51 protein-coding genes and 1 pseudogene (1 of these 52 cut by a window edge) are annotated in these 56262 nt (G+C 73.3%); 18 read left to right on the forward strand and 34 right to left on the reverse strand.

Features of this window, described 5'->3' with window-relative positions:
- Positions 1 to 111 precede the first annotated feature (111 nt).
- Both ACIBF7_RS08565 and ACIBF7_RS08570 read left to right on the forward strand, forming a co-directional pair.
- A complete protein-coding gene (locus ACIBF7_RS08565; protein WP_364236530.1) occupies positions 112 to 1074 on the forward strand; it encodes an Acg family FMN-binding oxidoreductase in 963 nt (320 codons plus the stop codon).
- Positions 1067 to 3673: a GNAT family N-acetyltransferase gene (locus ACIBF7_RS08570; RefSeq protein WP_271278800.1), complete on the forward strand. Its 2607-nt coding sequence runs from the start codon at positions 1067 to 1069 to the stop codon at positions 3671 to 3673. The genes ACIBF7_RS08565 and ACIBF7_RS08570 overlap by 8 nt, the downstream gene beginning before the upstream one ends.
- A 52-nt stretch (positions 3674 to 3725) precedes the next feature.
- Here the strand turns inward: ACIBF7_RS08570 and ACIBF7_RS08575 are convergent, their stop codons facing one another.
- Both ACIBF7_RS08575 and ACIBF7_RS08580 read right to left on the reverse strand, forming a co-directional pair.
- Positions 3726 to 4379: a CBS domain-containing protein gene (locus ACIBF7_RS08575; RefSeq protein WP_148031872.1), complete on the reverse strand. Its 654-nt coding sequence runs from the start codon at positions 4377 to 4379 to the stop codon at positions 3726 to 3728.
- A gap of 77 nt (positions 4380 to 4456) precedes the next feature.
- Positions 4457 to 5299 (reverse strand): universal stress protein, encoded by an 843-nt coding sequence (locus ACIBF7_RS08580; RefSeq protein ID WP_271280361.1) that lies wholly within the window; start codon positions 5297 to 5299, stop codon positions 4457 to 4459.
- A 124-nt stretch (positions 5300 to 5423) separates the two neighbouring features.
- Here ACIBF7_RS08580 and ACIBF7_RS08585 point away from each other — a divergent pair, with 124 nt between their 5' ends.
- Positions 5424 to 6173 carry an HAD family phosphatase gene (locus ACIBF7_RS08585; protein WP_148031874.1) on the forward strand — a complete coding sequence of 250 codons (750 nt, stop codon included), beginning with the start codon at positions 5424 to 5426 and terminating at the stop codon, positions 6171 to 6173.
- Positions 6170 to 9091 (forward strand): pyridoxamine 5'-phosphate oxidase family protein, encoded by a 2922-nt coding sequence (locus tag ACIBF7_RS08590; RefSeq protein ID WP_397196776.1) that lies wholly within the window; start codon positions 6170 to 6172, stop codon positions 9089 to 9091. The genes ACIBF7_RS08585 and ACIBF7_RS08590 overlap by 4 nt, the downstream gene beginning before the upstream one ends.
- Before the next feature lie 79 nt (positions 9092 to 9170).
- Here the strand turns inward: ACIBF7_RS08590 and ACIBF7_RS08595 are convergent, their stop codons facing one another.
- The 14 genes from ACIBF7_RS08595 to ACIBF7_RS08660 form a co-directional block, all read right to left on the reverse strand.
- Entirely contained in the window at positions 9171 to 9944 is a 774-nt protein-coding gene (locus tag ACIBF7_RS08595; RefSeq protein ID WP_397196777.1) for a DUF6544 family protein, read from the reverse strand.
- Complete coding sequence (locus tag ACIBF7_RS08600) at positions 9941 to 10792, reverse strand: universal stress protein (protein ID WP_397196778.1); 852 nt, start codon at positions 10790 to 10792, stop codon at positions 9941 to 9943. The genes ACIBF7_RS08595 and ACIBF7_RS08600 overlap by 4 nt, the downstream gene beginning before the upstream one ends.
- Positions 10793 to 11100: 308 nt before the next feature.
- Positions 11101 to 11589: a universal stress protein gene (locus ACIBF7_RS08605; protein ID WP_397196779.1), complete on the reverse strand. Its 489-nt coding sequence runs from the start codon at positions 11587 to 11589 to the stop codon at positions 11101 to 11103.
- Positions 11590 to 11643: 54 nt separating this feature from the next.
- A complete protein-coding gene (locus ACIBF7_RS08610) occupies positions 11644 to 12357 on the reverse strand; it encodes a uridine kinase (RefSeq protein WP_271278276.1) in 714 nt (237 codons plus the stop codon).
- Positions 12358 to 12425: 68 nt separating this feature from the next.
- A complete protein-coding gene (locus ACIBF7_RS08615; protein WP_148031880.1) occupies positions 12426 to 12944 on the reverse strand; it encodes a flavodoxin domain-containing protein in 519 nt (172 codons plus the stop codon).
- A gap of 14 nt (positions 12945 to 12958) precedes the next feature.
- Complete coding sequence (locus tag ACIBF7_RS08620) at positions 12959 to 13513, reverse strand: HPP family protein (RefSeq protein ID WP_271278277.1); 555 nt, start codon at positions 13511 to 13513, stop codon at positions 12959 to 12961.
- The gene (locus tag ACIBF7_RS08625) at positions 13510 to 14352 is read right to left on the reverse strand and encodes a universal stress protein (protein WP_397196780.1); all 843 of its coding nucleotides are present in this window, start codon (positions 14350 to 14352) and stop codon (positions 13510 to 13512) included. Before ACIBF7_RS08625 ends, ACIBF7_RS08620 begins: the two co-directional genes overlap by 4 nt.
- A gap of 119 nt (positions 14353 to 14471) precedes the next feature.
- Positions 14472 to 15194, reverse strand: coding sequence for a respiratory nitrate reductase subunit gamma (narI, locus tag ACIBF7_RS08630; RefSeq protein WP_148031883.1), 723 nt, complete (start codon positions 15192 to 15194; stop codon positions 14472 to 14474).
- On the reverse strand, positions 15191 to 15841 hold the full coding sequence (narJ, locus tag ACIBF7_RS08635; RefSeq protein WP_397196781.1) for a nitrate reductase molybdenum cofactor assembly chaperone: 651 nt from the start codon (positions 15839 to 15841) through the stop codon (positions 15191 to 15193). The genes narI and narJ overlap by 4 nt, the downstream gene beginning before the upstream one ends.
- Entirely contained in the window at positions 15841 to 17496 is a 1656-nt protein-coding gene (gene narH, locus ACIBF7_RS08640; RefSeq protein WP_397196782.1) for a nitrate reductase subunit beta, read from the reverse strand. Before narH ends, narJ begins: the two co-directional genes overlap by 1 nt.
- Positions 17496 to 21143 carry a nitrate reductase subunit alpha gene (locus ACIBF7_RS08645; RefSeq protein WP_397196783.1) on the reverse strand — a complete coding sequence of 1216 codons (3648 nt, stop codon included), beginning with the start codon at positions 21141 to 21143 and terminating at the stop codon, positions 17496 to 17498. The genes narH and ACIBF7_RS08645 overlap by 1 nt, the downstream gene beginning before the upstream one ends.
- A gap of 15 nt (positions 21144 to 21158) precedes the next feature.
- Positions 21159 to 22355 (reverse strand): MFS transporter, encoded by a 1197-nt coding sequence (locus ACIBF7_RS08650; protein WP_397196784.1) that lies wholly within the window; start codon positions 22353 to 22355, stop codon positions 21159 to 21161.
- A 242-nt stretch (positions 22356 to 22597) separates the two neighbouring features.
- Positions 22598 to 23668 carry a hypothetical protein gene (locus tag ACIBF7_RS08655; protein WP_271278283.1) on the reverse strand — a complete coding sequence of 357 codons (1071 nt, stop codon included), beginning with the start codon at positions 23666 to 23668 and terminating at the stop codon, positions 22598 to 22600.
- Positions 23665 to 24666, reverse strand: coding sequence for a TOMM precursor leader peptide-binding protein (locus ACIBF7_RS08660; protein WP_148031889.1), 1002 nt, complete (start codon positions 24664 to 24666; stop codon positions 23665 to 23667). The genes ACIBF7_RS08655 and ACIBF7_RS08660 overlap by 4 nt, the downstream gene beginning before the upstream one ends.
- A gap of 490 nt (positions 24667 to 25156) precedes the next feature.
- On the opposite strand from ACIBF7_RS08660, the gene ACIBF7_RS08665 reads away from it, so the two are divergent.
- Positions 25157 to 26050: a TIGR03619 family F420-dependent LLM class oxidoreductase gene (locus ACIBF7_RS08665; protein WP_397196785.1), complete on the forward strand. Its 894-nt coding sequence runs from the start codon at positions 25157 to 25159 to the stop codon at positions 26048 to 26050.
- 23 nt (positions 26051 to 26073) lie between these two features.
- Here ACIBF7_RS08665 and ACIBF7_RS08670 read toward each other — a convergent pair whose 3' ends face one another.
- Both ACIBF7_RS08670 and ACIBF7_RS08675 read right to left on the reverse strand, forming a co-directional pair.
- Positions 26074 to 27366 (reverse strand): alpha-amylase family protein, encoded by a 1293-nt coding sequence (locus ACIBF7_RS08670; protein WP_397196786.1) that lies wholly within the window; start codon positions 27364 to 27366, stop codon positions 26074 to 26076.
- A 35-nt stretch (positions 27367 to 27401) separates the two neighbouring features.
- A complete protein-coding gene (locus tag ACIBF7_RS08675) occupies positions 27402 to 28436 on the reverse strand; it encodes a helix-turn-helix domain-containing protein (protein WP_148031892.1) in 1035 nt (344 codons plus the stop codon).
- 106 nt (positions 28437 to 28542) lie between these two features.
- On the opposite strand from ACIBF7_RS08675, the gene ACIBF7_RS08680 reads away from it, so the two are divergent.
- Positions 28543 to 29079, forward strand: a complete 537-nt coding sequence (locus ACIBF7_RS08680; RefSeq protein WP_219545796.1) for an NUDIX hydrolase family protein — start codon at positions 28543 to 28545, stop codon at positions 29077 to 29079.
- A 271-nt stretch (positions 29080 to 29350) separates the two neighbouring features.
- Positions 29351 to 30331: an SDR family NAD(P)-dependent oxidoreductase gene (locus ACIBF7_RS08685; RefSeq protein ID WP_397196787.1), complete on the forward strand. Its 981-nt coding sequence runs from the start codon at positions 29351 to 29353 to the stop codon at positions 30329 to 30331.
- A gap of 136 nt (positions 30332 to 30467) precedes the next feature.
- On the opposite strand, the gene ACIBF7_RS08690 is transcribed toward ACIBF7_RS08685, so the two are convergent.
- A complete protein-coding gene (locus tag ACIBF7_RS08690; RefSeq protein ID WP_397196788.1) occupies positions 30468 to 31481 on the reverse strand; it encodes an AraC family transcriptional regulator in 1014 nt (337 codons plus the stop codon).
- 304 nt (positions 31482 to 31785) lie between these two features.
- Here ACIBF7_RS08690 and ACIBF7_RS08695 point away from each other — a divergent pair, with 304 nt between their 5' ends.
- Positions 31786 to 32877, forward strand: a complete 1092-nt coding sequence (locus ACIBF7_RS08695) for a class I SAM-dependent methyltransferase (RefSeq protein WP_397196789.1) — start codon at positions 31786 to 31788, stop codon at positions 32875 to 32877.
- Between the two features lie 81 nt (positions 32878 to 32958).
- Here the strand turns inward: ACIBF7_RS08695 and ACIBF7_RS08700 are convergent, their stop codons facing one another.
- The 5 genes from ACIBF7_RS08700 to ACIBF7_RS08720 are packed head-to-tail and all read right to left on the reverse strand — an operon-like array spanning position 32959 to position 37186.
- Positions 32959 to 33756, reverse strand: coding sequence for a pentapeptide repeat-containing protein (locus tag ACIBF7_RS08700; RefSeq protein ID WP_397196790.1), 798 nt, complete (start codon positions 33754 to 33756; stop codon positions 32959 to 32961).
- Between the two features lie 19 nt (positions 33757 to 33775).
- On the reverse strand, positions 33776 to 34420 hold the full coding sequence (locus ACIBF7_RS08705; RefSeq protein WP_397196791.1) for a response regulator: 645 nt from the start codon (positions 34418 to 34420) through the stop codon (positions 33776 to 33778).
- Complete coding sequence (locus ACIBF7_RS08710; RefSeq protein ID WP_397197250.1) at positions 34411 to 35511, reverse strand: sensor histidine kinase; 1101 nt, start codon at positions 35509 to 35511, stop codon at positions 34411 to 34413. The genes ACIBF7_RS08705 and ACIBF7_RS08710 overlap by 10 nt, the downstream gene beginning before the upstream one ends.
- 20 nt (positions 35512 to 35531) lie before the next feature.
- Positions 35532 to 36293, reverse strand: coding sequence for an ABC transporter permease (locus tag ACIBF7_RS08715; protein WP_364236234.1), 762 nt, complete (start codon positions 36291 to 36293; stop codon positions 35532 to 35534).
- Complete coding sequence (locus tag ACIBF7_RS08720) at positions 36290 to 37186, reverse strand: ABC transporter ATP-binding protein (RefSeq protein ID WP_397196792.1); 897 nt, start codon at positions 37184 to 37186, stop codon at positions 36290 to 36292. Before ACIBF7_RS08720 ends, ACIBF7_RS08715 begins: the two co-directional genes overlap by 4 nt.
- A 110-nt stretch (positions 37187 to 37296) precedes the next feature.
- On the opposite strand from ACIBF7_RS08720, the gene ACIBF7_RS08725 reads away from it, so the two are divergent.
- Positions 37297 to 37869 (forward strand): TetR/AcrR family transcriptional regulator, encoded by a 573-nt coding sequence (locus ACIBF7_RS08725; protein ID WP_148031901.1) that lies wholly within the window; start codon positions 37297 to 37299, stop codon positions 37867 to 37869.
- 43 nt (positions 37870 to 37912) lie between these two features.
- Positions 37913 to 39115 (forward strand): Cmx/CmrA family chloramphenicol efflux MFS transporter, encoded by a 1203-nt coding sequence (locus ACIBF7_RS08730; RefSeq protein WP_271278293.1) that lies wholly within the window; start codon positions 37913 to 37915, stop codon positions 39113 to 39115.
- Here ACIBF7_RS08730 and ACIBF7_RS08735 read toward each other — a convergent pair.
- A complete protein-coding gene (locus tag ACIBF7_RS08735) occupies positions 39079 to 39747 on the reverse strand; it encodes a trans-aconitate 2-methyltransferase (protein WP_271278294.1) in 669 nt (222 codons plus the stop codon). The genes ACIBF7_RS08730 and ACIBF7_RS08735 overlap by 37 nt on opposite strands.
- Positions 39748 to 39919: 172 nt before the next feature.
- On the opposite strand from ACIBF7_RS08735, the gene ligA reads away from it, so the two are divergent.
- The 3 genes from ligA (at position 39920) to ACIBF7_RS08750 (ending at position 43344) form a co-directional block, all read left to right on the forward strand.
- A complete protein-coding gene (gene ligA / locus ACIBF7_RS08740) occupies positions 39920 to 42007 on the forward strand; it encodes an NAD-dependent DNA ligase LigA (RefSeq protein WP_271278295.1) in 2088 nt (695 codons plus the stop codon).
- Between the two features lie 196 nt (positions 42008 to 42203).
- On the forward strand, positions 42204 to 42449 hold the full coding sequence (locus ACIBF7_RS08745) for a hypothetical protein (RefSeq protein ID WP_148031904.1): 246 nt from the start codon (positions 42204 to 42206) through the stop codon (positions 42447 to 42449).
- A 109-nt stretch (positions 42450 to 42558) separates the two neighbouring features.
- Positions 42559 to 43344 (forward strand): TetR/AcrR family transcriptional regulator C-terminal domain-containing protein, encoded by a 786-nt coding sequence (locus ACIBF7_RS08750; RefSeq protein ID WP_345482568.1) that lies wholly within the window; start codon positions 42559 to 42561, stop codon positions 43342 to 43344.
- Between the two features lies 1 nt (position 43345).
- Here the strand turns inward: ACIBF7_RS08750 and ACIBF7_RS08755 are convergent, their stop codons facing one another.
- Positions 43346 to 44512 carry an MFS transporter gene (locus tag ACIBF7_RS08755; RefSeq protein WP_345482569.1) on the reverse strand — a complete coding sequence of 389 codons (1167 nt, stop codon included), beginning with the start codon at positions 44510 to 44512 and terminating at the stop codon, positions 43346 to 43348.
- Positions 44513 to 44556: 44 nt separating this feature from the next.
- Here ACIBF7_RS08755 and ACIBF7_RS08760 point away from each other — a divergent pair, with 44 nt between their 5' ends.
- Together ACIBF7_RS08760 and ACIBF7_RS08765 are read left to right on the forward strand one after the other, a co-directional pair.
- Entirely contained in the window at positions 44557 to 45579 is a 1023-nt protein-coding gene (locus ACIBF7_RS08760) for an ROK family transcriptional regulator (RefSeq protein WP_345482571.1), read from the forward strand.
- 59 nt (positions 45580 to 45638) lie between these two features.
- Positions 45639 to 46295, forward strand: a complete 657-nt coding sequence (locus ACIBF7_RS08765) for a class I SAM-dependent methyltransferase (RefSeq protein WP_148031908.1) — start codon at positions 45639 to 45641, stop codon at positions 46293 to 46295.
- Here ACIBF7_RS08765 and ACIBF7_RS08770 read toward each other — a convergent pair.
- Genes ACIBF7_RS08770 through ACIBF7_RS08790 form a run of 5 tightly spaced genes read right to left on the reverse strand, consistent with a single transcriptional unit; the run spans position 46286 to position 49818 of the window.
- Complete coding sequence (locus tag ACIBF7_RS08770; protein WP_271280192.1) at positions 46286 to 46999, reverse strand: SRPBCC domain-containing protein; 714 nt, start codon at positions 46997 to 46999, stop codon at positions 46286 to 46288. The genes ACIBF7_RS08765 and ACIBF7_RS08770 overlap by 10 nt on opposite strands.
- A 1-nt stretch (position 47000) precedes the next feature.
- Positions 47001 to 47588: a helix-turn-helix domain-containing protein gene (locus tag ACIBF7_RS08775; RefSeq protein WP_187281186.1), complete on the reverse strand. Its 588-nt coding sequence runs from the start codon at positions 47586 to 47588 to the stop codon at positions 47001 to 47003.
- A gap of 43 nt (positions 47589 to 47631) precedes the next feature.
- Entirely contained in the window at positions 47632 to 48870 is a 1239-nt protein-coding gene (locus tag ACIBF7_RS08780) for an RNA polymerase sigma factor (protein ID WP_397196793.1), read from the reverse strand.
- Positions 48867 to 49220, reverse strand: coding sequence for a YciI family protein (locus ACIBF7_RS08785; protein ID WP_148031910.1), 354 nt, complete (start codon positions 49218 to 49220; stop codon positions 48867 to 48869). Before ACIBF7_RS08785 ends, ACIBF7_RS08780 begins: the two co-directional genes overlap by 4 nt.
- Before the next feature lie 40 nt (positions 49221 to 49260).
- Entirely contained in the window at positions 49261 to 49818 is a 558-nt protein-coding gene (locus ACIBF7_RS08790) for a DUF6624 domain-containing protein (protein WP_219552178.1), read from the reverse strand.
- An 84-nt stretch (positions 49819 to 49902) separates the two neighbouring features.
- Here ACIBF7_RS08790 and ACIBF7_RS08795 point away from each other — a divergent pair, with 84 nt between their 5' ends.
- A complete protein-coding gene (locus ACIBF7_RS08795) occupies positions 49903 to 51024 on the forward strand; it encodes a winged helix DNA-binding domain-containing protein (protein WP_271280196.1) in 1122 nt (373 codons plus the stop codon).
- Between the two features lie 741 nt (positions 51025 to 51765).
- Here ACIBF7_RS08795 and add read toward each other — a convergent pair.
- Together add and ACIBF7_RS08805 are read right to left on the reverse strand one after the other, a co-directional pair.
- Positions 51766 to 52713 carry an adenosine deaminase gene (gene add / locus ACIBF7_RS08800; RefSeq protein WP_397196794.1) on the reverse strand — a complete coding sequence of 316 codons (948 nt, stop codon included), beginning with the start codon at positions 52711 to 52713 and terminating at the stop codon, positions 51766 to 51768.
- 45 nt (positions 52714 to 52758) lie between these two features.
- A complete protein-coding gene (locus ACIBF7_RS08805) occupies positions 52759 to 53520 on the reverse strand; it encodes a class I SAM-dependent methyltransferase (protein ID WP_261808583.1) in 762 nt (253 codons plus the stop codon).
- Positions 53521 to 53677: 157 nt separating this feature from the next.
- Between ACIBF7_RS08805 and ACIBF7_RS08810 the strand changes: the two genes are divergently transcribed.
- Entirely contained in the window at positions 53678 to 54427 is a 750-nt protein-coding gene (locus tag ACIBF7_RS08810) for a protein phosphatase 2C domain-containing protein (RefSeq protein ID WP_397196795.1), read from the forward strand.
- 96 nt (positions 54428 to 54523) lie between these two features.
- A pseudogene (locus tag ACIBF7_RS08815) lies at positions 54524 to 55525 on the forward strand (RNA polymerase sigma factor); the annotation flags it as partial.
- Positions 55526 to 55562: 37 nt separating this feature from the next.
- On the opposite strand, the gene ACIBF7_RS08820 reads toward ACIBF7_RS08815, so the two are convergent.
- Positions 55563 to 56262, reverse strand: partial view of a wax ester/triacylglycerol synthase family O-acyltransferase gene (locus ACIBF7_RS08820; RefSeq protein ID WP_397196796.1) — the 3' portion only. It continues 731 nt past the right edge of the window; only the last 700 of its 1431 coding nucleotides appear in the window; its start codon lies off the right edge, out of view; it ends in the stop codon at positions 55563 to 55565.

Here is a 56262-nt window from a genome sequence, read left to right on the forward strand (position 1 = left end):
AGGCCGAACGGCCCTCGCCGGGGGCAGGGACTTTGGACACCCGCGCGAAGGTCCTCCGGCTCTGCCTGACGGCACGAGGGCTCCGCCAGATTCGGAGGCAGGAGGTGCGTCATGTCCCCTACCCTCGTCAGCGCCGACCTCGGCGTCCGGCGGCTGCTCTTCGCGGCCGGTCAGGCGCCTTCGGTCTACAACACCCAGCCGTGGCGCTTCCACGTCGTGCCCGGCCGGCGCATCGAGCTGCTGGCCGACCCCGACCGCAGGCTGCGGGTCGCCGACCCGCGCGGCCGTTCCATGATGGTGAGCTGCGGGGCCGCGCTGTTCAACCTGCGGCTGGCGGTGCGTTACGTGGGCCGCCGTCCCATCGTGTGGCTGCTGCCGGATCCGGAGGAGCACCCGCTGCTCATGGCCGCCGTGCGCACCGCCGACGGCCGCCCGGTCCGGGGCGAGAACCGCGAGCTGTACGAGCTGATCCCGGTGCGCCGCACCAGCCGTGAGCCGTTCTCGGACCGGCCGGTGCCGCCGTCGGTGCTCGGCGACCTGCGCATCGCCGCCTCACGCGAGGGCGCGAGCCTGGTGCCGCTGGACGCCGAGGGCGTGGCCGAGATGCTGGACCACGTGGCGCTGGCCGAGGACGAGCTGTCCCGCGACCACGACTATCAGGCGGAGCTGGCGGCGTGGACCATGCCGGGTGCCCGCTTCGACGGGGTGCCCGCCTATGCGCACGGCCCGCGCCCGGCCAGGGACCCGGCGCCGGTGCGCGACTTCGGCCGGCACGAGCGGGACGCGCGGTTCGAGGAGCACCCGCAGCTGGTGGTGCTGACCACGCAGGGCGACCGGCCGATCGACTGGCTGCGCGCCGGGCAGGCATTGCAGAGAGTGCTGCTGACCGCGACCAGGCACGGGCTGTCCGCCTCGTTCCTGAACCAGCCGCTCGACCTGCGCGACATGCGCCGGCGCAGGGACCCGCACCACCGTCGGGGCCACGCCCAGATGATCATTAGGCTGGGTTACGGACCTCAGGTGCCGGGTAGCCCGCGCCGCCCAGCAAGCGAACTGGAGAGGCAAGATGCTTGACGGATACGACGTCCTGCTCCGCGACGGCGGCATCGCCCACCTGCGCCGGCTGCGCCCCGGCGACCGGGAGGCGCTGCACGAGCTGGTGGACCGCTCGTCCGAGCGCTCGGCGTACCTGCGTTTCTTCACCGGGGGCCGGGCCACCGCGCACGCCTACATGGACCGCGTCACCGGCCCGGAATGGGCCGGGCACGCGCTGGTGGCGACCGTCCGGGATCGGCTGGTCGCGGTCGCCGAGTACATCCCGGCCGGTGACGGCAGCGCCGACCTGGCGATCCTGCTGGACGACGCGGTGCACGGCAACGGCCTCGGCACGCTCATGCTGGAGCACCTGGCGGTCAACGCCGCCGCCAACGGGGTGCGCACGCTCGTCGCCGACGTGCTGGCCGAGAATCGCCCGATGATCAACGTGCTGCGCGACCTGGGGCTCGACACCACCCACGAGTTCGCCGGCGGCAGTCTGCACATGGTCGTCGACGCGCGCGTCACACCGCGGCTGCGGGCCGAGATCGAGGCCCGCGACCACGCGGCGGAGCGCGCCTCGCTGGACCGGGTGCTGCGGCCGCGCTCCGTCGCGGTGATCGGCGCCTCCCGCGACCCGTCGTCCGTCGGGCACACGGCGCTGCGCAACCTCGTCGACGGCGGCTTCGCCGGCCCCGTCTACCCGGTCAACCCGAGCGCCGGCGAGATCGCCGGCCTGACCGCCTACCCGAGCGTCCTGGACGCGCCGGGCCCCGTCGACCTGGCCATCGTGGCGGTGCCCGCCCAGCACGTGCTGCGCGTGACCCGCGACTGCGCCGAGGCGGGGGTGGCCGGGCTCATCGTGCTGACCTCCGGGTTCGCCGAGGCGGGCCGGCCGGGCGCCGAGGTGGAGATCCTGCGCGTGTGCCGGGGCGCCGGCATCCGGCTGATCGGCCCGAACTGCCTGGGCGTGGTCAACAGCCACGCCCGGCTCAACGCCAGCTTCCTGCCCGTCACCCCGACCGAGGGCCGGGTCGGGCTGGTGTCGCAGTCGGGCGCGGTGGCGGCCGCGCTGCTGGAGCGGCTGGACGTGTCCATGTTCGTGTCCGTCGGCAACAAGGCCGACGTGAGCGGCAACGACCTGCTGGAGTACTGGGAGGACGACCCGGACACCGACGTCGTCGCGCTGTACCTGGAGTCGTTCGGCAACCCGCGCAAGTTCGCCCGCATCGCCGGGCGGGTCGGCCGCAAGAAGCCGATCCTGCTGGTCAAGAGCGGCCGCACGGGCGCCGGCGACCGGGCGGTCCGCTCCCACACGGCGGCCGCCGCCACCCCGGACGTGGCCGTGGACGCGCTGGTGCGCGCCTCCGGCGTGATCCGGCTCGACAGCGTGCACGAGCTGATCGACACCGCCCGGCTGCTGTCCACGCAGCCGCTGCCCGCCGGGCGGCGGGTGGCCATCGTCGGCAACTCCGGCGGGCCGGAGGCGATGGCCGCCGACGCGTGCGAGGCGGCCGGGCTGTCGGTGCCGGAGCTGCCGGCCGGGCTGATCGAGGCGCGCGGCAACGCCGCCGTCGGCAACCCCGTCGACCTCACCGCCGACGCGAGCGCGGCGGAGCTCGGCGCGGCCATCGAGGCGGCCGCGGGCTCGGACGCGGTGGACGCGGTCCTCGTGGTCTACACGCCGCCGTTCGGCTCCGGGCTGGAGAAGACGCGCGAGGCCATCGCGGCCGCCGCGGCCGGCTCCGCCAAGCCCGTGCTGGCCTGCGTGGTCGGTCACGACGGCGTCATCGACGGCAGGGTGCCCAGCTACGCCTTCCCCGAGCAGGCCATCAAGGCGCTGACCCAGGCCGCGCGGTACGCCGAGTGGCGCGAGCGCCCCCTGCCCGAGCACGAGGAGCCGCCCGCCGCCGACGTGGAGTCCGCCGAGGAGATCGTACGGGCGCATCTGCACGAGAACCCCGACGGCGGGTGGCTCTCCCCCGCCGCGGCCAACCGGCTGCTCGCCTGCTACGGCGTCGACGTGGCCGAGGCGGTGCCGGTGCACGACGCCGACGCCGCGGCCGAGGCCGCCGGCCGCGTCGGGCTGCCCGCGGTGCTCAAGGTGACGGGGCCGGTGCACAAGAGCGACGTCGGCGGCGTCCGGCTGGGCCTGAAGACGGCCGCGGACGTACGCGACGCCTACCAGGACATGTCCGCCCGGATCGGGGCGGAGATGACCGGCGCGATCGTGCAGCGGATGCTCCCCGCCGGGGTGGAGATCATCGTCGGCGGGGTCAACTATCCGACGTTCGGGCCGCTGGTCATGGTCGGGATGGGAGGGGTGACGGCCGACCTGCTGGCCGACCGCGCGTTCCGGGTGCCGCCGGTGGGCGCGGCCGCCGCCCGCGAGCTGATCGGGGAGCTGCGGTGCGCGCCGCTGCTGTACGGCTACCGCGGCTCCCCGCCGGCCGACGTGGAGGCGCTGTCGGGGCAGATCGCCCGGATCAGCCGCCTGCTGGAGGACCTGCCCCAGGTCGCCGAGCTGGACCTGAACCCGGTCATCGTGACGCCGGACGACGCGGCGGCGGTGGACGTCCGGATCCGGGTCGCCCCGGCCCAGGCGCCGCCGTCGCCACTGCTGCGCCGCATGCGCTGACACCCAAGAAGGGGGGCCGCCCGGCCGGGCGGCCCCCCTTCCGCGTTCTCTCTCACATCAGCGGCGGGACGGCCATCAGGTCTCCCTTGTCGTGTTCGAGCTCGGAGACGACGTCCACGACGCCCTCCACGGCCCGGACGGCCGCCACGAGCGCGACGGCCTCGGAGGTCCACCGCACCCGGCCGCCGAGGGTGACGACACCCTGCTCGACGCGGACGGTGAAGTCGCCCTCCGGCAGCCGGGCGCGTACGTCGGCCTCGACGTCGGCGGCCGGGCGGGTGAAGACCCGCAGCACGTCGCGCTGGTGCAGGGTGCCGGCGATGCGGCCGGTGACCGGGTCGATCACCGGCACCTGCTTGATGCGCCGGTCGTGCATGACCCGGGCGGCGTCCCTGACGGTCATGCCGGGGGTGACGGTGATGGCCGGGGAGGTCATCAGCTGGCGGGCCCTGACCCCGGCGGCCTTCTGGTGTTCCAGCCGCTGCCGCGGGCCCTCGAAGATGGACACGCTGTGCCGTACCGGGTCGATCTCCTTGAGCAGCAGGTCATCCTCCGACACCACGCCGACGGGGCGGCGGTCGGCGTCGATGACGGTGACGGCGCCCACGGCGTAGCGTTTCATGGCGCCGATGATGTCGCTGAAGGACGCGTCCTCGAGCACCGCGATGGCGACCCGCCCCATGACGTCCCTGACGTGAATGGTCATGATGCCTCTCCTTCCACTTCCACGATCGGCCATGGGGCCGGCCACCGGCAGCGGCGAAGGTCCCATCCCGCCGGGACCTAGGACCGGACCACCGCCACGGGGCAGCGGGCCTGGTGCAGCACGCCCCGGCTGACGGAGCCGAGCAGCGCCGAGGCCACCGCGCCGCGGCCGTGCGAGCCGACGACGACCAGGTCAGCGCCGGCGGAGGCGTCGGCGAGCTCCTCGACCGGCCGCCCTGACCGCACGTCCTCGACGACGTCCACCTGCGGGTACTTCTCCCTGAACGCCGCCAGCCGGTCGCTGACGGCCTGCCGCCTGGCCTCGCCGATCTCGTCCAGGTCGTACGAGACCTCGGGCGCGAAGGCGTGCACCGGGAGCTGCCAGGCGTGCAAAGCGCGCAGCCGGGCGCCCCGGAGCCTGGCCTGCTCGAAGGCGTAGCCGAGCGCCGCTTCGCACTCGTGCGAGTCGTCCACCCCGACCACGACCTCCCCGCGCGGCGCGAACCGCTCGCCGCGCACGACCACCACGGGCCGGTGCGCGTGCCCGGCGACGTGCGTGCTGACGGAGCCGAGCAGCGCGCCGGACAGGCCGCCCAGCCCGCGGCTGCCGACGACGATCTCGACCGCCGACCCGTCAAGTTCGCGCAGCACCCCGGCGGGCGACCCCTCGACGGTCTCGGCGGTCACCTCGACGGTCGGCTGGCGCTCGTGCACCAGCGCCACCGCCTCGGCCAGCGCCTTCTGCCCGGCCTTCTGCAGCGTGTCGGGCGCGACGCCGGCGGGGAACCTGGTGATCTGGTACGGGGCGCGGTCGACGGCGTACACGACCCGGAGCGGCTCGCGCATCCGGAACGCGTCGCCGGCCGCCCACTCCACAGCGGCCCGCGAGGTCACGGAGCCGTCGACACCTACAACGATCATGATGTGCCTCCTCGTGTCTCTTTCATGACACCGCGTGCCGGGCCTCCCCGGCAGGGCCGGAGGTCACATCAGGGCGAGGCGAACGGCCATGGATGTCCTGCCTGCTCGGGGGTAGCGTCTTGCCATGGCCGCGATCGATCTCAACACGCTGCGCGCCGTGGTCTTCGACACCGACGGCGTGGTCACCGACACCGCGAGAGTGCACGCCGCCGCGTGGAAGCACGTCTTCGACCGCTTCCTCCGCGGCCGTTCCGCGCCGTTCGACATCCGCGACGACTATCTGCGCTACGTCGACGGGCGACCACGCCTGGACGGCGTGCGCACCTTCCTGGCCTCGCGCGGCATCACGCTTCCGGAGGGCGGCCCTGAGGACGAGCCGGGCGCCCCGACCGTGCACGGGCTGGGCATGGCCAAGGACGAGCTGTTCGTACGGCAGATCGCCGAGCACGGCGTGGCCGCCTTCCCGTCCACCGTGGCGCTGCTGCACGAGCTGCGCAACCGGGGCTGCCGCACGGCGGTGGTCTCGGCGAGCCGGCACTGCCGGGCGGTCATCTCGTCCTCGGGCCTGCTCCACCTGTTCGACGTGCTGGTCGACGGCAACGACGCGGCCCGGCTGGGCTTTCCCGGCAAGCCGGACCCGGCGCTGTTCCGGGAGGCCGCGCACCGGCTCGGGCTGCCCGCCGCCGAGGTGGCGATCGTGGAGGACGCGCTGCCGGGCGTGGAGGCCGGCCGCAGGGGCGGCTTCGAGCTGGTGGTGGCCGTCGACCGGGCCAAGGCGCAGGCGGAGGCGATGATCCGGGCGGGCGCGGACGTCGTCGTGCACGACCTGGCCGAGGTGACCGTGGCCGGGCGCGTGCCGGTGGGCCGCCGATGACGCCGTGGATCCTGGCCTACGAGGGCTTCGACCCGGACGGTGAAAGACTGCGCGAGGCGCTGTGCACGCTCGGCAACGGGCGGTTCGCCACCCGCGGCGCGACCCCCGACGGCCTGCGCCGCACGCCCGGCACGTACGCGGCCGGCGTCTACAACCGGCTCACCTCCCCCGTCGCCGGGAAGACCGTGACCAACGAGGACCTGGTCAACCTGCCCGACTGGCTGCCGCTGACGTTCGCCACCCCGGGCTGCGACTACTTCCACCCGGAGGGCTCCGACCTGCTGGAGTACCACCACGCGCTCGACATGCACGCCGGTGTCCTGACGCGCGACCTGCGCTGGCGCGACCCGCAGGGCCGGATCACCCGGGTGCGGCAGCGGCGCGTCGTGTCGATGGCCGACAGCGCGCTCGCGGCGCTGGAGACCACGTTCACGGCGGAGAACTGGTCGGGCCCGCTGCGGGTCCTGTCCGCCGTCGACGGCGACGTCCGCAACGACGGCGTGGCCCGCTATCGCGACCTGCGCGGCGACCACCTGACCGGGCACGCGACCGGCGTCGAGGACGACCTGGGCTGGCTGACCGTCACCACCCGCGGTTCGGGCGTCACGGTCGCGCTGGCCGCCCGGGTGGACGCGCCCGCGAGGCAGGAGCTCACCGCGGAGCCGGCCCGGGTGACCTCCTGCCACGTGCTCGACCTGGTCGAGGGCGAGACGGCCGCCGTGACGAAGGTGGTGGCGCTGCTGACCTCGCGCGACCCCGCCATCCACGACCCCCGCTCGGCCGCGGTCCGGCGGGCCCGGCTGGCGCCCCGCTTCGACGAGCTGCTGGCCCGCCACACCACCGCCTGGGACCGCCTGTGGGACCGCGCCCGCATGGACGTCACCGAGCCGGAGATCGCCCAGGCCATCCACCTGCACGTGTTCCACGTGCTGCAGACGATGTCGCCGCACACCGCCGACCTCGACGCCGGGGTGCCCGCGCGCGGCCTGCACGGCGAGGCGTACCGGGGGCACGTCTTCTGGGACGAGCTGTTCGTCCTGCCGTGGCTCAACCTGCGCTTCCCCGACGTCTCCCGCGGCGCGCTGCGCTACCGGTGGCGGCGGCTGGACGAGGCGCGCGCGGCCGCCCGCGCCGAGGGGTACGACGGCGCGATGTTCCCCTGGCAGAGCGGCAGCGACGGGCGCGAGGAGACCCAGACGCTGCACCTCAACCCCGAGTCGGGCCGCTGGCTGCCCGACGCCTCCCATCTGCAGCGGCACGTCGGCCTGGCCATCGCCTACAACGTGTGGCAGTACCACCTGGTCACCGGCTCGATGCCGGACTGGTGCGCGGAGCTGTTCATCGAGATCGCCCGGTTCTTCGCCTCGCTCGCCGTGCTCGACCCCGCCTCCGGCCGGTACGAGATCCGCGGCGTGATGGGCCCCGACGAGTACCAGACGGGCTATCCGGACGCCGGCTCCCCCGGGCTGGACAACAACGCCTACACCAACGTCATGACGGTGTGGCTGCTCCTGCGGGCGCTGGAGATCGCCCCCTCGGTGCCGGCCGTGGGCTCCCGGGAGCCGGCCCGCTGGGCCGACATCACCCGCCGCATGCGGGTCGACTTCCACGACGGGGTGATCAGCCAGTTCACCGGCTACGCCGACCTGCCCGAGCTCGACTGGGAACGCCACCGCGGGGTGCGCCGCCTGGACCGGGCGCTGGAGGCCGAGGGCGACGACGTCAACCGCTACAAGGCGGCCAAGCAGGCCGACACGCTGATGCTGTTCTACCTGCTGAGCGGTGACGAGCTGCTCGGCATCCTGGACCGGCTCGGCTATCCGGCCGATCCCGGCCTGGTCCGGCGCACGGTCGCCTACTACCTGGAGCGGACCAGCCACGGCTCCACGCTCAGCGCGCTGGTGCACGCGTGGGTGCTGGCCTCGACCGACCGGGCCACGTCGTGGAACCTGCTCGTCGAGGCGCTGATGAGCGACATCAAGGATGTGCAGGGCGGCACGACCGAGGAGGGCATCCACCTCGGCGCGATGGCCGGTACGCTCGATCTGTTGCAGCGGTGCTATCTGGGGCTGGAGGTGCGTGACGACGGGCTGCGTCTCGACCCGCTCCTGCCCGACCGGCTCGGCACGCTGTCCCTGCCCATCCTGGTGCGCGGCACACGGTTCGAGATCGAGGCCCGCGACGGCATGGTGCGGGTCAACGGCGAGACGACCGGCCGCGGCACCGGCCGCACCTTCACCTTCGACCAAGGGGGAACGATCATGGCAGGCACCGGCGACCTCGGACGCCGCATCGCGCATCACCGCGAGCGCCTCGGGCTGACTCGCGAACAGGTCGCCGAGCGGGCGAAGGTGTCCGCCGGCTACGTGGAGTACCTGGAGGAGACCCCGGCCAGCCCGACGTCCGAGACCGTCCACCGGCTGGCGGAGGCCCTCGGCACCACGGCCGACGACCTGCTGGGCGGCGGCCGGGAACGGCCTCCCGGCCGTGGCCCGGCGGCGGCCTCCCCCTCGCTGGAGAAGCTGGACCGCGAGGAGTGCCTTCGCCTGATCGCGCCGGGCGGCATCGGCCGGGTGGCGTTCAACGGCTCCCACGGCCCGACGGTCCTCCCCGTCAACTACAAGCTCCACCAGGGCGCGATCATCTTCCGCACCTCCTACGGCGGGGCGATGGACCGCGACCTGCGCACCGGCATGGAAGGCGTGGAGATCGTCGTCGGCTTCGAGATCGACCAGATCGACGAGGCGCAGCGCGAGGGCTGGAGCGTGCTGGTCCAGGGGCCGTTCCACCATGTCCCCGAGGAGGAGGTGGCCGAGGTGATCGGCGCCGACGTGACCCCATGGGCGGGCGGCGAGCGACTGCTCTACATCCGCATCATCCCGCAGCAGATCACCGGCCGCCGGATCCACGGCCTGTGAACGACAAGGACGTCCTGCGCCACTACCTGCGGGAGCCGCGCGAGGCTGCCCGAGCCGCCAGCCGGGCGGGCGGGGGCGGCTAACGGTAGACGGCGTCCTCGACGGTGAAGCGGATGAACTCGCCTTCGGCCCGCCGCTCGGTGCCCGGCCACCAGCCGCCGCGCAGCCACACCGGGATGGTGAACCCGTCGAAGGTGGCCTCCCGCCCGCATTCCACCCCGAACGGGTGCCGGCGGTAGCCGCCGCCGTCCGGGTCGCCCCAGCGCGAGACGGTGACGCCGGCCAACCGGCCGTCGTCGTCCACGGCCAGCCTGACGTCGAAGTCCTCGTCGCCGACCGGCATGCTCGCGACGGCCTCGTACCTGTCGACGTGCTTCCACCGGACGCGCGGGTCCAGCGCGGCGGCGGGGACCAGCACGAACTCGCTCGCCAGCCGCCCCGCGGCGCTGCGGCTGATGTCGTGGTCGGAGCCGGACATCACGGGCAGCGCGTCCAGCATCCGCCAGCGCATCTCCCCCACGCCGCCGTGGTAGCGGTCGAAGCCGTGCACCGGCAGCAGCCCCACCCACGCGGTGGCAGCCCAGACGAAGCCCTCCATCGGCTCCAGCGCCTGGGTGGCGTGGAAGCGCCGCCAGGTGCCGAGCTTGATCTCGCCGCGCGAGCGCAGCACGACCGAGCGCAGCAGCGGGGTGCCGGGGGCGATGGCGTGCAGCACCCAGCGCCGTGCCGCGTCGGGCAGCGGGTCCGCCTGTTCCGGGTCGAACCGCGGCGCCCGGACGGTCACGGCCTGCAGGGTGTCCCAGTCTCGCCTGGCCTGGGCGCTCAGGTGCGGCGGCGAGACGATGACGGTCATGACCGGGCTTCGCGGGGCCGTACCACCGCGACCGGGCAGTGGGCGTGGTGCAGCACCCCGTGGCTGACGGAGCCGAGCATCGTGGAGGTGAACCCGCTCATCCCGCGCGTGCCCACCACGACCAGGTCGGCCGTGCGGGACGCGGCGGCCAGCGCGGGCACCGGGTGTTTGGAGACCACGGTCTGCACGGACCGCACTCTCGGGTACTTGTCCAGCCAGGGCCGCAGCCGCTGCGGGATCTCGTCCTCGATGCCGGGCGGCGGCACCGGCCCGAACCCGGCCGGGTGCGGGTAGGAGACCGGCTGGTGCTTGGCGTGGAGGACGCGCAGCCTCGCCCCGCGCGCCTGGGCCTGTTCCATCGCGTACTCGACGGCGCACTCGGCGTCCACGGAGCCGTCGTAGCCGACCACCACCTCGTCATGGGAGACGCGGTAGTGACCTCTGACGATGACGACGGGACCGTGCGCCTGGCTGGCCAGGCCGAGCCCCGTCGAGCCGAGCACCAGCCCGGCGAACCCGCCGAGTCCGCGGCTGCCGATGACCACGGTGTCGGCGGTCTCGGTCTCGGTCCGCAGCCGCTCCACGACCGCGCCGGTCACCATCGCGGTGGTCACCTCCAGGTCGCGCGCCCGCTCGCGGGCGCGCGCCGCCGAGCGTTCCAGCAGCCGCTCGACCTGCACGGTCAGCGAATCGTACCCCTCGGACGTCACCCACTCGCCGGCCCACGGCTCGCGCACGTACACCACGCGCAGCGCCAGCCCGCGCCGCCCGGCGTCCGCCGCCGCCCAGTCCAGCGCCAGGGCAGCGCTGTCGGATCCGTCCACGCCCGCGACGACGTGTCTGCCCATGTCCAGCCTCCTCGAGTACGGGAGCGCGGGTGAGCACCCGTGCCTCCTCCCGCCCGCTTCCCGCCGGGGTGTCCGCTTCCATGCTCACCCGAGCTCACCCGACGGCAGCTACCCGGGCAGGGCCGCACGTCACCCCGCCGCCAGGACCTTCGACCTTCGGCCGGGCAAACGTTTCGCCCAGTGCGGGGAACGTACGAGGCCGACGACGAACAGCGCGAGCGGCACGCGATCGCCGTCGCCCATCGGAGGTTGACCGGTTCGACCTGCGCTGACGCCCGCCCGTGCGAGCGGGCGCTGTCGTGCCGGGTTCAGCAGGGGGCCGCCGCGCCCGCCGCCACCGGCTGACGCGCGGTGGGCTGTGGGGTCGTCGGTTGTGGGGTGCCGATGACGGCCACGGGGCAGGGGGGCCAGCGTAGGCAGGCGAGCAGTACCGCGCCCAGCCGGCCGTCGCCCGCGTGGTGCGCGGCCGAGCCGAGCACCAGGAGGGCCGCCGCCCGGGCCTCGTGGCGCAGGACCACCTCCGGGCGGCCCCTGATGGTCCGCCCGGTCACGGCCACGTCCGGATAGGCGGCACGCGCCCGCAGGACGGCCCGCTCCAGGACCGCTTCCGCGTGTTCGCCGGTGCCGTTCCCGCCCGTGGGGCGCGCGTACGGGGCGAACGCGCGGGCTCGTGGCTCCCAGGCGTGCACGACGACCAGCCGCGCCCCCGCCCGCCGGGCCTCGCCCGCGGCCCACATCAGGGCCGCGTCGCCGCCGCCCCTGCCGTCAACGCCCACCACGATGTCCTGATGTCCCATGCCTCCATGGTCGGCGACCACGCGGTGGTGCCGGCAGGGCCGTTCCTCCCGACTTCATGGGTCTTTGGTCAGCGGGTGAGCGAAGTCGGTGTTGTCGATCACGACGTCGGCGCGGGCGATCGGGTCGGCCTCGCGCTGGTAGACGCGCTGGGCGACCAGGTAACGGTCACGGTGGATCGCCTCGGCGCCGGAGCCCGCCCAGTCCTGGTCGCGGGCGGCGCCGCGGGCGACCGACAGCTCCTCGTCGATGTGCATCCAGACGCGGTAGTCCCAGTACGCGTCGATCTCCGGGCGGAAGGCGAACACGCCGTCCACGATGAGCACGCTGTCCGGGGAGAGCGGCGTGACGACCGCCGAGTGGTCGACCTGGGTGAGGGGGTCGATCGAGCACAGGGCGCAGGCGCCGGCCCGCGGGGAGCGGCACGGGTCCAGCAGCAGACGTCTGGCGGACTCGTAGTCGTAGGCGTTGCGGTAGTAGCCCTCGCCGGACTCCCTGTCGTAGAGGTGGCGGTCCTTCCACGGCTGCTTGAAGTCGTCCAGCGTGGCGCGCAGCGCCGGGCGTCCGGCGGCGGCGACGGAGGCGGCCAGCTCGTGGCCGAAACTCGTCTTGCCCGAGGCGGTCAGGCCGTCGATCCCCACCAGGAGACGGCCGTCGCCCAGGGCCAGCACCCGCCGGGCGATCTCGCCGACCAGGGCGGCCCGTTCGGGGGACGCCGGGCCGGGGCAGGGCTGCTGCCACGTGGATACGGAGTGATCGATCTGCGACACGGCCCCAACCTATCCAACCGCCTGTCGCGTACCCCCGACGCCTTCGCGGGCAGGATGCCCCCGGGACCTCAGGAGGCCGGGACGGGGAACGAGGCCGCGAGGGTTTCGCCCCACTCGCGGGCCCGGTCCAGCTCGCCGTCCACGAGAGGCCCTTTCGTCCCGATGACGTAGAAGCTGTGGGCGGGCGCGGCGCTCCTGACGCCGAGGCGGCGCAGCCGTCTGGCAGCGCCGCGGGCGGCCGACCCCGGCAGGCGGGGCTTGGCGACGCGGGTGTCGAAGGCGGCCGCGGCCAGCCGGGCGGAGCCGGTACGCAGGCCGGACAGCCATTCGCGGATGCCGTCGCCCCGGGACACCAGACCGTCCGGGGCGTCCTGGGCGGCGGACTGACGGGTGGTGGCGCGGCTCATGGCGAAGGCGTGCGTGGGCCCGCCGACCACGAGGAGAGTCACGTCCTCGCCTACGGCGGCGGGCGCGGAGCCGACCTCGACCACGTCGGCCCGCATCCGCCCGGCCAGTCCTTCCGCGACGGCCTCGGCGATCCGCCGGGTGTTTCCGTACATCGACTCGTAGACGACGAGCGCGCGCATGCCGCGCCTCCTGATCAGGGAAGGATGGGTTCGAGGTGGAACATGCCGGTGACGAGCTCGCCCGGCTCGCCGGACGGCTTGACGCGCCCGGCGACGGCGGCGAGCACGTCACCGGCGGTGATCAGCCCGACGATCCCGCCGGCGTGGACCACGGGCACCGCGTCGCACGCGGCGTCCAGCATGACGGCGGCGACCCGGTGCAACGGGTCCCCGGGTTCGACCCGCGGCCGGCGGCGGCCGGTCAGCAGCGAGCCGACCTGGCGGCCGGACTGTTCCTGAGGCCCGCAGGACCAGGTCGCCGCGAGTTCCTCGCGGGTCAGGACGCCGAGCACGTGCCGCCCCTCGACGACCGGCAGGTGGCGGACGCCGGCGCGGCGCATCAGCTCCCACGCCATGAGAGGCGACTCCCCCGGCTCGACGGCGACCAGCACGCGGCTCATCACCTGTTCGGCGGTCAGCTCCGCGACCGGCCTCGCCTGCGCGGCAGGCTCGCCGGCGGGACGCGCGCCGTCCCTCGGCACGGCACGCGGGGCGGTTGTGGTGGCACGGATGGCGGTCGGAGCGGTCATGATGTCTCCTCCGTTCGGGGACGGACGACGGCGACAGGGCAGATGACGTGGTGCAGCACGCCGTGGCTGACGGAGCCGAGGACGGCCGCGGCCAGCCCGCCGCGCCCGCGGGAGCCGACGACGACCAGGTCCGCCTGCTTGGAGGCCTCGATCAGCAGGGAGACGGGGTGCTGGCAGGCGTGCCCGTCGGTGATCCGCACGTCGAGGTTCTTCTCCCGCCACGGAACGACGCGCTCACGCGCCGCGCGGGCCTCCTCCTGCATGACGTCCTCGATGAGCGAGTTGTAGGCGACCGCGTACGGGGAGTACGCCGGCATGGTCCAGCCGTAGGCGACGTACAGTTCGGCGTCGCGGCGGCGGGCCTGCTCGATGGCGTACTCCATGGCGGCCTCCGCGTGCTCGGAGCCGTCGTAGCCGACGACGATCCGCCCGTGCGTGATCGGGGAGGTGCCGCGGACGACGACCACGGGCCCGGCGGCGTGACCGGCGACGGCCATGCTGACCGAGCCCATGACCAGGCCCTGGAACCCGCCGAGCCCCCGGCTGCCGATGACGACGCTGTCGGCGGAGGCCGACTCGGCGATGAGCACCGGGGCGACCTCCCCGGTGAGCAGCTCGGTCGTCACCTCGACGCCGCCCGCGAGGGCGCGGGCCCGGTCCGCGGCGGCCTCCAGGGTGCCCGCGCAGTATTCGGACTCGCCATGGCCGTGCCGCCACTGCTCGCAGATGTGGACGATGCGCAGGTTCAGCCCTCTGCGCCGGGCGTCGGCGACGGCCCATTCCACCGCCGCGGTCGCCGGTGCCGATCCGTCGATGCCCACCACGATCTGCCGAGCCATGACGACGCCTCCTTCACCCGTTCTGCCGTTCTCACCTCCAGTTTTTCCGATCGGGGGCGGCGGTGCCCGGGGAGGAGGACCCCAATCGGATGGCCTTTAGTCCCGAATTTGTGCTGCGTTCACCTTCTGGTGGTGGGCGTCCAGCCGGGGGTGCGGGTGACCGGCTCGCGGCTGCGGTAGACGATGTACGGGCGGGTCAGGTAGCCGATGGGCGCGGTGAGCATGTGCACCAGCCGGGTGAACGGCCAGATGGCGAAGAGCACCAGCGCGCTGAAGGCGTGCAGCTGGAACAGCGGGGGCGCCCCGGCCATCAGCTCCGCCCGCGGCTGGAGGGCGAAGACCGAGCGGAACCACGGCGAGACCGTGACCCGGTAGTCGTAGCCGCCGCCCAGCACGTTCGCGGCCACGGTGGCGGCCAGCCCGAGCACAATCACCAGGGCCAGGACGGCGTACATGAGCTTGTCGTTGCGGGTCGTCGCGGTGAACACGGGCCCGACGGTGCGCCGCCGGTAGATGAGGATGGCCAGGCCGGCGAGCGTGCACACCCCGGCGATGGTGCCGAGCACGACCGCGACCACGTGGTACATGCTCTCGGTGACGCCCACCGCCTCGGTCCACGACTTGGGGATCACCAGCCCGCCCACGTGCCCGAGGATGACGACCAGGATGCCGAAGTGGAACATCGGGCTGCCGATGCGCAGCAGCCGCGACTCGTACAGCTGTGAGGAGCGCGTGGTCCAGCCGAACTTGTCGTAGCGGTAGCGCCAGACGTGGCCGAGCACGAAGACGGTCAGCGCCACGTACGGGGCCACGACCCACAGCAGCAGGTCGAGCGCGTTCATCGGGATCCTCCATCGGTCGGGAACGGCGGCGTCGGCCCCGCCTCGGGGCCGGACCCGTTCACCGGGTACGGCGGCAGGCCGACCTCCTCGGCAGGCGGCCCCTCGGCGGCCAGCTTGGCGGCGGCGGCGCGCTCGCGGGCGGTGGCGGGCGGCAGCGTGGCCAGCACCGCGGCGACCACGTGCGCGTACGGGGAACGCTCCGACTCCAGCGCCCGCAGCAGCAGGTCCAGGCCCGGCCGGTGCTCGCGCAGCAGCCTGGAGGCCTGGGCGGTGCCGCCGCGCGCGGACAGCTCGCACACCACCGCCAGATGGTCGGGCAGCTCCCCCTCGGCGGGCTCGAACCCGGCCTCGCGGAAGGCGTGCTTGAACCGCAGCAGCGCCATCCCGCGCTTCCTGGTGTCGCCGTAGGTGTAGTAGGTCAGATACGGACAGCAGCGGCGCTTCAGGTCGAAGGTGGCCACGTAGTGCTCGGCCAGGTCCTGCTGCGGCGTGGCGGCGGCGTGGTCGAGGAAGGCGCGCAGCCGCCGCGCCGGCTCGCCCGCGGGCAGCGTCCCGACCGTTTCCGTCAGCAGCGGCAGCGCCTCGGCCAGCCGCTCGTCGGGGTAGCTGAGCAGCACCGACGCGGTGAGGTGGACGGCGCGGTCCATCACTGGTCCTCCTTGTCGCGCCGGGGGAACAGGCCCTCGGGCGTGCCCTTGCCGTCCCAGTTCAGGAGGTTGACCCGGCCGCGCAGGTCCTCGCTCCGCTCCAGCTCGTCCCCGCTCTGCCGCTCGCGCAGCGCGTGGAAGTTCTCGACCGCGATCGGCGCGGGCATGCCGGACGCCTCGCCGAACGGCCCGCCCATGCCGGGGCCGCCCTCGTAGTCGAGGCTGCACCCGGTGGCGAGCTCCTCCAGGTCGGCGGCCTGCTCGGCGTGCGCCTTGGGGATGACGTACCGCTCGCCGTAGGGGGCCAGGGCCAGCAGCCGGTGCATGGACTCGATCTGGGCGCCGGTCATGCCGACCGCCTCGGCGATGCTCTCGTCGGGCTCCTGGCCCAGGTTGAGCCGTCGCATGTACGAGCGCATCGCCGCCAGGCGGCGCAGCACCAGCCTGACCGGCGCGGGATCGCCCGCGGTGAACAGCTCGGCCAGGTAGCCGATGGGGATGCGCAGCGACTCGATCGCGCCGAACAGGTTGCCGGCCTCCTCGCCGTCGTGCCCCGTCTCGGACAGCACGTCGACGACCGGCGACAGCGGCGGGATGTACCAGACCATCGGCATCGTGCGGTACTCGGGATGCAGCGGCAGCGCGACCCCGTACTCGAAGATGAGCTGGTGGATGGGCGAGCGCTGGGCCGCCTCCAGCCAGTCCTCCGGGATGCCCGAGGCGCGGGCGCCGGCGATCACCTCCGGGTCGTTCGGGTCGAGCAGCACGCTCTTCTGCGCCTCGTACAGATCCTTCTCGTCCGGCGTCCGAGCCGCCTCGGCGACCCGGTCGGCGTCGTACAGGATGAGCCCGATGTAACGCAGCCGCCCCACGCACGTCTCGGAGCAGACGGTCGGGATGCCGACCTCGACCCGGGGGAAGCAGAACGTGCACTTCTCCGCCTTGCCGGTGCGGTGGTTGAAGTACACCTTCTTGTACGGGCAGCCGGTCACGCACATCCGCCAGCCGCGGCAGCGGTCCTGGTCGACCAGGACGATCCCGTCCTCCGAACGCTTGTACATCGCGCCCGACGGGCACGAGGCCACGCAGGAGGGGTTCAGGCAGTGCTCGCAGATGCGCGGCAGGTAGAACATGAACGCCCGCTCGAACTCCAGCTTGACCTGGTCCGACACCTTGCGCAGCACCGGGTCGGCCTTGGTCAGCTCGGGGCCGCCGCCCAGGTCGTCGTCCCAGTTCGCGGACCATGTGATCTTGGTGGGCTCGCCGGAGATGAGCGACTTGGGGCGGGCGACCGGGGTGTCCTCCGTCGCGGGGGCGGAGAACAGCCGGTCGTAGTCGTACGTCCAGGGCTCGTAGTAGTCCTGGATGGACGGCATCAGCGGGTTCGCGAAGATCGTCAGCAGCTTGCGCAGCCGCCCGCCGGCCTTCAGCTTGAGCCGGCCGCGCGAGTTCAGCTCCCACCCGCCCTGCCACTTCTTCTGGTCCTGGTAGGTGCGGGGGTAGCCCTGTCCCGGCCGGGTCTCGACGTTGTTGAACCAGACGTACTCGGTGCCGGCCCGGTTCGTCCACGCCTGCTTGCACGTGACCGAACAGGTATGGCAGCCGATGCACTTGTCCAGGTTCATCACCATGGCCAGCTGGCCCATGACCTTCATCAGTAGTCCACCTCCTGGGAGCGCCGCCGGATCACGGTCACCTCGTCGCGCTGGTTGCCGGTGGGGCCGAGGTAGTTGAACGCGAACGACAGCTGGGCGTAGCCGCCGATGAGGTGGGTGGGTTTGACCAGCAGCCGGGTGAGCGAGTTGTGGATGCCGCCGCGCCGGCCGGACGTCTCGCTCTTGGGCACGTCCACCACCCGCTCCTGCGCGTGGTACATGTACACGGTCCCCTCGGGCATCCGGTGGGAGACGACGGCGCGCGCCACGACCACGCCGTTGCGGTTGACCGCCTCGATCCAGTCGTTGTCCGCGATGCCGGCCTTGGCCGCGTCCGCAGGGCTCATCCAGATGTTCGGCCCGCCGCGCGAAAGCGTCAGCATGAGCAGGTTGTCCTGATACTCGGAGTGGATGGACCACTTGGAGTGCGGCGTCAGATACCGCACCGTGATCCCCTCCGCCGTCGAGTCGCCGATCCCGGGCTCGCCGAACATGGCCGTCATGTTCAGCGGCGGCCGGTAGACCGGCAGCGCCTCACCCGCCTCCTGCATCCAGTCGTGGTCCAGGTAGAAGTGCTGCCGCCCGGTGAGGGTGTGCCAGGGCTTGCGATGCTCGACGTTGATCGTGAACGCCGAGTAACGACGGCCGCCGCTCTCGCTGCCCGACCACTCCGGCGAGGTGATCACCGGGACGGGGCGCGCCTGCGTGTCGGCGAACGTGATGTGCCGGTGCTCCTCGGCCAGCCCGTCGAAGGAGGTGCCGGTGCGCCGCGACAGCGTGGCGAACCCCTGCGCGGCCAGCCGCCCGTTGGTGGTGCCCGACAACGCCAGGATGGCCTCGCACAGGTCCACGTCCCGCGCCAGCGACGGCCGGCCGTCCGCGGTGGACCCGTTGATCCGCCGCAGCCGGTCGATCTCGCCGCTCAGGTCGTAGGTGATGCCCTTGGTGGTGGCGCCCAGCTGCTCGGCGAGCGGGCCGAGGGAGGCCATCTTCGCGGCGATCGCCGCGTAGTCCCGCTTCACTTCGACGATCTTCGGGAAGTCCAGGCCCGGCGTCGGCGTCTCGCCGGTCCGCCGCCAGTCGCGCACCCGCCCGTGCGGGGTGGCCAGCTCGTCGGGGGTGTCGTGGATCAGCGGCACCGCCACCAGGTCGGTCCGCGTGCCCAGATGCTCGGCGGCCAGCGCGCTGAAGGCGCGGGCGATCGTGTGGAAGGCGGTGAAGTCGCTGCGGGTCTGCCACGGCGGGTCGATCGCCGGGTTGAACGAGTGCACGAACGGATGCATGTCCGTCGAGGACAGGTCGTGCTTCTCGTACCAGGTCGCGGCCGGCAGCACGATGTCGGAGAACAGCGTGGTCGAGGTCATCCGGAAGTCGAGCGACAGCAGCAGGTCGAGCTTGCCCCGCGGCGCCTCCTCCCGCCAGGCGACCCCCTCGGGCCGCTGGCCGGGCCCCGCCTCCTGCGCGCGCAGCGAGGCGTCGGTGCCGAGCAGGTGACGCAGGAAGTACTCGTCGCCCTTCGCCGAGGAGCCCAGCAGGTTGGCCCGCCACACGGTCAGCACCCGCGGCCAGTTCTCCGGCGCGTCCGGATCCTCGCAGGCGAACCCCAGCTCACCGGAGGCCACCTTCTCCGCGATGTACGGGCCGGGCTCCTGCCCCGCGGCCCGCGCCTCGTCCGCCAGGTCGAGCGGGTTGCGGCCGAACGTCGGGTACGACGGCATCCAGCCCAGCCGCGCCGACTGCGACAGCAGGTCCGCCGTGGTCTTGCCGGCGAACACGCCGTCGCCCAGCGGCGAGGACACCACGTCCGCCTTGTAGGTGTCGTAACGCCACTGGTCGGTGTGCAGATACCAGTACGCGGTGCCGATCATCTGGCGCGGCGGCCTGGACCAGTCGCCGCCCGAGGCCAGATGCGCCCACCCAGTGACCGGCCGGCACTTCTCCTGGCCGACGTAGTGGGCCCAGCCGCCGCCGTTGACGCCCTGGCAGCCGGTGAGCGTCACCAGCGCCAGGAACGCCCGGTAGATCGTGTCGGAATGGAACCAGTGGTTCGTCCCGGCCCCCATGATGATCATCGACCGGCCGCCGGACTCGTCGGCGTTGCGGGCGAACTCGCGGGCGATCCGCGTCGCCTTCGCCGCCGGCACCGACGTGATCGCCTCCTGCCAGGCCGGCGTGTACGGCTCGCTCGCGTCGTCGTACCCCTGCGGCCAGCGGCCCGGCAGTCCGCCGCGGCGCACCCCGTACTGGGCCAGCAGCAGGTCGAACACCGTCGTCACCAGGTGGTCGCCGACGCGCCGCACCGGCACGCCGCGCTCCAGCACGCCGCTCTCGGCCCCGTCGAAACGGGGCAGGCCCACCGGGACCGACTCGCCCGTGTCGAGCATGGTCAGCGCCGGCGACACCTCGCCCAGGTCCAGGTTCCACCGGCCCTGGCCCTGCTCGGAGAAGCGGAACCCGAGCGAGCCGTTCGGGACGGCGACCTCACCCGCGCCCGCGTCCCACACCGCCGTGCTGAACGCCGCCTCCTTACCTTCCTGCCCGAGATCGGCGGCCGTGAGGAACTTGTCCGGCACGTACTGGCCGGGCTCCCGCTCGCGCAGCCGCACCAGGAACGGCAGATCCGTGTAGCGGCGCACGTAGTCGGCGAAGTACGGGGTCGCGGAGTCGACGAAGAACTCCTTGAGGATCACGTGCCCCATCGCCATCGCCAGCGCCCCGTCGGTGCCCGGATGCGGGGCCAGCCACTCGTCGGCGAACTTCGCGGCGTCGCTGAAGTCCGGCGACATCACCACGACCTTCTGCCCGCGGTAGCGCGCCTCGGTCATGTAGTGCGCGTCCGGGGTGCGGGTGACAGGCACGTTCGAGCCCCACAGCATCAGGTACGACGCGTCCCACCAGTCGGCCGACTCCGGCACGTCCGTCTGGTCGCCGAACACCTGCGGCGAGGCCACCGGCAGGTCGGCGTACCAGTCGTAGAACGACAGCATCGCCCCGCCGATCAGCGAGACGAACCGGGAACCGACGGCGTGCGAGGCCATCGACATGGCCGGGATCGGGGAGAACCCGGCCACCCGGTCCGGCCCGTACGTCTTGATCGTGTGCACGTGCGCGGCCGCGATCATCTCGGTCGCCTCGTCCCAGGAGACCCGCACCAGCCCGCCCTTGCCGCGCGCCGACTGGTAGCGGTGGCGCTTGCCCGGATCGGTGGTGATCTCCGCCCAGGCCGCGACCGGGTCGCCCAGCCGCGCCTTCGCCTCCCGGTACATCGACACCAGCACGCCGCGCGCGTACGGGAAACGCACCCGGGTCGGCGAGTAGGTGTACCAGGAGAAAGCGGCCCCGCGCGGGCAGCCGCGCGGCTCGTACTCCGGCCGGTCCCCGCCCACGCTCGGGTAGTCCGTCTGCTGCGCCTCCCAGGTGATCACGCCGTCCTTGACGTACACCTTCCACGAGCAGGAACCGGTGCAGTTCACGCCGTGCGTCGACCGCACGACCTTGTCGTGACTCCACCGGTCACGGTAGAACGCGTCGGCCTGACGGCCGCCGATCTGGTGCAGTGTTCGCAGGTCAGGGGACATCGTGCCGGGGTGCAGATAACGTCCCAGCCGGAGCAGGGCATCGGTGAGAGGCCCGTCCATGCCCGACATGTGGCTCTCTTTCTGTTAGGGGTGCGCGCGGGGGCGCAGGATGAACCAGCAGTAAACGAAGGCGCCGAAAGCCATGGCGGCCAGCAGCATCAACCCGATCGAGTACGAGCCCGTCGCCTGGTAGATCAGCCCCATCACGATCGGAGGCAGGAACCCGCCGAGGCCACCGGCCGCGCCCACCACACCGGTGGCGCTGCCGACCATCGCGACCGGCACGGCCCGGCCCAGGATGGCGAACACCGCGCCGTTGCCCAGCCCGAGCGCCGCCGCCATCGCCAGGAAGCCGACCGTGGCGACCGGCATCCCGGGCGCGAACGAGACCACGATCGCGCACGCGAACACCACCGCCAGCACGTACGCCAGCACGGACTCGCCGCCGACCCGGTCCGACAGCCAGCCGCCCACCGGGCGGGCGAGCGTGGCCAGCACCACGAACCCCGCCGCGCGGGCCGCCGCGTCCGCCACCGTCAGCCCGTACACGCTCTGCAGATACAGCGGCAGGTAGACACCGAACGCGACGAAACCACCGAAGGTGAGCGCGTACATCCCGGCCAGCTCCACCGTGACCCGCATCCGGGCGGCGGCGGTGAACCTCTTGAGGAACGGCTCCGCGGCCGGCTTCACGCCGGGGGCGTCCCGCCCCACCAGCAGGAAGACCACGCCCGTCACCGCGAGCGCCGCCGCGACCACGTAAAAGGGGGCGCGCCGGCCGAACTCGTCGGCCAGCCACGGGGTGGCGAACCCGGAGATGGCGGTGCCGATGTTGCCCATGCCGAAGACGCCCAGCGCCAGGCCACGCCGCTCCGGCGGGAACCAGGCGTTGACGAACGGGACGCCGATCGCGAACGTCGCGCCGGTCAGGCCCAGCAGCAACCCGCCCACCAGCAGCAGCGAGTACGTCTCCACGAAGGCGAGGAAGACGACGGGGATCACGCCGATCAGCGTCGTCACGCCGAACACCAGCCGGCCGCCGTAACGGTCGGTCAGCGCGCCGAGCACGATGCGGCCCAGCGACCCGACGATCACCGGGACGGCCACCAGCACCGACACCGCGGTGGCGCTCAGCCCCAGGGACCGCTGGTAGACGGGGCCGAGCGGGCTCAGCAGGGCCCAGGCCCAGAAGTTCACCGCGAACGCGATCGTGGCCAGGATCAGCGCGGTCACACGGCTCGCCGTGGACGTGACCGCGGCGGGGGACGGTGCGGCAGGCATGGCGGGGACCACCTCCGGTCGGACGCTAGGGCCACCCCAGTCTTCTGGACTGCACCATGCCCACTTAAGGGTCTTTAGTCCCATCAATAAGGATCAAACAACGATCATCTTCGTGGCCCGCCCCCCGGCGCGCGAGGGATCCGCGGGGCGGGGGCCGGCCGGCCGCACGCGGGGCGCCGGCCGACAGCGAGCGTCCTGATTTTTTTCCTGACATAGTTGAAAACTGTGCTTTTCACAGTCTGTCAGGACGAATTTCGCATCCACCCCAAGAAACGGCGGACCAGAATCACCAGATAAAGCACCCAACCCGCAGCGATCACCACCAGCGCGGCCACCGGTTCCCACAATGCCCCCGAAGCCAACTCCCCCATCGCCCGGCGAACCACCGCCACCGTGATCGGCACCGTATAAAGGGCGAAAAACGCCAACCCCAGCACCCGCCCCACAACCACGAACCACGCGTACACCCGCACACTCCGCCGCGCCCCACCACCCCGCCCACGCAGATACGCCTGCGCGTCCGCCATCAAATTCTTGTTCCCCGTCGCGTTCGCGAAGACGTAGTACACATCCGTACGCATGAAGAACAGGAACTGCCAGACCACCTGCGCCAGACAGATCACCATCACCAGCCGCGCCGGCGCCGACTCGGTCACGTACAGCACGCACGCCGACCCGCAGATCAGCACCCAGTCCACCCGCATCCCCGCCAGATGAGCGCGATAGCGCGCCCGCCGCGGCACCCCCCACACCCCGGTGATCCGCGTCTGCACCACCAGGAACTGCAACCGCGTACCCAGCGACAACTCCGCCCGCACGCCCAGCGACCGCGCGGCGGCCACATGCCCCAGCTCGTGCAGCAGCACCAGCGCCCACGACCCCGCCGCGAACGCCAGCGTGAACGACAGACTGCCCGGCCACACCAGCGACGACACCCCCGGCCGCACCCTCGGCTCGGCCACCGCGGCGGCCACCGCACACCCCGTGAGCAGCACCAGCACGACGTCGGCCGGACGGGAGAAGAACCAGGCCACCTGCCGCGGCCGGATCCGGTCCCACACGTTCGGCCGCCGCTCCGGCCGTCTCATCAACCCCGCGTCCGCCAAGCCGCCGACGAAGGCGGCCACGTCCACGTCCACCCCCCGCTCGGCCCGCACCCGCTCGCGCGCCTGCGCCACCGTCCGCGTGCCGTCGAGCGCCGACACCACCGCCGCCGCCACCGCCGGCACGTGCACGAACGTCTCCCCGTTGCCGATCACGTAGTCGTCCGGCCCGTCAGCCACCACCGTCAGGAACGACAGATCGGTGTTCACCCGCAGACCCCGCACCGGTCATACCGGTGGAACTCCCTCGTCGTGGTCGTCAACGTCAGCAGATCGAGCCACACGCTCCGGCCCTCCACCGCCGGCGTGCCCGCACCCGTCAGATAGCGGAGCACCTCCGAGGCCAGCATCCCGGCCACGATCTGGCACAACGGCCCGAACGACGGGATCACCCGCCCCGGGTTGTCCCCGGTGGGCAACTCCGTCCGGCCGTAACGGGCGGCCAGCGAACGCTCCTGACACGACAGGCAACCCGTCTTGCCGGGCACGACGAGCGGCCCCACCAGCCCCACGTGCTGGTTGAACCCGCCCGTCACGAACGGCACCCCCGCCTCCACACACGCCCGGTTCACCCAGCGCGCGATGTGCGGCTGCGGCGTGTCCACCGTGCTGACCACCAGATCGGCGGCCACCACCACGTCCCGCGGCCCGCCGATGCGCCGCTCGACGGTGTCCACCCGCACACCGGGACGGTGCGCCCGCAACCGCCGCGCCGCCGCCACCGTCTTGAGCTCACCCACGTCCCCGGCCGTGTACAGGTACTGGCGATGCAGGTTGCTCGCCTCCACCCGGTCGTCGTCGACCAGCGTCAACCGCCCCACCCCGCTGGTCGCCAGTTGCAGCGCGACGGCGCCCCCGATCGCCCCCGCGCCGAGCACCGCCACATGCGTACGCCGCAGCTCGCCGAGCACGGCCGTCACCTCGGCGGCCGGCCGGAACATCGACAGGAAGAGCGCGAACCGGGAGAGCCCCGCGTCGGCCGCCAGCGCGTCGAGATCGTCGGCGGTGACCAGGATGCGCGCCTCCAGCAGCCGCGCCACGGCCGCGTCGATCTCGGCCGGAGGCACCTCGCCGAGCAGCGCGTACAGATCGGCCCGCTCCACCGGCTCACGGGCGCACAGCCGGATCAGCCGGCGCAACGGCGCCGCCGCCGGGTCGAGGACCAGGCCCGTCGGCGGGAAATCCCCCAGCCGCACCCGCTCACGCAAATCATCAATGAAAAGGGGAAAAGCCGGATTCACCTGAATCCTGGGCATGAAGAAGACTCCCGTAAGCACGAAGGCGGGGCCCTCGCAAAGAGGGCCCCGCGACAGTTCAGCAGCTGTTGCTGTTACCTGTGGTCTCGACTTCTTCGACCTTCCTGATCTCGATCGTCATGCGCGATCCCTTCATAGATCGTGTTGGCCGATGTGATCGTAAGAAGAATCATCGGCACCAGGGAGGCCCAATGACGTTCTGTGCGGCAATTGATGCCCTAAGTCGCGGAAACCTAGAATTCTCAATAACTTCGCGCACTGGTCGCGGATGGTGTTGTTCTGACGTTTGTGATATCGGGGTTGCTTCCGGCCCACCGCCTTTACAAAGTAGATCACGACAGGGTCGCCATCCCGGAGCGCGACATGTCGCCACTGTTTGGTGTATCAATGTAATGATTGACCAGAACGCCAAGCTCCCCACCAGGAGCCCGCAGGAGCCCCCGTGAAGTTCACCGTCGAGTACCCGATCAGCGCGCCCGGCTACGACCCCGCCCTCGTCCGCCCCGGCGGGATGCGCCGCGTCGTGCGGGCGGCGGAGGAGGCGGGATTCGCCGCCGTCGGGTTCACCGAGCACCCGGCGCCGTCGAAGAAGTGGCTGGACGCCGGCGGGCACGAGGCCCTCGACCCGATCGCCGCGCTGAGCTACTGCGCCGCCGTGTCGGAGCGGATCCGGCTGATGACCCATCTGCTCGTGCTCCCGTACCACAACCCGTTCCTGCTGGCCAAGAGCCTGACCACGGTCGACCTGCTGTCCGAGGGGCGGCTGACCGTGGTCGCCGGGGCCGGTTACCTGCGCTCGGAGTTCCTGACGATGGGCGTGGACATGGCCGGGCGCAACGCCCGCTTCGACGAGTCGATCGAGGTGCTGCGGGGCGTGTGGGGGAAGGTGCCGTTCGACCACAGGGGGCCGCTGTTCGAAGGCCGTGACGTGGCCGCCCTTCCGGCTCCGCTCACGCCGGGCGGGCCGCCCATCTGGATCGGCGGCAACAGCGCGCTGGCCCGCCGCCGGGCCGCTCGCAACCAGGGCTGGAGCCCGTTCATGACGGACGGGGAGCTCGCCCGTACCGCCCGCACCGCGGCGATCACCACGGTGGAGCAGCTCGCCCGGCACGTCGAGGAGGTGTGTGAGCTGGCCGGCAGGGCCGTCGAGGTGCAGGTGCGCACGCCGGCGCACCGCTACATGATCGACGGCGGTTCCGCCGAGGAGCACCGCGACCACCTGGGCCGCCTGGCGGAGGCGGGCGTCACCTCGTTCGTGGTGCGGCCGCCGGGCGCGAGCGTGGCGGCCGCGGTCGAGGCGCTGCACGGCTACGCCGAAACGTTCCGGCGGGGCTAGGGTCCGTCAGGCGTGCCCGGTAATTACCCACGGCGTCCGGGCGGACACGCAAGGCCACTGCCCGTGAGGACGGTCCAGCCGTGCGGGGGCACGAGAAGGGGATCGGCGCCGTCGGGGTGCGAGCTCTCGGCGACCGCGAGGCCCGAGATGTCCAGGGGGAACCGGTACGGCTCCGGTCCGGTGTTCAGCAGGGTGAGCAGCCTGCCTGCACCCGTGCTCTCCAGGGCCACGGCCGTGTTGGTCAGATGGGGCACGGCCGTGCGGGCCCGGGCCAGCCACGGGTGGCGGCACCGCAGCCCGATGAGCCGCTGGTGCAGCCGGTAGACCGGCCACCCCGCCGGATCGAGCTCCGCGGGACCGGCGGGGAAGGCGGGCCTGACGGCGTCGTCGCCGCCCGGCCGGTCCTCCTTCAGCCCGCGGAAGCCCTGCTCGTCGCCGTAGTAGACGCTCGGGACCCCGCCCACGGTGAAGAGCACGGCGAGCGCGTGGCCCAGGTGGCGCTCGTCGGCCAGGCGGGTGGCCAGCCTGGTCACGTCGTGGTTGCCGACGAACGTGAGCGGCTCGAACGACTCCAGCAGGGCGTCGTGCCGGTCCACCGCCCAGGCCAGCTCGTAGAAGTTGCCGTCGTTCAGCGAGCTCCAGATCGCCTTCCACAGCTCGTACTGGGTGACCGAGTCCAGCCCGCTCTCCGCCACGTAGCCCGCGTAGTCGCCGTGGATCACCTCGCCGGCGAACCAGGCCGCGGGGTGGCGCGGGCGCACCCGGGCGAGCGCCTCGCGCCAGAACGCGGCGGGCATCGCGTACGCGGCGTCCAGCCGCCATCCGGACGCGCCGCGGCTCAGCCAGTGGTCCATGACGCGGACCACGTGGTCGAGGACCTCGGGGTGGTCGTGGTTGAGGGTGACGAGCCCGGAGTGGCCCTCGAACGTGGCGTGACCGCCGCCTTCGGGCACGAACCAGTGCGCGAAGCGCGGGTCGCCGAACTTCGGATGGCCCCGGCCCACGTGGTTGAACACCCCGTCCAGGACGATCAGCAGGCCGCGCTCGCGGGCCGCGCGCACCAGCCGGTCGAAGTCCGCCTCGTCGCCGAGCCTCGGGTCCACGCGGAAATGGTCCAGCGTGTCGTACCCGTGCGTCTCGGACGCGAAGATCGGCCCGAGCTGCAGGACCGAGCAGCCCAGCTCGGCGGCGTAGTCGAGCCACCCCTCCAGCCGCCGCAGGCGATGGCGCACCGGCGTGCCGGGCGGCGGAGCCGCGGGCTCCGCGCCGGTGAATCCGAGCGGGTACACGTGCCACCAGACACCGTCTCTCACCATGACGGAACGGTCCTTCCCGCGTCGCCGCCCGCTACTCAGCCGTCGAGCAGCCGCCACGCGGTGAGGGCGAGCCTGGCCCGGGTCAGCCCGGCGGGGTCGCCGAGCTCGATGCCCAGAGTCCTGCCGAGCGCTTCGAGGCGGCGCGCGACGCTGCTGTGGTGCAGGTGGAGAAGGTCGGCGGCCTGGCGCAGGGAGCCGGTGGCGCAGTAGGCGTCGAGCGTCTCCAGGTCCTCGGGACTGCCGGCCAGGAGGGTGATCGCGGCCACGTCGGGGTTGCCGCGCAGGGAGTCCGCGGGGATCTCGGCCAGGAGCGCCAGCGCGCCCAGGTCGTCGTGGTGGACGACCGGCCGGCGCGGCGTGGCGAAGCGCAGGGCGGTGCGGGCGTGCGCCCAGGACCGGTCGGGGCTTTCGGCCGTGCCGACGCCCGCCCGCACGCCCGCCGGGAAGCGAGCCAGGTCGACGGTGGTGGCCAGGATGACGCCCACGTCGGCGAGGGGCGCGGCCTTCACCGGGCGGGCCGGGCAGATCAGGCCGCCGACCTGGTCGAGCGGGAGCCGCGACCGCACGGCGACGGCGCGGACGGGCAGGTCGGCGGCGAAGCCCAGCAGGCGCAGCGCCCGCGCCCTGGCCGCCTCGTCGCTGTCGGAGCTGATCACCAGCTCGACGAGCGCGGGATCGGCCATCGTGGTGCGGGCCGGGCCGTACTTCTCGACGACCGTCGCGGCGGCGATGGCCAGCCGGTCCAGCACCACCTCGTCAAGCGACTTCGGCGGGCCGGGGCGCTCCAGCCAGACCGTGCCGATCTCCTCGTCGTCGAGGGTGATCGGCGCCGAACTGGACGCCGGGGCGACCGGGCCGCGCGCCGGCATGCCGTCGTCCGCGACGCGGATGACCCGTCCCGTGCCGTGGAGCCGGATGCCCGCCACGCACCCGGCCAGGCCGGCCGAGGCCCGGGCCAGCGCGGGCAGGTCCACCCGGCGGCGCATCAGCGTGTCGTAGAACATGACGACCCGGAGCGCGCCTTCGACCTGCGTGTCCAGCTGCGACAGCCGTTCGGCCAGTGCCTCCATGATTCACAGGGTATGCGCCGATCGGCGCGCGGGCGGGCGTCGTGCCCGACATCTGGCGGCTCCGCCCGCTGACCGGCGACGATCCGGCGGACAGTACGATCAGCTAGTGACCGAGATAACCGAGACCTCGCCCGGCTGGCTCGCTCCCGAGGAGCTCGAGTCGGTGCGCGGCCGCATGCCGATCCTGTACGTCGACGCGGTGCCGGTGCGGGTGGACGACACGGGCGCCGTGACCCGCGTCGGGCTGCTGCTCCGCATCGCCGCGGACGGGACCGTCAGCAGGGCCCTGGTCTCCGGGCGGGTGCTCTACCACGAGCGCGTCCGCGACGCCCTCCTGCGTCACCTGGAGAAGGACCTCGGCCCGGTCGCGCTGCCCAGCCTGCCCGTGTCGCCGGTGCCGTTCACGGTCGCCGAATACTTCCCGACGCCCGGCGTGACGCCCTACCACGACCCGCGCCAGCACGCCGTCTCGCTGGCCTACATCGTGCCGGTCCGCGGCGACTGCCGCCCCCGGCAGGACGCGCTCGACCTCGTGTGGTTCACGCCGGAGGAGGCGGCCTCGCCGATGGTGCAGCAGGAGATGACGGGCGGCCAGGGCGTGCTGCTCAAGCAGGCGCTCGCGCACGTGGGCCGGCTGACCTGAGTCAGTGGTACCCAGAACGGCCTGACTTCCGCGTCCGGTTGCGCTCGCGAACCAGTGATGTGCGCGCCTCCCCCGCCACGTAGGCGACACCCGTGTCGCCCGGGCAGCACCGGTGACGCCGCCGCGGCGCACCCGCCGCAGGTCGTGCGGGCTCGTTTCCCAGCACCTCCCGTACACCCACTCCCCTCCCCCAGCGCGCGGCTTCGGACGGCTCGGCCGTACGAGCCCCCGGCTTGACCTGGAGTGCGCTCCATTCCGTAACGTCGCGGACATGACCACAGCGCAACAGAGCATCGGATCCGGCTTCGGCGCCCGCAGCACCGCGCGCGAGGTGCTGCGCGGCATCGACCTGACCGGGAAGCTGGCGATCGTCACGGGCGGCTACTCGGGGCTCGGCCTGGAGACCACGCGGGCGCTCGCGGAGGCGGGCGCCCGGGTCGTGGTGCCCGCCAGGCGGCCCGAGCACGCCGCGGAGGCGGTCGCCGGGGTCGCCGGGGTCGAGGTGGACGCGCTCGACCTGGCCGACCTCGGCAGCGTACGCGACTTCGCCGAGCGCTTCCTCGGCTCCGGCCGGGACGTGCACATCATGATCAACAGCGCGGCGGTGATGGCCGCCCCCGAGACGCGGGTCGGGCCCGGCTGGGAGCTGCAGTTCGCCACCAACCACCTGGGCCACTACGCGCTGGTCAACCGGCTCTGGCCGGCGATCCGGCGCGGCGGCGGACGGGTGGTGTCGGTGTCGTCGAACGCCCACCGCATGACCGGCATCCGCTGGGACGACGTGCATCTCACCACCGGTTATGAGAAGTGGCTGGCGTACGGGCAGGCCAAGACCGCCAACGTGCTGTTCGCCGTCCACCTGGACAGGCTCGCGGCTCCGTACGGGGCGCGCGCCTTCGCCCTGCACCCGGGCGGCATCCTCACCCCGCTCCAGCGGCACCTGCCCAAGGCGGAGATGGTGGCGGCCGGCTGGATCGACGAGGACGGCAACCAGGTCGCCGACAGCTTCAAGACGCCGGAGCAGGGGGCGTCCACCCAGGTGTGGGCGGCGACCTCGCCTCGGCTCGACGGCCTGGGCGGCCTCTACCTGGAGGACTGCGACGTCGCCCCCCGATCGGACGGAACCGCCCCGGGCCCGGGCGTCCGCCCCCACGCGACGGACCCCGACGAGGCCGCCCGCCTGTGGCACCTCTCAGCGGAGCTCACCGGCGTGAACGCCTTCTCTCACGGAGAGAAGATCGCGAACGAGTGACTCCCGTCCGGACACTCACCCGCGCCCGCCTCAGGCTCCCGTCCCGGACCCCCGCAAGATCTGGCCAGCCCGCCCTTGGCACCCGCCGCAGGCTATGACCGGCCAGATCCCGGTCGGCACTCGCCGCACGCCCCGCCTATTGCTCTAACCAGCCAATTCCGTCCCGGAAGGTTCGTACTGGGTTATGTGAGGGGGTGGTGCGGCGGTAGGCGCCCGGGGCGAGACCGTACTCGCGCTTGAACGCGTGCGCGAGGGCGTGCTCGGAGCCGTAGCCGACCTGGGCGGCGATGGCCGTGAGCGGCTCGTCGGTGTCGCGGAGCAGGCGGGCCGCGCTGGTGAGGCGCCACCAGGTGAGATAGGCCAGCGGCGGCCGCCCCACCAGTGCGGCGAACCTCCTGGCGAACGCCGCCCTGGAGAGCCCGCCCTGCCTGCCCAGCGCCTCGACGGTCCACGGCCTGGCCGGTTCGGCGTGGACGGCGCGCAGGGCCGCGTCCACGGCGGGATCACGCAGGGCCCCCGCCCAGCCGCCGGACTGCTCGGCCAGCCAGGCCCGCAGGATGTAGAGCAGCAACAGGTCGAGCAGCGCAGGCAGAGCGGCATCACCACCGGGCGCGCCACCCCCGAGGGCAGGCACCCGGCCATCCTCCTGGCCGGACAGCACCGGCAGGCCGTCACCGTCGACGCCCCGCGCCTGGCTGGACAGCAGAGGCAGGGCGTCGCCCTCGGTGGTCGGCGCCCGGTCGAGTTCCTGGGCGAGCAGTTCGACGACCGCGTGCAGCGACGGATCGCGACCTACCTTCGCGGGCAGGCGGACGATCTCGGGCAGTTCGGTGAGCAGGGGGTGCGCCCGGTCGCGGTCCATCGGGTAGCCGCCGCACAGCAGGACGACGGTCCCGCCGGGCGGCGCGGCGGGGGCGGAGGCCAGCCCGTGTGCGGCGGCCGTGGGCACGAACACCACGTCGCCCACCGCGAGCGGCACCGGATCCGCCTCGCGGGGCAGCAGCAGGCACGAGCCCTGCAGCACGACGTGGAACCCGGCGCAGCCCTCCCCTGCTGGGAAGTCCGCGGCGAAGGGCGCCTTCCCAACGAGGCGGCTGGAGTGCGGGCGGCCCACCCGCGCGGCCGTGACCGCGTCCGACAGCACATCCATGCCGGGAGCATAACGGGAGACTCTCCCGCAAAAGCGGAGCATCCTGGAGCATCAGCCGTCTTTCCGGCAAATCCCATAGCTTCCAGCGAGCGACCGCCTACGACGTAGACATGAACAGCTCCATGCGGCCGGTGACGCAGGCGCCCGCCCCCGAGCAAGTCCTGAACGCACTCGTCCTAACCTGGAGAACGCGGGAGCCGTCAGGGAAGGAACTCGCCTGATACACGTACTTTTCCCTGTTTTCCCAGATCAGAGGGACCGATCCTGATCTCGCGATCGTTCACTGGAGAAAGCGAGACCTGCGATGACCACCGACCTGAGCCTGGACACCGACCGCACCGACCGGCTGGTGGACCGGTTGTTCGAGGGCACCGTCGGCGCCCTGGAGCTCTATTCGGTCTATCTGGGCACCGAACTGGGCCTGTACCGGGTGCTGCACGAGCAGGGCCCGCTCACGCCGGTCGAGCTCGCCCACGGCGCCGGCATCACGCCCAGGTACGCCCGCGAGTGGCTGGAGCAGCAGGCCGTGGCCGGGCTGCTGGACGTGGAGGAGCCGCCCGGCGGCGAGCGCCGTTTCGCCCTGCCGCCCGAGCACGCCCGCGTGCTGGTGCACGCCGACGACCCGGCCTACGTCGCCCCGTTCGGGCATCTGCTGGCCGGCATCGGCGGCGTGCTGGACCTGGTCGCGCACGCGTACCGCACCGGCACGGGCGTCCCCTACTCCTCGTACGGGCGCGCGTTCCGGCACGGGCAGGGCCACATCAACCGGCCCGCGTTCACCCACGACCTGACCGGCGAGTGGCTTCAGGCCATGCCCGACGTGGTCGAGCGGCTGCACGCGGCGCCCCACCCGCGCATCGCCGACGTCGGCTGCGGCCAGGGCTGGTCCACGCTCGCGCTGGCCCGCGCGTTCCCGAACGCCCGGGTGGACGGCGTGGACCTGGACGACGCCTCCGTCGCCGACGCGCGGGCCAACGCCGCGGAGGCCGGGCTCGACGGCCGGATCAGGGTGCTGCATGCCGACGTGGCCCGGCTGCCCGAGACCGGTCCGTACGACCTGGTCGTCATCCTGGAGGCGCTGCACGACATGGCGCAGCCGGTGGAGGCGCTGCGCGCGATGCGCGACGCCCTCGCCCGCGGCGGCGCGGTCCTGGTCGGCGACGAGCGGGTGGCGGACACGTTCACCGCGCCGGGCGACCAGGTGGAGCGCCTGATGTACGGGTGGAGCGTCACGCACTGCCTGCCCACCCAGCTCGTGGACCGGCCGACGGCCGCGACCGGCACGGTGATCCGCGCGGGCGCGGTGCGGGAGCACGCGGCCGCCGCCGGCTTCGGCCGCTGCACCGTGCTGCCGGTGGAGCACGACTTCTTCCGCTTCTACCGGCTGGACGCCTGATCGTCGCGCCAGGAACTCGGCCTCCACCTCGTCCGCCCGCGCCCGGGCGAACAGGGTGCCGGAACCCGGTGGGTCAACCGGTTATCGACCGCTCCAGTGGGCGGGACGGTCGAGGGCGGGCGGCAGCCTGGTGGCGGTGTCGCCCTGGGCGGAGCCGATCTGGGACCGGGTGAGGAAGAGGCTGCCGGTGAGGTCGGCGCCGCTGAGGTCGGCGGCGCGCAGGTCGGCCCCGATCAGGTCGGCCTGCCGCAGGTCGGCGCCCTTGAGCTGGGCGCCGATGAGGTAGGCGCCGCGCAGGTCGGCGCCACGCAGGTCGGCGCCCTTGAGGTTGGCGCCCATGAGGTCGGCTCCCCTGCGCTTCTTGCCGCGCAGCCCGGCCCGGGCCAGCTCGCTGGCGCGCAGCAGCAGCGGGTTGACCCGCTCGCGGCAGGCGGCCACGTCGGCGGCGAGGATCTCCTGCGGGGTGGCGCGGGTGAGCCGCCCGGTCTCGTCCAGGAGCGCGCGCAGGTCGGCGTGGAGGGAGCGGGCGGCGGGGAGCGCGAGCGCCTCGGTGAGGTACCACAGCAGCTCGTGGAGCTGCCGCACCACGGGGAAGACGGCGAACATCTCGCGGGCGGACTCGGGCCGCCGCCGCCAGTCGCGACCCTCGTACACGACCTGGGTGACCTTCTGGCCGGCGCCGAAGCAGTCGTAGGCCACGCAGCCGGGGAAGCCCTCGCGGCGCAGGTCGCGGTGGATGCCGCAGCGGAAGTCGTCGCGGAGGTTGCGGCACGGCTCGCCGGCCGCCTTGTCGACGGCGAAGTCGGCGGAGCGGGAGAAGGGCAGCGCCACGCAGCACAGCCCGGAGCAGCTCGCGCAGTCGGCTTTCAGATCGTGCACGCGCGTCGTCGCCCCCGGGTCAGTCGTCCAGATAGCGCAGGATCGCCAGCACCCTCCGGCTGTAGGCGGGGGTGGCCGGCAGCTCCAGCTTGTCGAAGATGGCTTGGATGTGTTTCTCGACCGTGCTCAATGATACGTGCAGGCCTTCGGCGATCGCCCCGTTGGCGTAGCCCTGTGCCAGGCGGTGCAGGACCTCGCGCTCGCGGCCGGTGAGCCGGCGCAGCGGGTCGGCGCGGCTGGTGCGGGCCAGGAGCTGGCGGACCACCTCGGGGTCGATGACGGTGCCGCCGGCGTGCACCCGTTCCAGCGAGTCGAGGAACTCGGCCACCTCCGACACCCGGTCCTTGAGCAGGTAGCCCAGCCGGTCGCCGGACCCGGCGAGCAGCTGGGCGGCGTAGGTCTTGTCGACGTACTGCGACAGCACCAGCACGCCCACCTCGGGCCAGCTCTCGCGGATGCGCAGCGCGGCGCGCAGGCCGTCGTCGGTGTGGGTCGGCGGCATGCGCACGTCGACCACGGCCACGTCGGGCCGGTCGGCGGCGACGGCGTCGACCAGGGCGGGCGCGTCGCCGACCGCGGCCACGACCTCGTGGCCGGCGTCCTGGAGCAGGCGAGCCAGCCCTTCGCGCAGCAGCACGGCGTCGTCAGCCAGGATCAGCCGCACGCCCCCTCCTTGGGCAGAACCGCGGTCACCCGGGTGCCGCCGCCCGCGGGGCTCGCCACCTCGAACGTGCCGTCGAGGGCGAGCACCCGGCGGGCCAGCCCGGACAGGCCGCCGCCGGAGGGGTCGGCCCCGCCCTGGCCGTCGTCGGAGATGTCCACGCGCACCGCCTTCCCGTCCTCGCCGAGCACGACCAGGATGTCACGGGCGCGGGCGTGCTTGACCGCGTTGGTGATCGCCTCCCGGGCGACGAAGTAGAGCGCGGTCTCCACCTGCGGCGCCGGCCGGTCGCCGAGCCCGTAGTGCACGGTCACGGGTACGGGCGAGCGCTCGGCCACACCGGCCAGCGCGGCGCGCAGTCCCAGCTCGTCGAGCGCGGTCGGGTAGACGCGCCAGGCGACGCTGCGCAGCTCGTCGAGCAGCCGGCGGGACTCGGCGTAGGCCTGGTCGACCAGGGCGGGGGCGTCGGCGGGGCTGTGGCGGGCGCGGCCGAGCAGCATGGCCAGGGCGACGCCGCGCTGCTGCACGCCGTCGTGCAGGTCGCGCTCGATGCGGCGCCGCTCGTCGTCGACGGCGCGGACGATGCCGGACCGGGTCGTGGTCAGCTCGGCGATGCGCCGCCTCATCTGTTCCTGGACCCCGAGGCCGAGGAAGCGGGCGGCCAGGCGGCGCTCGGCGGCCACCGTCGCCCAGCAGCAGAGCGCGGTCAGGGCCAGCAGGACGGCGGCGCAGACCAGGCCGATGATCAGGCTGTCGGTGGTGAGGTTGATGCCGGGGAAGCGCAGCACCACCGGGGTGGCCGACCCGGTCACCACGGCCCATCCGGCGCCGCCCAGGAACAGCGCGCCGACGAAGCCGAGCGCCAGTGTCAGGTAGCCGCCGGCCAGGCCGGTGACCGCGCGGGCCGCGAGGTAGCCGGTGCCCGCCGTGCCGGCCTCGGCGTCGTACCCGAGCAGGGCCCGCAGCCGGGCGCGTTCCAGCGCCACCAGCCGCGGCGCCCAGCGGGCGCGGGCGGGCCAGGCCAGCGCGAGGAGCAGCAGCTCGGCTCCCCCGGTGACCGCCCCGGCCAGCACCCCGGCGAGCCTGCGCAGCATGACGTCCACGGCTGCGCAGTCTAGGCGTCGCGCCGGCGCAGCACCGCGTAGCCCGCGGCCACGGCCAGCGCGGTCCAGGCGGCGAGCCAGGCCAGGCCCTCGCCCGGCGGGTAAGGGAGCGGCCCGCCGGTGAGGTTGTCGGTGCTTCCCAGGAACGCCATCCCGGCGAACGTCGGGAGCCGCAGCGACACCTCCACCGCGGCGGGGACGCCCGTCATCACCAGCAGCAGCGGCAGCCCGAGCGTCGCCATGAACAGCGCCGCGAGCGACCCCGCCGAGCCGCGCAGCGCCGCGCTCACCCCCACCGCCAGCACCCCGACCAGCGCGTGGAAGACGCCGAGCCGCAGCAGGTCGGCCGCGGTCTCGGCGGGCGCGAGCGCGGGCGCCGAGCGGAACACCGGCGCGAGCAGCACCAGGTAGGTGGCCAGCGCGGCGGCCGCCCCGGTCAGCACTCCGGCGGCGAACAGCACGGGCGCCACCACGAGCGACTTGGCCGCGAGCATCCGCCCGCGCACCGGCACGGCCTGCAGGGTGGGCCTGATGGTGCCGGAGGCGTACTCGGTGGTGACGGCCAGCACGGCCAGCGCGATGGCCGCGTACTGGGAGAACAGGATCACCGACACGACGGGCTCGGTCGCCTGGACGTGCTCGCTCTCCATCGCCGCCGCGCCGCCCAGCGTGATCGCGCCGAGCACGCTGACCACGACGCCCGCGGCCAGGCAGAGCCAGGTGGAGCGGATCGACCGGAGTTTGACCCATTCGGCCGCCATCGCGTCCCTCATCGGGTCACCCCGTACTCAACGCTGCCGGCCGTGAGCTCCTGGAAGGCCTGTTCCAGCGAGGGTTCGCGAGGGCTCAGCCCGTGCAGCCGCACGCCCGCCTCGTGGGCGAGGTCGCCGACCCGTTCCACGGTCGCGCCGGTCACGACCAGCTCGTTCTCGCCGCGCCGGACGGCCGTCAGGCCGACGGCGGTCAGGCGGTCCGCCAGGTCGCCCGCGTGCGGGCTGCGGACCAGCACCTCGGTGGCCGCCAGGAGCCGCGACAGCGGCGCGTCCGCGAGCAGTCGTCCCTTGCCGATCACCACGAGGTGGTCGGCGGTGAGCTGCATCTCGCTCATCAGGTGGCTGGAGACGAACACGGTGCGGCCCTCGGCGGCGAGCGACCGCATCAGCTCGCGTACCCAGCGCACCCCGTCCGGGTCCAGCCCGTTGACGGGCTCGTCGAACATCAGCACCTCGGGGTCGCCGAGCAGCGCCGCCGCTATCCCCAGGCGCTGGCTCATGCCCAGCGAGTACGTGCCGGCCCGCTTGCCGGCCACCGTGGCCAGCCCGACCCGTTCGAGCACCCGCGTGACGCGCGCGGCGGGGATGCCGTTGGCGCGGGCCAGGGCCAGCAGGTGAGCCCTGCCGCTGCGTCCGGGGTGCGCGGCGCGGGCGTCGAGCAGCGCGCCGACCGTGCGCAGCGGCCTGTCCAGCCGGTGGTACGGGGTGCCGCCGACGAGCGCGGTGCCGGAGGTGGGCCGGTCGAGGCCGAGGATCATGCGCATCGTGGTGGACTTGCCCGCGCCGTTCGGGCCGAGGAAGCCGGTGACGGCGCCGGGCTTCACCTGGAGGGTGAGGCCGTCGACGGCGGTGCGCTCGCCGTACCGCTTGGTGAGCCGGTCAAGGGTGATCATGTGTTCTCACGCTAGGCGGGCGCGGGTGCCGCGACCATGGGGCCGCCCGCCGACTCGTATGGCGGATTCCCGTATTGCACAGATCAGTCCAAAACGCTACCGTACGGGACATGGCACGACCGAGGACGTTCGAGGAGGAGCAGGCCGTCGAGGCGGCCATGCGGGCGTTCTGGGAGTCCGGCTACGAGGCGACCTCGACACAGGACCTGTGCGCGGCGACCGGGCTGGGCCGCAGCAGCGTCTACAACGCGTTCGAGAGCAAGCGCGAGCTTTTCCTGAAGGCGCTGCGGCGCTACATGGAGCGCAAGGACGCCGAGCTGGCGGAGCTGCTGGACAGCGAGCTGCCGATCAGGGAGAAGGTGCGCACCCTGCTGTGGTACGCGGTCGACAGCCCCGAGGGCGAGCCGCCGGGCTGCATGGTGGTCAACACCCTGGTGGAGCTGGGGCCACGCGACCCCGAGCTGGCCGAGCCGGCCAGGCGCCACCAGGAGGAGCGGGTGGCCAGGCTGCGTGACGCCTTCGCGGCGGCGCGCGCAGAGGGCGAGCTGGGCCCCGACCGGGATCCCTGCGCGCTCGCGCACTTCCTCATGGCCACGGTCGGCGGCATGCGGGTGGCCGCTCGCGGCGGCGGCGACCGGGCGGCGCTGGAGGCGATCGCCACGACCGCGCTGCGGGCCTTCTGAGCTTTTCCCGCCCTTGTTTTGTACTGATCTATCTAAAATTGGAGTGATCATTGTGCCGCTGGCCGTCTACATCCTGGGCGTGGCCATCTTCGCCCAGGGGACGTCGGAGCTGATGCTCGCCGGGCTGCTGCCGGAGATGGCCGCCGACCTGGGCGTGTCCGTGCCGGAGGCGGGCCTGCTGATCTCCGGGTTCGCGCTGGGGATGCTGGTGGGCGCCCCGGTGCTGGCCGTGCTGACCCTGCGCTGGCCGCGCCGCGACGCGCTGCTGGCGTTCATGGCGGTGTTCGCCGTCACCCACGTGGTGGGGGCGCTGACCTCCTCCTATGGGGTGCTGCTCGCGACCCGCGTGGCGGGGGCTTTCGTGTACGCCGGATTCTGGGCGGTGGCGGCCGTGACGGCGATCGGCCTGGTGCCGGTCAGCGCCCGGGGGCGGGCGATGAGCGTGGTGGCGGGCGGGCTCACCGTGGCGACCCTGGTCGGCCTGCCGGCGGGCACCCTCGTGGGGCAGAGCCTGGGCTGGCGTGCCGTCTTCTGGGCCGTGGCCGCGCTGTCGGCGCTCGCCGCGGCCGGCGTGCTCGCCACCGTCCCGGCCGCCCGCCCGGAGCCGCCGGCGGGCGGGGAACTGCCGCTGCGCGCCCAGGTGCGCGCGCTCGCCCGGCCGCAGGTGTGGCTTGCCTGCGCCACCACCGCCGTCTCCACCGCCGCCCTGCTGGTCGTCTTCGCCTACCTCGCCGCGCTGCTCGTCGACACCACGGGCCTGGCGCCGGCCTGGGTCGCGGGCGTGCTCGCCCTGTACGGGCTGGGCTCGCTGATCGGGATCACGCTCGGCGGCCGGGTGGCCGACTCCCGGCCGTTCGCCCTGCTGTTCACCGGACTGTCCGGCGTGACACTGGTGTCGGCCGGGATCGCGCTGGGCGCGGAGGCGGCGTGGGCGGTGGTGCCGCTGGCGTTCCTGCTGGGCGGGTTCGGCTTCGCCGTCAACCCGGCGCTCAACACCCGCGTGTTCGCGCTGGCCGCGGGCGCGCCGGCGCTGGCGGCGGCGGTGAACGTGGCGGCCTTCAACACCGGCATCACCGTGGGCCCCTGGCTGGGCGGGCTGGCGCTGGCGGCGGGGTTCGGGTACGGGTCGATCGGCTGGATCGGCGCGGCCCTCGGCCTCGCTGCCCTGGGCACGGTGGCGCTGGCGCGGGTGACGCGGGCGCCGGAGGTTCAGGCGGCGCCGGTCGAGCCGGTCGGCCGCGCCTGATAGACGCACACCGAGAACGGCCGGTGCGCCGTGGTCTCCACCCGCTCGCTCACCTGGGACAGCGGGCTCGCGTGCACGAAGCGGTGCAGCCGCCTCGCCTCCGGCCACGGATGCACCAGCACCAGCACGCCGCCGGGACCGAGCAGCCCGGCCAGCTGCTCGCTGGCCCGCTTCAGCCGGTCGCGGCGGCCCAGGTAGTAGAGCGTCTCCGCGCAGAACACCAGGTCGTAGCGGTGCTCGGAGGTGAAGGTGAGGATGTCGGCGGCCAGCAGCCTGGTCCGGCCGGACGCCTTCTCCACCCGCTCGGCCGCCCTGGACAGCGCCCGCTCCGAGATGTCGAGCCCGGTGATGTCGGCGTCGGGATAGGCCTCGGTCAGCAGCTTCGTGAAGACGCCCTCGCTGCACCCGACCTCCAGGATCCGCCCGTACGGGCGGTCGGGGATCTGCGCGAGGGTGGCCGCGTACTTGGCCTGCTCGTACGCGTCCGTGCCCATGTGCCAGGGGTCGGGGTTGCGGTGCCACCAGTCGAAGTAGCGGCGCAGGAGGGCTCCCTGGCCGCGGGAGCCCAGCAGGGAGAGCGTCCGGAAGAAGGTCCGGTGCATGAGATCCCCGACGTCCTTGACACCCGCCATGCGGCCCCCTTCGGGTCGGAACTCCGGCCGTTTCATCCTGCATGATGAGATCGCCGCGCGAGCGGCGGCGACGCGGCCCCTCTCTCCGGCTCCGGTGGGAGGGGCCGCCGCGGCCGCTGAGCCGCTGGTCGGAGAGACGAAAATGTCGGTGCCGGTTGGAAGGATGAAGCTCATGACCGACACCGCGCCCCACACCGTCCTGGCCGACCGGGCCGCCTATGCCGAGGCCGTGCGGCGGGCCCTCGACGCCAACGCCGCCTATTACGGCACCGGCGAGTCGGAGCTCGACGACGACGACTACGACCGGTTGTTCCGCGGCATCCAGGCCTACGAGGCCGCCCACCCCGGCGAGGTGCTCCCCCACTCCCCCACCGGCAAGGTGGCCGGCGGCGCGGTGACCGGCGACGTGCCCCACACGGTGCCGATGCTCAGCCTCGACAACGTGTTCTCCGCCGAGCAGCTCGCCAAGTGGGTGGCCGGGCTGGAGCGGCGGCTGGGCCGCCCGGTGGCGGCCTTCAGCGTGGAGCCCAAGCTCGACGGCCTGGCCGTGTCGGCGCGCTACCACCGGGGCGGGCTCGTGCAGCTCGTCACCCGCGGCGACGGCGCGGCCGGTGAGGACGTCTCCCACAACATCGGCGCCGTCACCGGGCTGCCGCGGCGGCTGTCCAGGCCGGTCACCGTGGAGATCCGCGGCGAGGTGCTGATGACGGCCGAGCAGTTCGAGGCCGCGTGCGCCAAGCGGCAGGCGCACGACGGCACGACCTTCGCCAACCCGCGCAGCGCCGCCGCCGGCACGCTGCGCGCCAAGGACCGGCCCTACGTGTGCGAGCTGACGTTCTTCGGCTACAGCGCGCTGCCGCTGCCGCCCGATGACGACTCCGAGCTGGCGGCGAGCCTGCGCGAGCTGCCGCACAGCGAGATCATGGAGCTGGTGGCCGAGCTGGGCGTGGCCACGACGGCGGCGACCCCGGTGGCAGGCATCGTGGCGACGACGGTGGAGCGCATCCAGGAGCGCATCGGCGAGGTGGCGGCGGCGCGGGCGACGCTGCCGTTCGGCATCGACGGCATCGTGATCAAGGCCGACAGCGCCGCCGACCAGGCGGCGGCGGGTTTCGGCACGCGCGCGCCGCGCTGGGCGACCGCCTACAAGCTGCCCGCCACCGAGAAGATCACCAAGCTGGTCGGGGTCGAGTGGGGCGTCGGCCGCACCGGCGTCATCGCGCCCCGGGGCGTGCTGGAGCCGGTCGAGCTCGACGGCAGCACCGTCACCTACGCCACCCTCCACAACCCCGCCGACATCGCCCGCCGCGGCCTCAGGCTGGGCGACCAGGTCATGGTCCACAAGGCGGGCGACGTCATCCCCCGGATCGAGGCGCCGGTGGTCCACCTGCGCACGGGCGAGGAGACGGAGATCGTCTTCCCCGAGTCGTGCCCCAACTGCGCGGGCGAGATCGACCGGTCGCAGGAGCGCTGGCGGTGCGTGCGGGGCCGCGCCTGCCGCGCACTGGCGTCCATCCTCTACGCGGCGGGGCGCGACCAGCTCGACATCGAGACGCTCGCGGAGAACCGCATCGTCCAGCTGCTCGACGCGGGCCTGATCATCGACTTCGCCGACCTGTTCACGCTGACCCGCGACCAGATACTCGGGCTCGACCGGATGGGCGAGACCAGCGCCGACAAGCTGCTGGCCGCCCTCGACCAGGCCCGCGCCAGGCCGCTGAGCAGGGTGTTCTGCGCGCTGGGCGTGCGCGGCACGGGCCGGTCGATGTCACGCCGCATCGCCCGCCACTTCCGCACGATGGACGCGATCCTCGCCGCCGACGCCGAGGCCGTGCAGCAGGTGGAGGGCATGGGGCCGGAGAAGGCCACGCTCCTGGTCGCCGAGCTGGCCGAGCTTCGCCCGCTGATCGCCAAGCTGGCCGCCGCTGGGGTCAACATGACCGAGCCTGGCCAGGCTCCGGACCCCGCCGGGCCGGCCCCGGCCGGCGAGACTGCCGAGCTTCCCCTCACGGGCAAGACCGTGGTGGTCACGGGCGCCATGACAGGCGAGCTGGCGGCCCTGACGCGCAACCAGATGAACGAGCTGATCGAGCGGGCGGGCGGCAAGTCGTCGTCGAGCGTCTCGGCCAGGACCAGCCTGCTGGTGGCGGGCGAGAAGGCGGGCTCCAAGCGGGCCAAGGCGGAGTCCCTCGGCATCACCGTCATCACCCCCGACGACTTCGTCACCCTGGTCGCCGGCCACCTGACTCCGGCGACCTGACCGGATCCCGAAGACGACGTCCTGGGGTCCGGTGCCGTCACTCGCCGTGATTCGGCGGCGTGGCGTGCTTCAGGCCGCCGAGCGGGGATCTGCCCGGCCTGTAATGAGTTCTCATGTCTGGCGTGGCGTTTCCTCCGAAGCCAACTTGGCTACGTATAGTGACGGATCGATACCACTTCGTGATCAAGGGGAGATCATGAAAACTTCGCTCATCGCCGCGGGTGGCCTGCTGTTCGCTTCGGCCGCCTTCGCTACCGCCATGGCCGTTCCGGCCGCTGCCACCGTCTCGTACCCGCCGTGCACGTTCGACGCGGAGTACGACGGCGCCTGGATCAAGACGCACGGCGACGACGTCGCGCTCGGCACGCGTGACGTCGAGGTGTGCAAGCGGTTCTGGGGCTTCCACCACGACCACGGCTTCGAGCCATTCGGCGAGGACTGATACGGGCTCCTGATAATGACGACCGGCGCCGGCACGGATCTTCCGTGCCGGCGCCGGCGCTTGTCGCGGATATCCTCGACGCGTAGAGAGATCCCCGAGGAGCCGCACGTTGGTCGTCTACGCCGGGCAAGGTGATCCACGCCGGTCGATGGCGCTGCTGTGGCGGGCCGGGCCCGCCCAGGAGGCCCGTCCCGGCCCCAAGCCCGGGCTGAGCGTCGACGAGATCGTCGACGCCGCCATCGCCATCGCCGACGCCGAGGGCATGGCCGCAGTGTCCATGCGGCGGGTCGGCGAGCGGCTGGGCCGCAGCGGCATGGCGCTCTACACGTACGTGCCGGGCAAGGGCGAACTCGTCGACCTCATGTACGACCGGGCGCTGGCCGCGTTGCCCGCGGCCTACGACCTGTCGGACGGCTGGCGGGCGGCGGTGTCGGCGTGGGCCCGCGAGGTGCGTGCCTTCTACCTGCGCCACCCGTGGGCGTTGCGGCTCTCGCAGGCCCGGCCGGTGCTCGGGCCGAACGAGTTCACGCTGCTGGAGTCGCTGGCGGGGATCCTGCACGAGACCGGCCTGCCGCCGGAGGTGCTGCGCGGCGCCGTGTCGCTGCTCACCGACTTCGTCCGCGGGTCGGCCGCCACCGTGGCCGAGACCCGGCGGGCCGGGGCCGAGACGGGCGTGTCCGACGAGGAGTGGTGGCGGGCCAGGGGCGCGATCCTGGCGGAGGTCGCACCCGGCTTCGCCGGCCGCTATCCGATGCTGTCGCGGGTCGAGGCCGGGCCGCCGCGGCCGGGCGAGGAGCCCGTCGCCTATCTGGAGCGCAAGTCGAGCCAGGCGTTCGAGACGGGGCTCGCCCTGGTCCTCGACGGCCTGGAGGCCGCCAGGTCACGCCGCCCATAGCTCACCGCTCCCCCGCCGGCACCGGCACGGGCCGCGACGCCGCCGCCGGCCGCAACGCGCCGGCCAGCAGGCCCATCACGGCGGTGAGTGCGGCGAACACCCAGAACACGGCGGGGAAGGACGCGGCGTCCGCCAGCCAGCCGGTCGCCCCCGGCGCAGCCAGCCCGGCCAGGTACGTCATCGTGGCGGCCCCGGCCACGCCGGTGGCCGTGTCCTTGCCCGCGTTGCCCGCGGCGGCGAACACGAGCGGGATGACGACCGCCATGCCCACCCCGAACAGCGCGAACCCCGTGACGGTGACGGCCGGGACGCGCCCGGCCGCGATCACCACTGTGCCGAGTGTGGCCAGCACGGCGGCCCACCGCACGGTACGGACCGGGCCGAACCTGCCGATGACCGCGTCCGCGCGGAACCGGGCGAGCACCATGAAACCGGCGAAGACCGCGTACGCGACGGCGCCCACGGCCTCGCTCGAACCGGTGACCGCGATGGTGTAGACGGCGGCCCACTGCATGCTGGACAGTTCGACCACCGCGGCGCACACCCCGACCAGGCCGATGACGAACACGGCCTTCGACGGGAGGGCGAAGTGCGGCGGCGCGTGCCCGCCCGAGGCGGGCCGCCCGCCGGGAACCCCTCGGAGCGCCGGTACGGTGGCGGCCATCAGCAGTGCGGCCACCATGACGTGGTGGGCGCGGGCGTCGAGCCCGGCGTGCGCGGCCGCCACGCCGACGCCGGCCCCGGCGAAGTTGCCGACGCTCCACATGCCGTGCAGACCCGCCATCACCGAACGGCCGACCCGCCGCTCCACCTCGACGCCCTGCGCGTTCATGACCACGTCGACGGCGCCGGCGGTGGCGCCGAGCAGGAACATCACCAGGCACAGCCAGCCGAACCCGGGCGCGAACGCGGGCAGCACCAGCGCCGCGCAGTTGAGCGGGAGCAGCACCCGCAGCACGGTCCGCGCGCCGAAGTGGTGGGCTAACCGGCCGGTCGTGGGCATCGTCAGGAACGCCCCGACCGGCGGGCAGAGCAGGGCCAGCCCGAGCATGGCGGGCTCCAGGCCGAGGTTGTCCTGGATCCACGGCGTGCGGGTGACCAGGCTGCCCGTGACCGCTCCGTGCAAGGCGAAGGCAGCGGCGATGGCGCGATGATGGGGATGTCTCATGGGTAGTAAATTATCAGGCAGGGTTCCTGATGAAAAGAGGAAAGATGCGTACGGCGACCCCGAGCACCGCTCGCGCGATCAACGACCGGCTGGCCCTGGACCTCCTGCTGGAGCAGGGCCCGCTGACGGCGCCGCAGCTCAAGACGCTGACCGGGCTGTCGCGGCCCACCGTGTCGGACCTCATCGAGCGGCTCCAGGCCGGCGGGCTGGTCGAGGCGCACGGCATGACCGGCGGCGACCGGCGCGGCCCGAACGCCAAGCTCTACCGGATCGTCGCCGGACGCGCGCACGTGGCGGGCGTCGGCGTGCGCCGCGACGCCATCCACGCGGTCGTCACCGACCTGGCGGGCACGACCGTCGGCACCCGCACCCGCGAGGCGGGCGGCGACCTGGCCGAGCAGGTCGCCGCGGCGGTCACCGAGGCGGCGGCCGGCCGGGCCGTCGACGCGGTGGCCGTCGGCGTGCCCGGCGTGGTGGACCCGCGGACCGGCGACATGCTGGAGGCGAGCATGCTCCCCGGCTGGCGGCCCGGCCTGCTGGGCGACCTGCGCGCACGGCTGGCCGCGCCGGTCGTGCTGGAGAACGAGGTCAACCTGGCCGCGCTGGCCGAGCACCGCGAGGGGGCGGCGGCCGGGCGGGACGACTTCGTCATGCTCTGGCTCGACGAGGGGATCGGCGCGGCCGTCGTGCTCGGCGGCAGGCCGCGGCAGGGGGCGTCGGGCGGCGCGGGCGAGATCGGCTTCCTCGACTCCTCGGCCGGCTCGATCTGCGACCTGCTCACCAGGCAGGAGGTCTCCCGGCTGGACCTCGGCGAGCTGGCCCGCCGGGTGGTGCTGGCGGCGTTCCCCGGGGTCGCGGTGCTGGACCCCGGCCTGGTCGTGCTGGCCGGCGACACCGGGCGCGAGGGCGGCGCGGAGCTGGCAGCCCGGGTCGCGGACGGGCTCGCGGCGGTGGCACCCGTCCCGACCGAGGTGCGGGTGACGGAGGTCGAGGGCGACCCGGTGGTCAAGGGGGCGGTGGTGACGGCCCTGACGACGGCCCGCGACGCGATCTTCGGCGCGCCGTGAGTCCTAAGCCGTCGGCGGAAAGCCTGGCCGGGTAACGGGCGGCGTGATCCGCTGAGGAGATGAAGGCCGCTTACGACGAGATCGCCGACTGGTACGCAGAGGAGTTCCTCGGCGCCGGTGACCCGCTGGGCATCGAGGGGGTGCTGCGCGGGCTGCTGGGCGAGGGCGCGGGCCCGTGCCTGGAGATCGGGTGCGGCACCGGCGTGCACGCCCGGGTGGTGCGCGAACTGGGGTGGGCGCCGTTCGGGGTGGACCTGTCGGAGCGGATGCTCCGCCACGCCCGGGGCCGCCTGCCGACGCTGCGGGCGGACGCGGCGCGGCTGCCGTTCGCGGACGGCCGCCTGCCCGCCGTGATCGCGGTGATGGTGCACACCGACATGCCCCGCTACCCCCAGGTGCTGCGCGAGGCGGCCAGGGTGCTGCGTCCCGGCGGGCTGTTCGTGCACGTGGGGGTGCATCCGTGCTTCTGCGGCGGGTTCGCCGACCGCAGCGACCCGGGGGCGCTGGTGATCCGGCCCGGATACCGCGACAGCCACTGGACCAAGGAGTCGTGGACCGACAAGGGCGTGCGCGCCAAGGTGGGCGCCAGCCACTGGCCGCTGTCCGGCCTGCTCAACGACTTCCTGGCGGCGGGGCTGACGCCGGAGCGGTTCGAGGAGAGCGGCGGGCCCGTCCCGCTGGTGCTGGCGGTACGGGCCCGCAAGGCTCAGCCGTAGAGCCGTTCCAGCCAGGCCCGCCAGGCCGGGCCCTGGCCCGCGGCGTCGCCGAACACGTGGTGGGAGGCGATCATCGGGCCGTGGAAGCCCTGCATGAACCGGTAGAGCGCGTCGGGTGCGCGGATGCCCAGCGTCTGGTCGCCGCGGTGGTAGACGACGCCCTCCACCCCGGCCGCGTCCAGCCGGACCTTGTCGCCCGGCGTGGCGTGCCCGAGTTCCGCGTACAGGATCTCCCAGGCGCGCGGCCAGTCGGTCACCGGCGGGCCGAACTCCACGACCGGGGTCGCGTGGCGGCCGCGGAAGTGCGTCAGATACTCCACGAGCGTGGCGAAGAACAGGGACAGGCCGCCGGACATGGCCTCGAACTCGTCGGCCCAGTCGTCGCCGGGCAGGAAGCCGCTGGTGACCATGCGCACCATGGTGCTGCCCTGGCCGCGGCCCTCGACGAGGAACTCGTAGGCGACGAAGCGCCCGTCAGCGGCGATGTCGCTGGTGTGGGCGAAGTGGCGCGGCTCCTCCGCCGCGGTCACCCTGGACGGCTCCATCTCGCCGCCGCCGAAGGCGGTGCGCACCACCCCGCCGGCCACCTGGCTGCGGCCCAGGTACCACGAGTCGATGCCGGGGCCGGTCGAGATGGCCGCCCACACCTCCTCCGGGGTCGCCTCGACGACGGCCTCCTGGGGCAGCTCGAACTCGCGTCCCACCTCAGCGCTCCTCCTTCACCGCGGGGTGCACGGCGACGACGAGCCGGTGCTCGCGACCGCCCGCGGCCTGCTCGTCGTGATACTTGCTCACCAGATGGGTGACGGCGTCGGCCAGCTCCTCGGCGAACGCCGCCCGGTCGGCGGCCGAGGCGAAGCGGACCTCTCCGTCGATGGCGAACGTGGCCACCCGCTTGCCCGCCGTGGCGGCGCCGGTGATCAGCGTGCCCACGTCGCGTACCAGCTTGGCGGCCACGGCCAGCAGCCAGCGGGCCGACAGCCGGTCGGGGGCGCGCTCGGGGTCGGGCTGCACGGCGGCCAGCGCCACCGGGGAGATCACGAAGGACGCGGCCTTGGCCTGCATCACCCGCTCGGTCACGTTGCCCTTCTTGCGTTCCTCGACCAGCTCGACCAGGCCGTGCTTCTCCAGCGTGCGCAGATGGTAGTTGACCTTCTGCCTGGCCAGGCCGACCTTGGCGGCGAGCGAGGTCGCCGAGCCCGGCTCGACCAGCTCGGCCAGCAGCCTGGAGCGCATGGGATCGAGCGACGCCTCGGCCGCCGCGGGATCCTCGATCACCGTCACTTCGTACATGGGCCCAACATCGCACCGAAAAAAATAATTGTCAACTACCGGGTCAGCGCACCGCGGCCGCCCTGTCCTCCAGATAGCGGCGCTCGGGCAGGCTGGTGGTGCGGCGGGCGGCCTCACGGTAGGCGTCCGCGGCCGCCTCCGGCTCACCCGCGCGTTCGAGCAGGTGGGCGCGGACGGAGTGGAGCCGGTGATGGCCCGCCAGCCGCCCGTCACGGGCCAGCTCGTCGAGCCGCGCCAGCCCGGTCCGCGGGCCGTGCACCATCGCCGCGGCGACCGCCTGGTTGAGCGCGACGACGGGATTGTCGTCCAGCTCCGCGAGCACCCCGTACAGAGCCAGGATCTGCCGCCAGTCGGTGTCGGCGGCAGCGGGCGCCTCGTCGTGCACGGCCGCGATCGCGGCCTGCACCTGGTAGGGGCCGAGGGGCGCGCCGGCCAGCGCGCCGGTGACGAGCGCGACGCCCTCGGCGACGAGCCGGCGGTCCCACAGGGCGCGGTCCTGCTCGTCGAGGGGGACGAGCCGGCCCGCCTCGTCGGTGCGGGCCGGGCGGCGCGCCTCGGTCAGCAGCATGAGCGCCAGCAGGCCCGTGACCTCGCCGTCGCCGGGCAGCAGCCGGTGCAGCTCCCTGGCCAGCCGGATCGCCTCGGCGGTCAGCTCGGGCCGGTGCAGGTCGGGGCCCGAGGTGGCGGCGTAGCCCTCGTTGAAGATCAGGTAGAGCACGTGCAGGACCACGCGCAGCCGCCCCGCGCGCTCCGGCTCGGGCGGCGGCGCGAACGGCACGCCGGCGGCCCTGATGCGCTGTTTGGCCCGGCTGATGCGCTGCGCCATGGTCGCCTCGGGCACCAGGAAGGCGGCGGCGATCTCGGCGGTGGTCAGGCCGCCGACGGCGCGCAGGGTGAGCGCGAGCTGGGAGGGCTGTGACAGCGCCGGGTGGCAGCACAGGAAGAGCAGGGTGAGCGTGTCGTCGCCGCCGGGCGCCCGCTCCTCGCCGGGAGCCGGGGCGACCAGCTCGTCGGCGGGCGTGCGGGCGGCGGCGTTCTCCTCCCTGCGGCGGCGGGCGGACTCGCTGCGCACCTGGTCGGTCAGACGGCGGGTGGCCACGGTGAGCAGCCAGGCGCGCGGGTTGTCCGGCAGGCCCTGCGCCGGCCACTGCACGGCCGCGTCGATCAGCGCCTCCTGGACGGCGTCCTCGCAGGCGTCGAACTGCCCGTGGCGGCGCACGAGCACGCCGAGAACCTGGGGGACGAGCTCGCGCAGCAGGTCGTCGGCCACAGCCGTGCTCACGCGGTGACCTCGTTGATGATCGGCCGCACCTCCATCGCGCACAGGCGGGCGTCCGGCCAGCGGGCGGCGATGTCGGTGGCCCGCTCGACGCTGTCGCACTCGACGATGAGGTAGCCGGCCAGGAACTCCTTGCTTTCAAGGAAGGGCCCGTCGGTGACCGCGGGCACGCCGTCGCGCACCACGACCGTCTTCGACTCGGCGGGCCCGGCCAGGGCCTGGCCGCCGACCAGCTCACCGGTCGCGGCCAGCTCCTTCATCAGCGTGTCGACCTCGGCCATGACCTGGTCACGCGCGCGGGCGATCGCCTCCTGGGACGCGGGGTTGCCGTAGATCAGCAGTAGGTACTTCATCGGCGTTCCTCATGCACGCTGACAACCCTAACGCGGCGCCCTACTCCAAGGACTTGAGCTCTTCCAGGTACTCGGCGAGCGGCTGCAGCCCGGCCTCGGCGCGGCGCTCCTCCACCCCGGCCTCGTCCTCGATAGGGGTGCGCGGCCGCCACTGGCCGTCCTGGGTCGGCTCCCACTGGGTGCCGTAGCGCTGCGGCTTGCCCTCGGCGACGCGCACCCGGTCCTCCAGGTAGGCGAGGTTGCCCGGGGAGGCGTCGCCCTTCGCGACCGCCTCGCGCAGCAGGGCCAGAGCCCGGCGCTGCAGGTCGAGGGCGCGGTCGGCGTGCTGGACGAGTGCCCAGGCGGCGTCCTCGCCGTCCTCCCCCACCAGCTCGTAGCCGGGCCAGCCGTGTTCGTCCAGGATCTGGCGCATGCGCTCGGTGTTGGCGCGTTCGATCCGGTCCCAGTCGGCCTGATCGGCGTCGGGGGTCCTGACCTCCTGGTCCAGCCGCAGCATCTCCAGCAGCTCCGCGCGCAGCCGCGGGTCGGCGGGGGCGGCGTCTCCGCAGGCCGTGGTCAGCAGCAGGGCGGTGATGAGGCACGTCAGTAACGTCCGCATGCCCGACCGTACCGCGCGGCTGATCGCCGACCAACGCGGAACGGAGCTTTCCGCGTCGTCTCGTACGGTGAAGGCGTGATCGAGATGACGTGGAGCCAGGTGAGCGCGCGGCGGCTGGCCCGGGCGGGGCTGGACGGAACGGCGGCGGGCGGCGGCCGGCCGGCCGGGGTGGTGGCGGCGATGTGCGGGGCGCACGCCCAGGTGATGTCGGCGGCCGAGGTGTCGGTGGCGCTGCGCATGGATGACGCCACGCGGGCCGACGTGCGCGAGGCGCTGTGGGGCGCGCGCAGCCTGGTCAAGACGCACGGGCCGCGCGGCACCGTGCACCTGCTGCCCACGCGGGACCTGCCCCTGTGGGTGGGGGCGATGTCCTCCATCCCGGCGGGGACGAACGCGTTCTCCGAAGGGGTGCGGATGACGGCGGAGCAGACCGAGCGGGTGGTGGCCGCCATCCGGGAGGTGGTGGCGGGGCGGACGCTGACGATCGACGAGCTGAGCGAGGCGGTGATCGAGGTGGCCGGGCCGTGGGCGGGCGACCTGGTGATGCCGGCGTTCCAGACCATGTGGCCGCGCTGGCGGCAGGCGATGGCGCTGGCGGCGCACCGCGGCGCGTTCGTGTTCGGGCCGGTCAGGGGCCGGAAGGTGACCTACACCGCGCCGCCGGGCGAGCTCCGGCCGGTGGACGGGCGGGCCGAGCTGGTCAGGGCCTACCTGACCGCGTACGGGCCGGCCACGCCCGAGCACTTCGCCCAGTGGGCGGGCGGGCCGAAGCGGTGGGCCGTGGCGGCGTTCGAGCTGGTCGAGCTGGAGGAGGTGCGGCTGGACGGCCGGTCGGCGTGGGTGCTCGCGGGCGACACCGGGGTGCCGGACGAGCCGCCGCGCGGGGTCCGGCTGCTGCCGTACTTCGACGCGTACGTGGTCGCGGGCCGGCCGCGCGAGCTGCTGTACGAGGGCGCCGCCGCGCGGCGGGCGCTGGCGGGCGGGCAGGCGGGCAACTATCCGGTGCTGCTCGTGGACGGGCAGGTCGCCGGGGTGTGGCACCAGCGGCGCTCGGGCAAGCGGATCGACGTCACCGTGGAACCGCTGGCCGAGCTGTCCGCCGCCGCGCTGCGTGAGCTGGACGAGCAGGTGGCGCGGATCGGCGGCATCCTGGAGGGGACGCCGCGGCTGACGGTGGGCCCCGTCGGCGTGGGAGCTCACGCCTAGGCCGAGACTTGGTGAGAATTTGGGCTTGCGCCCACTGGCCAGGCGGTAGGTCTGAGGAGAAGACTCGTGCGAGGAGTTGCACCATGTATGGCGAGTCGCCGTCTCAGACCCGTCCCGCCGCGCGGCGATGCGCGCGCCGGTCGGTTCCTGTCGTCCCCGGACGCCGGCCGGTCCCGGCCGTGGCCGGGCGGCGGTCAGGCACGGCCGCGCCCGGATGCCGCCGGCCCCACCGCACCTTAACCCGCCTGCCCGGATTCCGGCCGGCCGTCCGCCCGCCCGGTTTCCGCCCCGCGATTCACCTGGCCGCACGCGGATCGCCGAACCGCCTGTCCGAATGCGGGTTCCCGATCCAACCGGCCGACTGCGAATCGCCCGTCCGCCTGGCCGGATGCGGCTTGCCGGCCCGCCTATCCGGTTGCCGGTCGACGATCCACCTGCGTGGATGCCGATCCACCGCGGAACTGCAGCGTCACGGGTCGCACTCGTTCGAACCGGACCCCAGCCGCGCGCCCGTCTCACACAAGTGGGGGGCGACGTCGCGGAGGGCATGGGGAGCCGTCTTCCGGCCTTCGGCCGCCTGGGAGGCCGTCCACCAGCCCGGTGATGATCAGGGGGAAGGACCGGTGCAGCCCGCCGGCCACGAGAGCCTGCGGCAGGGATGGCAGCACCTCGGCGGAGTCCGCCGCCCGCGCGACCGCTTACAAGCCGGTCCCCCGCAGATCCCCCCGCATCCCCCACCGATCAGGCACCACCGCCCAGCCACGCGTCGATGCCCTCCAGCATCTCCGCCTTCAGCTCCGGCCCGGCGAACGACGCCACGACACCCGCCCTGGCCAGCGCCGCCAGCTCGGCGTCCGGCCACCGGAACGTGTCGCGCACGCGGGCGTACTCGTCCGCCAGTGACGTCTCCCCGTCGGTGTTGAGCGTCACCACCAGCCCCGCCTCGCGCAGCAGCGGCAGCGGATGCGCCGCCAGCGACGGCACCAGCCCGAGCAGCACGTTCGACGTCGGGCACACCTCCAGCGCGATCCCCCGCCCGCGCACCTCCCGCACCAGCTCCGGATCCTCCAGCACGCGGATGCCGTGCCCGATCCGCCCGGCGTGGCCGAGGGTGAGCGCCTCCCGGATGCTGCCGGGCCCGCCGAACTCGCCCGCGTGGTGCACCAGGCGCAGCCCCGCGTCCCTGGCCGCGTCGCACACCCCGGCGAACGGGGCCAGCGGGTAGCTCTCGTCGCCGGCCAGCCCGATGCCCACCACATCCTCGTACCGCTGCGCGAGCTTCAACGTCCGCCACATGCGCTCCACCGGGCGGCGGCGGGAGTGGTCGAGGAGCAGGCGGCACTCGATCCCGTACCGCCGCCCCTCGGCCAGCCCGTCGAGCACCGCCTCCAGCGGCATCTCCGGCGCGCCCACCCGCTCGCAGTGGGAGGCCGCGGTGAAGGTCACCTCGGCGTAGCGCACACCCTGGGCGGCCTCGTCGGCGCAGAACTCCACCGCGATCCGCCGGAAATCGCCGGGGGTGCGCAACAGCTCGCGCACCCGCGCCCGCCGGTCGGCGAACTCGCGGAAGCTCCGGAACGGCGTGTCTCCGGGGGGCGTGCCGCCCAGCTCGCGGATGGTCTCGGGCCGTACGGTGCTTTCGAGGTGGACGTGCAGATGGGCCTTGGGCAGCGCCCGGATGTCTCTCACCCGGGCACTCTAGGGACCCGCCGGTCCCCGACGCATTCCGATATTTCAGGACCGCCGGGTGACGCGGATCTTCGACTGCTTGTGCGGGAGCTGCTCCCAGTCCTCCATGAAGACGGCGTCGAGCCCGTGGCGGGCGGCCAGCGCGACGAGCGTCTCGGTGCGGTAGTAGAAGTCCTCCCGCAGCACGTGGTGCTCCTTGCCCTCGGTGCGGTCGAAGGTGAAGTCGAACCAGGCGTGCGGCTTCATGACCCGCCCGACGTGCGCGAAGCACTCGTCGATCACCTCGATCGGCGAGTGGGAGAAGACGCTGTGGGCGTGCACGACGTCGAAGTGCTCGTCGGGCAGGAAGGCGAAGCGCAGGTCGCGGACCGGGGTGAGGTGGGGCAGCTTGTCGCGCAGCCCGTGCGCGACCAGGGTGTCCTGGGCGGCCATGAGGATGTCGGGCGAGATGTCGAGGCCGTAGTAGTTGCCGGTGTCCAGGTAGTCGACGAACAGCCGGCCGGCGCGCAGGTTGCCGCAGCCGATCTCCAGCATCCGGCACTCCGGTTTGAGCCCGTGCTCGACCAGGTAGTCGAACTGCATCTGGCCCATCGCCAGCCAGCGCCGGTGGGAGTGGGACCCGACGGCGCCCTCGGGGCTGCGCGCGGCGTCGTCCTTCATGACGGCGCGGTAGTAGGAGACGTGGTCGCGGGTGCGCAGCCGCAGCCAGGTGTCACGGCTCAGTCTCCGCAGGTGCGGCATGATCTTCCGCGGATTCTTGAGCGCGTAACCTGCCTGGTGGACGAGGCTCGAACGGGTGCGTGTCACAAGGGTCACCACCGAACGGGTGTGTGGACGTGGGCCTGGTGCTGGGAATGTAAAACAGCGTCGGGAGTTTGTGATCCGGCGACACGGAAATCTTGATCTCCGCATGGCTTTTCCTGGCCGGTACCCGCCGATCTGATGGTCATCCATGAGGAGTTCGATGCTGCGCGTCAGTTACGCGAGCGCCGCCGCCCCTGGCCGGGCGAACGAGGACTACGTGCTGGCAGGCCCGTCGTGGGTGGTGGTGCTCGACGGCGCGACGCCGGCGCCGGGGGTGGAGCCCGGGTGCCGCCACGGGGTGCCGTGGCTGGTGCGCACCCTCGCCGGCGCGCTCGCGGCGGGCATCGAGGACGGCGGACCGCTGCCGGAGGTGCTGGCGGCGGCGATCACCGCCACCATGAAAGCCCACGGCGGCTCCTGCGACCTGGGCAATCCCCATTCGCCGTCGGCCACGGCGGCGCTCGCCCGGCGTCGCGGCGACCGGCTGGAGTACCTCGTGCTGTGTGACTCGGCGGTGGCGCTGTGGCGGCGTGACGGCTCGGTGACGGTCGTCCGCGACGACCGGCTCGACCACCTGCCGGGCGGGCGCCCGTACTCGCTGGAGCTGGTGACCTCGCTGCGCAACCGGCCGGGCGGCTTCTGGGTGGCGGGCGCCTGCCCGGAGGCCGCCGGGCAGGCGCTGGCGGGCGCGGTGCCGGTGACCGAGCTGCGCGGGGCGGCGCTGTTCACCGACGGCGCGACGAGACTGGCCGACTGGTACGGGCGAGCCTGGGAGAGCCTGGTGGCCGGCGCCGCCGAGCCGGAGAAGCTGCTGGCCGAGACTCGCGAGCAGGAGCGGGCCAGAGGCGTGCCGCACGGCAAGCTCCACGACGACGCGACCGCCGCCTGGGTGTCCTTTCCGCCCGGGTGATGGCAGTCACAACCATTCCAGGGCGTTGGGTAGCTTGGAGTGGAGATTTCCGTCTTCATCAGCCAGGGAGCCGATGACCGCACCCCGCGACCGCCGCCCAACCGTCCACCGCCGAGCGAGGAGAGTGTCGTGACCCAGACCGCAGAGGTTATCGAACTGGACGACAGCGCAGCCGATGCTGTCGCGACCGTGGGCGCCGACTCCGTCAAGACGTATCTGAAGGAGATCGGGCGGGTGCCCCTGCTCAACGCCGAGCAGGAGATCGAGCTGGCCAAGCGGATCGAGGCCGGCCTGTTCGCCAGGGAGCGGCTCGACACCGAGCCCGACCTCGACGACGAGCTCCGCGCCGACCTGACGTGGATCGCCGACGACGGCGAGCTCGCCAAGCGGCGCATGCTGGAGGCCAACCTGAGGCTCGTGGTGTCGATCGCCAAGCGCTACACGGGCCGCGGCATGCTCTTCCTCGACCTCATCCAGGAGGGCAACCTCGGTCTGATCCGGACGATCGAGAAGTTCGACTACCGGCTCGGCTACAAGTTCTCCACCTACGCCACCTGGTGGATCAAGCAGGCGATCACCCGCGCCATGGCCGACCAGGCGCGCACGATCCGCATCCCGGTCCACATGGTGGAGCTGATCAACAAGGTGGCGCGGGCGCAGCGCCGGCTGCAGAGCGAGCTCGGCCGTGAGCCCACCCCCGAGGAGATCGCCGAGGAGACGGAGCTGACCCCGGGCCGGGTGGTCGAGGTGCAGAGCTACGGCCGCGAGCCGATCTCCCTGGACACGCCGCTGGGCGACGACGGCGACAGCCAGTTCGGCGACCTGATCGAGGACACCGAGGCGGTCTCCCCCGCCGACGCGGTCTCCTTCACGCTGCTGCAACACCAGCTGCGCGCGCTGCTGGACGAGCTGTCGGAGCGCGAGGCGGGCGTGATCTCGATGCGGTACGGGCTGGTCAACGGCAGCCCGATGACGCTCGACGAGATCGGCCGCGTCTACGGGGTGACGCGCGAGCGCATCCGCCAGATCGAGGCCAAGACCATGTCCAAGCTGCGTCACCCGTCGCGGGCCATGGCCCTGCGCGACTACCTGGGCTGACCCGCCCGGCGGCCCTGACCGGGCCGCCGGGTGCGCCTCATCGCTTGAAGGACGCCTCCGCGTCGAGCAGTTCGTCGAGGGAGTCGCGCAGGTAACCGGTGAGCTCCCACGCGTCCGGCACCATCACCCGGTCGGTGACCACGCCGAAGTCGACCGACCCGTCGTAGGAGAAGGCGGTAATGTTGACCCCGCCGCTCATGTCGGTGATCACCGAGACCGGGTAGAAGGAGAGCAGCCGCGCGCCGCTCACGTACAGCGGGAACTGCGGGCCCGGCACGTTCGAGACCATCACGTTGATCGGCGGCGCCGTCTGGCCGAGCAGCCCGAACGCCGACCGGGAGGCCAGCCCCATGAGGGCGGCCGGCATCGACTCGCTGAACTCGCGCAGCCACCGCGCCGGCGCCAGCCCGAACCGGTCCTTGATCCGGCACATCACGTCGCGCACGTCACGCAGCCGCTCCACCGGGTCGTCCACGTGCGCGGCCAGCGGGGCGGGCACGAGCGTGACCTGGTTGCCCGCCTGCTCGTCGCCGAGCTCGCGGAGCGAGAACGGCACCCCGGCCACCAGCGGCCGGTCGGGCGCCCCGCCGTGCGCGGCCATCCAGCGGCGCAGCGCGCCCGCGCACACGGCCATGACCACGTCGTTGACCGTCATCTCGAACCGCTTGCGCACCGCCTTGATCTCGGCCAGCGGCAGCGACACGAACGCGAAGCGCCGATGCTGGGAGACGGGACCG

This window comes from Nonomuraea sp. NPDC050478, assembly GCF_044458265.1.
In the GTDB taxonomy this organism is placed as follows: Bacteria; Actinomycetota; Actinomycetes; order Streptosporangiales; family Streptosporangiaceae; genus Nonomuraea; species Nonomuraea ferruginea.

Bases quoted from the DNA above. Each gene is read 5' to 3' on its own strand.
- ACIBF7_RS08565 (WP_364236530.1), top strand. From the start codon at position 112: ATGTCCCCTACCCTCGTCAGCGCCGACCTCGGCGTCCGGCGGCTGCTC.
- ACIBF7_RS08570 (WP_271278800.1), top strand. From the start codon at position 1,067: ATGCTTGACGGATACGACGTCCTGCTCCGCGACGGCGGCATCGCCCAC.
- ACIBF7_RS08575 (WP_148031872.1), bottom strand. From the start codon at position 4,379: ATGACCATTCACGTCAGGGACGTCATGGGGCGGGTCGCCATCGCGGTG.
- ACIBF7_RS08580 (WP_271280361.1), bottom strand. From the start codon at position 5,299: ATGATCGTTGTAGGTGTCGACGGCTCCGTGACCTCGCGGGCCGCTGTG.
- ACIBF7_RS08585 (WP_148031874.1), top strand. From the start codon at position 5,424: ATGGCCGCGATCGATCTCAACACGCTGCGCGCCGTGGTCTTCGACACC.
- ACIBF7_RS08590 (WP_397196776.1), top strand. From the start codon at position 6,170: ATGACGCCGTGGATCCTGGCCTACGAGGGCTTCGACCCGGACGGTGAA.
- ACIBF7_RS08595 (WP_397196777.1), bottom strand. From the start codon at position 9,944: ATGACCGTCATCGTCTCGCCGCCGCACCTGAGCGCCCAGGCCAGGCGA.
- ACIBF7_RS08600 (WP_397196778.1), bottom strand. From the start codon at position 10,792: ATGGGCAGACACGTCGTCGCGGGCGTGGACGGATCCGACAGCGCTGCC.
- ACIBF7_RS08605 (WP_397196779.1), bottom strand. From the start codon at position 11,589: ATGGGACATCAGGACATCGTGGTGGGCGTTGACGGCAGGGGCGGCGGC.
- ACIBF7_RS08615 (WP_148031880.1), bottom strand. From the start codon at position 12,944: ATGCGCGCGCTCGTCGTCTACGAGTCGATGTACGGAAACACCCGGCGG.
- ACIBF7_RS08620 (WP_271278277.1), bottom strand. From the start codon at position 13,513: ATGACCGCTCCGACCGCCATCCGTGCCACCACAACCGCCCCGCGTGCC.
- ACIBF7_RS08625 (WP_397196780.1), bottom strand. From the start codon at position 14,352: ATGGCTCGGCAGATCGTGGTGGGCATCGACGGATCGGCACCGGCGACC.
- narI (WP_148031883.1), bottom strand. From the start codon at position 15,194: ATGAACGCGCTCGACCTGCTGCTGTGGGTCGTGGCCCCGTACGTGGCG.
- narJ (WP_397196781.1), bottom strand. From the start codon at position 15,841: ATGGACCGCGCCGTCCACCTCACCGCGTCGGTGCTGCTCAGCTACCCC.
- narH (WP_397196782.1), bottom strand. From the start codon at position 17,496: ATGAAGGTCATGGGCCAGCTGGCCATGGTGATGAACCTGGACAAGTGC.
- ACIBF7_RS08645 (WP_397196783.1), bottom strand. From the start codon at position 21,143: ATGTCGGGCATGGACGGGCCTCTCACCGATGCCCTGCTCCGGCTGGGA.
- ACIBF7_RS08650 (WP_397196784.1), bottom strand. From the start codon at position 22,355: ATGCCTGCCGCACCGTCCCCCGCCGCGGTCACGTCCACGGCGAGCCGT.
- ACIBF7_RS08670 (WP_397196786.1), bottom strand. From the start codon at position 27,366: ATGGTGAGAGACGGTGTCTGGTGGCACGTGTACCCGCTCGGATTCACC.
- ACIBF7_RS08675 (WP_148031892.1), bottom strand. From the start codon at position 28,436: ATGGAGGCACTGGCCGAACGGCTGTCGCAGCTGGACACGCAGGTCGAA.
- ACIBF7_RS08685 (WP_397196787.1), top strand. From the start codon at position 29,351: ATGACCACAGCGCAACAGAGCATCGGATCCGGCTTCGGCGCCCGCAGC.
- ACIBF7_RS08690 (WP_397196788.1), bottom strand. From the start codon at position 31,481: ATGGATGTGCTGTCGGACGCGGTCACGGCCGCGCGGGTGGGCCGCCCG.
- ACIBF7_RS08695 (WP_397196789.1), top strand. From the start codon at position 31,786: ATGACCACCGACCTGAGCCTGGACACCGACCGCACCGACCGGCTGGTG.
- ACIBF7_RS08710 (WP_397197250.1), bottom strand. From the start codon at position 35,511: ATGCTGCGCAGGCTCGCCGGGGTGCTGGCCGGGGCGGTCACCGGGGGA.
- ACIBF7_RS08715 (WP_364236234.1), bottom strand. From the start codon at position 36,293: ATGAGGGACGCGATGGCGGCCGAATGGGTCAAACTCCGGTCGATCCGC.
- ACIBF7_RS08720 (WP_397196792.1), bottom strand. From the start codon at position 37,186: ATGATCACCCTTGACCGGCTCACCAAGCGGTACGGCGAGCGCACCGCC.
- ACIBF7_RS08725 (WP_148031901.1), top strand. From the start codon at position 37,297: ATGGCACGACCGAGGACGTTCGAGGAGGAGCAGGCCGTCGAGGCGGCC.
- ACIBF7_RS08735 (WP_271278294.1), bottom strand. From the start codon at position 39,747: ATGGCGGGTGTCAAGGACGTCGGGGATCTCATGCACCGGACCTTCTTC.
- ligA (WP_271278295.1), top strand. From the start codon at position 39,920: ATGACCGACACCGCGCCCCACACCGTCCTGGCCGACCGGGCCGCCTAT.
- ACIBF7_RS08745 (WP_148031904.1), top strand. From the start codon at position 42,204: ATGAAAACTTCGCTCATCGCCGCGGGTGGCCTGCTGTTCGCTTCGGCC.
- ACIBF7_RS08755 (WP_345482569.1), bottom strand. From the start codon at position 44,512: ATGAGACATCCCCATCATCGCGCCATCGCCGCTGCCTTCGCCTTGCAC.
- ACIBF7_RS08760 (WP_345482571.1), top strand. From the start codon at position 44,557: ATGCGTACGGCGACCCCGAGCACCGCTCGCGCGATCAACGACCGGCTG.
- ACIBF7_RS08765 (WP_148031908.1), top strand. From the start codon at position 45,639: ATGAAGGCCGCTTACGACGAGATCGCCGACTGGTACGCAGAGGAGTTC.
- ACIBF7_RS08775 (WP_187281186.1), bottom strand. From the start codon at position 47,588: ATGTACGAAGTGACGGTGATCGAGGATCCCGCGGCGGCCGAGGCGTCG.
- ACIBF7_RS08785 (WP_148031910.1), bottom strand. From the start codon at position 49,220: ATGAAGTACCTACTGCTGATCTACGGCAACCCCGCGTCCCAGGAGGCG.
- ACIBF7_RS08790 (WP_219552178.1), bottom strand. From the start codon at position 49,818: ATGCGGACGTTACTGACGTGCCTCATCACCGCCCTGCTGCTGACCACG.
- ACIBF7_RS08795 (WP_271280196.1), top strand. From the start codon at position 49,903: ATGACGTGGAGCCAGGTGAGCGCGCGGCGGCTGGCCCGGGCGGGGCTG.
- ACIBF7_RS08810 (WP_397196795.1), top strand. From the start codon at position 53,678: ATGCTGCGCGTCAGTTACGCGAGCGCCGCCGCCCCTGGCCGGGCGAAC.